This window comes from Formosa sejongensis, assembly GCF_033447105.1.
Taxonomy (GTDB): Bacteria; Bacteroidota; Bacteroidia; order Flavobacteriales; family Flavobacteriaceae; genus Formosa.
Genome location: NZ_JAWQUN010000017.1, coordinates 57,672 through 98,784, shown reverse-complemented (window position 1 = coordinate 98,784; position 41,113 = coordinate 57,672). Strand labels below are relative to the sequence as shown.

The 41,113-nt window shown below is 33.3% G+C and carries 39 protein-coding genes (1 of these 39 running past the window's edge); 32 read left to right on the top strand and 7 right to left on the bottom strand.

Annotation, left to right across the window (positions count from 1 at the left end; all coding sequences use genetic code 11):
• Positions 1 to 301: 301 nt before the first annotated feature.
• Positions 302 to 2,212, bottom strand: coding sequence for a molecular chaperone HtpG (gene htpG / locus R6X41_RS14835; protein WP_318501128.1), 1,911 nt, complete (start codon positions 2,210 to 2,212; stop codon positions 302 to 304).
• Positions 2,213 to 2,406: 194 nt separating this feature from the next.
• Between htpG and R6X41_RS14830 the strand changes: the two genes are divergently transcribed.
• Entirely contained in the window at positions 2,407 to 3,417 is a 1,011-nt protein-coding gene (locus R6X41_RS14830) for a 3-oxoacyl-ACP synthase III family protein (RefSeq protein ID WP_318501127.1), read from the top strand.
• Between the two features lie 568 nt (positions 3,418 to 3,985).
• Positions 3,986 to 4,348 (top strand): CoA-binding protein, encoded by a 363-nt coding sequence (locus tag R6X41_RS14825; RefSeq protein ID WP_318501126.1) that lies wholly within the window; start codon positions 3,986 to 3,988, stop codon positions 4,346 to 4,348.
• Here R6X41_RS14825 and R6X41_RS14820 read toward each other — a convergent pair.
• Complete coding sequence (locus R6X41_RS14820) at positions 4,319 to 5,761, bottom strand: sodium:solute symporter (protein ID WP_318501125.1); 1,443 nt, start codon at positions 5,759 to 5,761, stop codon at positions 4,319 to 4,321. The genes R6X41_RS14825 and R6X41_RS14820 overlap by 30 nt on opposite strands.
• Before the next feature lie 81 nt (positions 5,762 to 5,842).
• Between R6X41_RS14820 and recR the strand changes: the two genes are divergently transcribed.
• The 27 genes from recR (at position 5,843) to R6X41_RS14685 (ending at position 33,572) form a co-directional block, all read left to right on the top strand.
• A complete protein-coding gene (recR, locus tag R6X41_RS14815) occupies positions 5,843 to 6,460 on the top strand; it encodes a recombination mediator RecR (protein WP_318501124.1) in 618 nt (205 codons plus the stop codon).
• A gap of 6 nt (positions 6,461 to 6,466) precedes the next feature.
• Complete coding sequence (locus R6X41_RS14810) at positions 6,467 to 7,564, top strand: glycosyltransferase family 2 protein (protein WP_318501123.1); 1,098 nt, start codon at positions 6,467 to 6,469, stop codon at positions 7,562 to 7,564.
• A gap of 124 nt (positions 7,565 to 7,688) precedes the next feature.
• A complete protein-coding gene (locus R6X41_RS14805; protein WP_318501122.1) occupies positions 7,689 to 9,011 on the top strand; it encodes a dihydrolipoamide acetyltransferase family protein in 1,323 nt (440 codons plus the stop codon).
• 95 nt (positions 9,012 to 9,106) lie between these two features.
• Positions 9,107 to 9,883, top strand: a complete 777-nt coding sequence (locus tag R6X41_RS14800; protein ID WP_318501121.1) for a 3'-5' exonuclease — start codon at positions 9,107 to 9,109, stop codon at positions 9,881 to 9,883.
• 18 nt (positions 9,884 to 9,901) lie between these two features.
• Positions 9,902 to 10,513, top strand: coding sequence for a fumarylacetoacetate hydrolase family protein (locus R6X41_RS14795; protein WP_318501120.1), 612 nt, complete (start codon positions 9,902 to 9,904; stop codon positions 10,511 to 10,513).
• Position 10,514: 1 nt separating this feature from the next.
• Positions 10,515 to 10,859, top strand: a complete 345-nt coding sequence (locus R6X41_RS14790) for an Hpt domain-containing protein (RefSeq protein ID WP_318501119.1) — start codon at positions 10,515 to 10,517, stop codon at positions 10,857 to 10,859.
• The gene (locus R6X41_RS14785) at positions 10,859 to 12,115 is read left to right on the top strand and encodes a CinA family nicotinamide mononucleotide deamidase-related protein (RefSeq protein ID WP_318501118.1); all 1,257 of its coding nucleotides are present in this window, start codon (positions 10,859 to 10,861) and stop codon (positions 12,113 to 12,115) included. The genes R6X41_RS14790 and R6X41_RS14785 overlap by 1 nt, the downstream gene beginning before the upstream one ends.
• A 74-nt stretch (positions 12,116 to 12,189) precedes the next feature.
• On the top strand, positions 12,190 to 12,426 hold the full coding sequence (gene rpmB / locus R6X41_RS14780; RefSeq protein ID WP_038527816.1) for a 50S ribosomal protein L28: 237 nt from the start codon (positions 12,190 to 12,192) through the stop codon (positions 12,424 to 12,426).
• 23 nt (positions 12,427 to 12,449) lie between these two features.
• Complete coding sequence (gene rpmG, locus R6X41_RS14775) at positions 12,450 to 12,632, top strand: 50S ribosomal protein L33 (RefSeq protein ID WP_318501117.1); 183 nt, start codon at positions 12,450 to 12,452, stop codon at positions 12,630 to 12,632.
• Between the two features lie 7 nt (positions 12,633 to 12,639).
• The gene (locus R6X41_RS14770; protein ID WP_318501116.1) at positions 12,640 to 12,792 is read left to right on the top strand and encodes a DUF4295 domain-containing protein; all 153 of its coding nucleotides are present in this window, start codon (positions 12,640 to 12,642) and stop codon (positions 12,790 to 12,792) included.
• Positions 12,793 to 12,992: 200 nt separating this feature from the next.
• Complete coding sequence (gene ftsY, locus R6X41_RS14765; RefSeq protein ID WP_318501115.1) at positions 12,993 to 13,946, top strand: signal recognition particle-docking protein FtsY; 954 nt, start codon at positions 12,993 to 12,995, stop codon at positions 13,944 to 13,946.
• Between the two features lie 129 nt (positions 13,947 to 14,075).
• Positions 14,076 to 15,380 carry a 30S ribosomal protein S12 methylthiotransferase RimO gene (gene rimO, locus R6X41_RS14760; RefSeq protein ID WP_318501114.1) on the top strand — a complete coding sequence of 435 codons (1,305 nt, stop codon included), beginning with the start codon at positions 14,076 to 14,078 and terminating at the stop codon, positions 15,378 to 15,380.
• Positions 15,381 to 15,534: 154 nt separating this feature from the next.
• Positions 15,535 to 17,145 carry a bacillithiol biosynthesis cysteine-adding enzyme BshC gene (gene bshC / locus R6X41_RS14755; protein WP_318501113.1) on the top strand — a complete coding sequence of 537 codons (1,611 nt, stop codon included), beginning with the start codon at positions 15,535 to 15,537 and terminating at the stop codon, positions 17,143 to 17,145.
• Between the two features lie 8 nt (positions 17,146 to 17,153).
• Complete coding sequence (locus R6X41_RS14750) at positions 17,154 to 18,527, top strand: pyridoxal phosphate-dependent decarboxylase family protein (RefSeq protein WP_318501112.1); 1,374 nt, start codon at positions 17,154 to 17,156, stop codon at positions 18,525 to 18,527.
• A 47-nt stretch (positions 18,528 to 18,574) separates the two neighbouring features.
• Entirely contained in the window at positions 18,575 to 20,110 is a 1,536-nt protein-coding gene (gene guaA / locus R6X41_RS14745; RefSeq protein WP_318501111.1) for a glutamine-hydrolyzing GMP synthase, read from the top strand.
• Between the two features lie 41 nt (positions 20,111 to 20,151).
• A complete protein-coding gene (locus R6X41_RS14740; protein WP_318501110.1) occupies positions 20,152 to 22,077 on the top strand; it encodes a PBP1 and LysM peptidoglycan-binding domain-containing protein in 1,926 nt (641 codons plus the stop codon).
• Positions 22,078 to 22,081: 4 nt separating this feature from the next.
• Positions 22,082 to 22,483 (top strand): OsmC family protein, encoded by a 402-nt coding sequence (locus R6X41_RS14735; protein ID WP_318501109.1) that lies wholly within the window; start codon positions 22,082 to 22,084, stop codon positions 22,481 to 22,483.
• A gap of 63 nt (positions 22,484 to 22,546) precedes the next feature.
• Positions 22,547 to 22,789 carry a DUF3820 family protein gene (locus R6X41_RS14730; protein ID WP_318501108.1) on the top strand — a complete coding sequence of 81 codons (243 nt, stop codon included), beginning with the start codon at positions 22,547 to 22,549 and terminating at the stop codon, positions 22,787 to 22,789.
• Positions 22,790 to 23,090: 301 nt separating this feature from the next.
• Positions 23,091 to 24,704, top strand: a complete 1,614-nt coding sequence (gene pyrG / locus R6X41_RS14725; protein WP_318501107.1) for a CTP synthase — start codon at positions 23,091 to 23,093, stop codon at positions 24,702 to 24,704.
• Between the two features lie 113 nt (positions 24,705 to 24,817).
• The gene (yidC, locus tag R6X41_RS14720) at positions 24,818 to 26,710 is read left to right on the top strand and encodes a membrane protein insertase YidC (RefSeq protein WP_318501106.1); all 1,893 of its coding nucleotides are present in this window, start codon (positions 24,818 to 24,820) and stop codon (positions 26,708 to 26,710) included.
• Between the two features lie 58 nt (positions 26,711 to 26,768).
• Positions 26,769 to 27,467 (top strand): toxin-antitoxin system YwqK family antitoxin, encoded by a 699-nt coding sequence (locus tag R6X41_RS14715; RefSeq protein WP_318501105.1) that lies wholly within the window; start codon positions 26,769 to 26,771, stop codon positions 27,465 to 27,467.
• A 90-nt stretch (positions 27,468 to 27,557) separates the two neighbouring features.
• Positions 27,558 to 28,745 carry a tRNA 2-thiouridine(34) synthase MnmA gene (gene mnmA, locus R6X41_RS14710; protein WP_318501104.1) on the top strand — a complete coding sequence of 396 codons (1,188 nt, stop codon included), beginning with the start codon at positions 27,558 to 27,560 and terminating at the stop codon, positions 28,743 to 28,745.
• 23 nt (positions 28,746 to 28,768) lie between these two features.
• On the top strand, positions 28,769 to 30,382 hold the full coding sequence (locus R6X41_RS14705; RefSeq protein ID WP_318501103.1) for a S8 family serine peptidase: 1,614 nt from the start codon (positions 28,769 to 28,771) through the stop codon (positions 30,380 to 30,382).
• Positions 30,372 to 31,313, top strand: coding sequence for an NAD(P)H-dependent flavin oxidoreductase (locus R6X41_RS14700; RefSeq protein WP_318501102.1), 942 nt, complete (start codon positions 30,372 to 30,374; stop codon positions 31,311 to 31,313). Before R6X41_RS14705 ends, R6X41_RS14700 begins: the two co-directional genes overlap by 11 nt.
• A 66-nt stretch (positions 31,314 to 31,379) precedes the next feature.
• Positions 31,380 to 32,753, top strand: a complete 1,374-nt coding sequence (locus R6X41_RS14695; protein ID WP_318501101.1) for an MATE family efflux transporter — start codon at positions 31,380 to 31,382, stop codon at positions 32,751 to 32,753.
• Positions 32,754 to 32,763: 10 nt separating this feature from the next.
• Entirely contained in the window at positions 32,764 to 32,991 is a 228-nt protein-coding gene (locus tag R6X41_RS14690; protein ID WP_318501100.1) for a DUF8828 family protein, read from the top strand.
• Positions 32,992 to 32,996: 5 nt separating this feature from the next.
• Positions 32,997 to 33,572, top strand: a complete 576-nt coding sequence (locus R6X41_RS14685) for a phosphatase PAP2 family protein (protein WP_318501099.1) — start codon at positions 32,997 to 32,999, stop codon at positions 33,570 to 33,572.
• On the opposite strand, the gene R6X41_RS14680 is transcribed toward R6X41_RS14685, so the two are convergent.
• The 4 genes from R6X41_RS14680 to R6X41_RS14665 form a co-directional block, all read right to left on the bottom strand.
• Complete coding sequence (locus R6X41_RS14680; protein WP_318501098.1) at positions 33,562 to 35,193, bottom strand: ArnT family glycosyltransferase; 1,632 nt, start codon at positions 35,191 to 35,193, stop codon at positions 33,562 to 33,564. The genes R6X41_RS14685 and R6X41_RS14680 overlap by 11 nt on opposite strands.
• Positions 35,186 to 35,809: a lipid-A-disaccharide synthase N-terminal domain-containing protein gene (locus tag R6X41_RS14675; RefSeq protein ID WP_318501097.1), complete on the bottom strand. Its 624-nt coding sequence runs from the start codon at positions 35,807 to 35,809 to the stop codon at positions 35,186 to 35,188. The genes R6X41_RS14680 and R6X41_RS14675 overlap by 8 nt, the downstream gene beginning before the upstream one ends.
• A complete protein-coding gene (locus R6X41_RS14670) occupies positions 35,809 to 36,522 on the bottom strand; it encodes a glycosyltransferase (protein WP_318501096.1) in 714 nt (237 codons plus the stop codon). The genes R6X41_RS14675 and R6X41_RS14670 overlap by 1 nt, the downstream gene beginning before the upstream one ends.
• 95 nt (positions 36,523 to 36,617) lie before the next feature.
• Entirely contained in the window at positions 36,618 to 37,172 is a 555-nt protein-coding gene (locus R6X41_RS14665; protein WP_318501095.1) for a DUF2911 domain-containing protein, read from the bottom strand.
• A gap of 170 nt (positions 37,173 to 37,342) precedes the next feature.
• Between R6X41_RS14665 and R6X41_RS14660 the strand changes: the two genes are divergently transcribed.
• From R6X41_RS14660 to R6X41_RS14650, 3 genes are read left to right on the top strand one after another with little or no spacing between them, the layout of a single operon-like run.
• Positions 37,343 to 37,900, top strand: a complete 558-nt coding sequence (locus tag R6X41_RS14660; RefSeq protein WP_318501094.1) for an RNA polymerase sigma factor — start codon at positions 37,343 to 37,345, stop codon at positions 37,898 to 37,900.
• Positions 37,884 to 38,486, top strand: coding sequence for a hypothetical protein (locus R6X41_RS14655; protein WP_318501093.1), 603 nt, complete (start codon positions 37,884 to 37,886; stop codon positions 38,484 to 38,486). Before R6X41_RS14660 ends, R6X41_RS14655 begins: the two co-directional genes overlap by 17 nt.
• A 14-nt stretch (positions 38,487 to 38,500) precedes the next feature.
• A complete protein-coding gene (locus R6X41_RS14650) occupies positions 38,501 to 39,985 on the top strand; it encodes a hypothetical protein (RefSeq protein ID WP_318501092.1) in 1,485 nt (494 codons plus the stop codon).
• Between the two features lie 72 nt (positions 39,986 to 40,057).
• Here R6X41_RS14650 and R6X41_RS14645 read toward each other — a convergent pair whose 3' ends face one another.
• Positions 40,058 to 41,113 carry the 3' end of a hypothetical protein gene (locus R6X41_RS14645; RefSeq protein ID WP_318501091.1) on the bottom strand. 1,437 nt of this gene lie beyond the right edge of the window, so the window shows 1,056 of its 2,493 coding nt (coding positions 1,438-2,493); its start codon lies off the right edge, out of view; it ends in the stop codon at positions 40,058 to 40,060.

The window sequence follows — 41,113 nt, the reverse complement described above, 5'->3', positions numbered from 1 at the left end:
TACAATAACTAGAATCTATTACTTTTTCGATTTTAGCCCAATCGATTAACTCATTTATCTGACTAAAAAATGTTGCTTTTATCTTTCTTGATCGTAAATCGCAAATGCTGTCCGCTAAGGTTGAGGCTTTCTGTAATTTCATAACCTAAAAATAAGACTTGAGAACTTAATTTACAAACAGTTATTCAATATAATAATAGATTCAATTGATTTGACCTTGCAACGGTCTTAATTTGTATAAATAAAAAATCCCCCAGTGCGTTAGAACTGGAGGATTTTTGTGTTAATATATTTAGATGATTTATTTAATCATACTATAACTACGTTTTATAAACTTAGTAAGTTCTTCTCCTTTTAATAATCCTTGAGATAAACGTGCTAAATCTAAACTTTGAGTAATTAAACGTTTTTGATCGTCTCCTGCTTCTGTATTTAAAATCTCAGAAACTAAAGGTGCGTTTGTGTTAACAATTACATTGTACATTTCTGGCATACTACCAAACATGTTCATTCCGCCACCACCAGTTTGTTGCATCTCTTTCATACGACGCATAAATTCTGGTTGCGTAATAATAAACGGAGAAGCATCGCTATCTGATGTTTCTAATTGTACCATAAATTTATCAGATGGAATAGCTGCTTTAAGAATCTCTTCTAATTTCTTCTTTTCATCTTCACTTAATTTAGAAATCTGAGTTTCATCTTTCTTAATTAAATTATTTACGTGGTCTGAATCAACTCTAGAGAAGGTAATGTTTTCTTTAGAACCTTCTAATTTTTGCATTAAATGCGAAATAATAGGAGAATCTAATAAAAGCACTTCGTAACCTTTTGCTTTTGCATCTTCAATATAACTATGCTGCGCATCTTTATCTGAAGTATATAAAATTACAAGTTTACCATCTTTGTCAGTCTGGTTTGCTTTTATCTTTTCAGAAAGCTCTTCGTAAGTGTAATATGCGCCATCTACAGTTGGGTATAAAGCGAACGCTTCAGCTTTGTCGAAGAATTTATCTTCAGAAAGCATTCCGTATTCAATTACAATTTTAATATCGTTCCATTTTGCTTCAAAATCCTCACGATTCTCATTGAATAATGATTTTAATTTATCTGCTACTTTTCTAGTAATGTAAGAAGAGATTTTCTTAACCGCACCATCTGCTTGTAAATAACTACGTGATACGTTTAACGGAATGTCTGGAGAATCGATTACCCCTCTTAACATGGTTAAAAATTCAGGAACAATTCCTTCTACATTATCGGTAACGTAAACTTGATTTTGGTACAATTGGATTTTATCCTTTTGCGATCCCATATCGTTCGTCATCTTAGGGAAATATAAAATTCCAGTAAGGTTAAACGGATAATCTACATTTAAATGAATGTGGAATAACGGCTCTTCGAATTGCATTGGATACAACTCGCGGTAGAAATTCTGGTAATCTTCAGTTTCTAAATCTGCTGGTTGTTTTGTCCAAGCCGGAGTCGGGTTGTTTATAATATTGTCAACAGTAATTTTACGTTGAGGTTCTTTTGTTTCCTTACCGTCTTTATCTGTAATAGTTGCAGGCTCATGCTCAGGATCGTTAATTTCGTTGGTTCCAAATTTAATTGGAATAGGCATAAACTTGTTATATTTAGAAAGTAATCCGCTAATACGTCCTTCTTCTAAGAATTCTGTAGAATCATCAGCAATATGAAGAATGATTTCTGTTCCTCTTTCTGTTCTATCAGAAGGTTCTAAAGTGAATTCTGGAGATCCATCGCAAGTCCAATGTGCAGCAGGTTCGTCTTTAAAAGATTTAGTAATGATTTCAACTTTCTCAGCTACCATAAAAGCAGAGTAGAAACCTAAACCAAAATGACCAATAATACCAGAGTCTTTAGCAGAGTCTTTGTATTTGTCTAAAAATTCTTCAGCACCAGAAAAAGCGACTTGGTTAATGTATTTTTCAACTTCATCAGAAGTCATACCTAAACCTTGATCGATAATGTGAAGTTTTTTTCCTTCTTTATCAATCTTAACTTCTATTTTAGGATTGCCATATTCTACAGCGACCTCACCAATACTTGTTAAGTGTTTAAGTTTTAGAGTTGCATCTGTTCCGTTACTAATTAGCTCACGTAAAAATATTTCGTGATCACTGTATAGGAACTTTTTAATTAATGGAAAGATATTTTCTACCGAAACATTAATGCTTCCTTTTGCCATAATATGTGTATTTTTAAAATGATTTAATTCTTGATGTTCTAACAGTCAAAAAAAATACCAAGTATTTAAAAGTGACAAAGTGGCACTAAATATACTATATATGAAAAAATGTGTATTTTATTCCGTAATTTTAAAGCCCTTTTTGTTGAATAAGCAATATTCGGGAAATCTACAACAACAAAAATTTAGTAATTATGTATAACTCTAAAATTATAGGTCTTGGATACTATGTTCCAGAAAACGTAGTGACTAACGACGATCTGTCTAAATTAATGGAGACCAACGATGCTTGGATTCAGGAACGTACGGGGATTCAGGAACGTAGATGGGTTAAACCAGGATCTGAAGATACAACATCTGTAATGGGTGTTAAAGCAGCAAAAGTAGCGATCGAACGCGCCGGAATAGATAAAGACGATATTGATTTAATTGTATTTGCAACCTTAAGTCCAGACTATTATTTTCCTGGACCAGGAGTTCAAGTTCAAAAAGCTTTAGATATAAAAACTGTTGGAGCGATAGATATCCGTAACCAATGTTCTGGTTTTATTTACGGACTTTCTGTAGCCGATCAATTTATTAAAACAGGCATGTATAAAAACGTGTTGGTTATTGGGAGTGAGATACATTCTAAAGGTTTAGATTTAACAACAAGAGGAAGAGGTGTTTCTGTTATTTTTGGTGATGGAGCAGGAGCAGTTATTTTAAGTAGAACAGAAGATAATTCTAAAGGAATTTTATCTACACATTTACATTCTGAAGGTGAACATGCAGAAGAGTTGGCTTTAATCGCTCCAGCTATGGGGTCTCGTTGGGTAAATGATATATTAAAGGATAACGATCCTAACGACGAAAGTTATTATCCACACATGAACGGACAATTTGTGTTTAAAAATGCGGTAGTTCGATTTAGTGAAGTGATTATGGAAGGTTTAACGGCTAATAATTTAGACAAAGACGCGATAGATATGTTGATTCCGCATCAAGCGAATTTAAGAATATCTCAATTTATACAGAAAAGATTTGGACTGACAGACGACCAGGTTTTTAATAATATAATGAAGTACGGTAACACGACAGCGGCTTCAATTCCTATTGCATTAACTGAAGCATGGGAACAAGGAAAAATAAAAGAAGGAGATACTGTTGTTTTGGCTGCTTTTGGTAGTGGTTTTACATGGGGAAGTGCCATTATTAAATGGTAAATTTATAAAACACAATGGATATAAAAAAAGCCGAAACGTAAGTTGCGGCTTTTTGAATTTTTTGCTAAAAATCAATTCTAAAAACTAACATAGTTTGCGAATAATGATTTTGATAAGAAGACTAATTCAAAAGTAAAAAAATAATTCGTTCAATGCAGTTGTTTAAATATAACGAAAAAAGGTTTAGTCTATTGTTTTGATTCTCAGCATTATTAAAAATTTAACATATTTAAGACAATATTTAGAAAAAATAAGTATTTATCCTTGAGCTCTATTGTTTAATATCTGATTAGTAAAATGAACTGTTAAATATTGTGAAAAACGGAATTAAACAGGTTTTTCGTGATATTTTACCGATCATTTTTTCGTGTCGTCAGATTCAAGGTAAAATGAGGTTATATCTGTCTTTGTCTCCAAAAGACAGCCTTTAAAAGTGTCTGATTTTATAGCAATAAGTTTTTTGAATTAAGGGTTCTTATTTTAGTTGTACATTTAGTAATTGATATAAGAAAGACTGTTAAGTTTTGAAGTTGTTACACAAATTTAATTTTTTTTAATAATTTAGAATATGAGTAAAAAAACATTAGTAATTGGAGCCTCGTTAAAGCAAGAACGGTATTCTAACAAGGCAATTTTAAGGTTGGTAGGAGCAAAGCAGGAAACAGTTGCTTTCGGATTGAAATCTGGAGTGGTTTCTGGTGTTACTATCGATACGGAATTAATACAATATGAAGACATAGATACAGTCACTTTGTATCTTAATCCTAAACGTCAAGTGCAGTATTACGATTATATTATTGGTTTAAAACCGAAACGCGTTATTTTTAATCCAGGCACAGAAAACCCTGAATTTTATACTCTTTTAAAAGAAAATGGAATCGATTTTGAACAAGCTTGTACTTTAGTCTTGTTGTCTACGAATCAATACTAATCCTAAAAAAGTTAATAAACCGTTTAGAATTAAGATGAAAAATCCGAATTCGAAACCAAACCATTTTAAGCTATTTACACTTATTATATAAGAGAATATAGGTGATAAAATGGCTACAATAGGCACTATTTTATCTTTTACTTGCCACTTTGTAAATAATCCAAAACTATATAGTCCTAATAAAGGACCATAAGTATAACCCGCGAAAACAAACAGTTTCGCGATTACACTTTCGTCCTTGATTACATATTTAAATGTGATAATAACAAGAATTAAGAGTAATGAGATAAGCACATGAATGCGTTTTCTAATCGTGATTTGTTTTGCTTGATCATATTTTTTTTCAATGTCTAAAATATCAATACTAAACGAAGTTGTTAAAGCTGTTAATGCACTATCTGCACTACTGTAAGCGGCGGCAATCAATCCTAAGAGGAAGAATATAAAAACACCCGTTCCTAGATAGTTTTTAGCCAAAATGGGGAATAAATCGTCTTTGTGGGCATCAATTCCATTTTGTTGAGCGTATACGGTAAGTAAAAGGCCTAAACTTAAAAACACAAAATTGGTAATGGTTAATACAATTGTAAACCAAAACATGTTTTTTTGTGCATCTTTTAGGGTTTTGCAAGTTAGATTTTTTTGCATCATATCTTGGTCTAGACCTGTCATAACAATGGCAATAAATGCTCCTGATATAAATTGTTTCCAAAAATAATTCGCAGCCTTAATATCATCAAAGAAAAATATCTTCGAAAAATCGCTGTCTAAAACAAAGTTTAAAGTTGTTTTTCCTCCAAGATTAAGATCTTGACTAACGGAGTATATGGCTACTCCAACAGCTATCAACATAAAAAGCGTTTGCAAGGTGTCCGTCCATACAATAGTTTTAATTCCGGATTTAAATGTGTACAACCAAATTAGTAGTACTGTAATTGTAACCGTTTGCCAAAACTGAATGCCTAAATCATCAAATAAGATAATCTGCAATACATTGGCGACTAAAAATAATCTAAAACTTGCACCAACAATTCTAGATATTAAGAAGAAAGACGCTCCAGTTTTATAAGAATAATTTCCAAAACGCTCTTCCAAATAGGTGTAAATAGAAGTTAAATTAAGTTTGTAATAAAGCGGAAGCAATACCGTTCCAATAACAAGATATCCAACAATATAACCCAAAACAACTTGCATATAACTAAATTGAGAAGCTTCAATCCATCCAGGAACAGAAATAAAAGTAACTCCCGAAAGCGAAGCGCCAATCATACCAAAGGCAACAACATACCATGGAGATTGCTTGTTTCCTTTAAAAAAAGCATTGTTATCGGTCTTTTTACCGGTGATGTAAGAGATTAAAATTAGCACACCAAAATAGGCGGCAATAAGTAAAATAATTTGAGTAGTGCTCATAAGTTTGTTTTCGCAGACCAAAATACAAATTACAATGTTATAAGAACAAATCTTAAAACTAAAATTGTAAATTTGGCCCTTATGGAATTTTCTTCAAAATTACTTGAAAAGGCAGTTAACGAAATGTCGCAATTACCAGGCGTTGGAAAACGTACTGCTTTGCGTTTGGTTTTGCATCTTTTACGTCAGCCAGAATCTCAAACCGTGCAATTGGCACAAGCATTATTAAACATGCGAACCGAGATTAAATTTTGCAAATCCTGCAATAATATTAGCGATAACGTGTTATGTGAAATATGCTCTAACCCGAGAAGGCAAGAAGATATTATTTGTGTGGTAGAAGATATTCGTGATGTTATGGCTATAGAAAACACCAGTTCGTTTAAAGGATTATACCATGTGTTAGGCGGGAAAATCTCACCTATGGATGGTATCGGGCCTCACGATTTAAATATTTTGCCTTTGGTAGAAAAGATAAAAGAAGGTCGTGTAAAAGAACTTATTTTTGCGTTAAGTCCTACTATGGAAGGTGATACCACAAATTTCTATATATTCAAACAAATTCAAGATTTCGATATCGTGATGTCTACAATAGCACGAGGAATTTCGGTTGGAGATGAATTAGAATATGCAGATGTGGTAACACTCGGGCGTAGTATCTTGAATCGAATTCCTTTTGAAGGTTCACTAAAATCTTAAGTTAGGTTGAAACTTTCTGTTGTTATTTTAAATTATAATGTGCGCTATTTTTTAGAGCTTTGTCTAAAAAGTGTTACCGATGCTGTGTCCGATATAGATGCCGAAATTATTGTTGTCGATAATTGTTCTCCCGACGATAGTTGCCAAATGCTTAAAACACTATTTCCTGAAGTTAAACTAATTGAAAACAACGTGAATTTTGGATTTTCAAAAGGAAATAATATTGGAGTAGCAGAAGCTAAAGGAGAATATATTTGTATTTTGAATCCTGATACAGTTGTTGCAGAAGATACTTTTAAAAAGGTATTAAAGTTTGCCGAAGCGCAATCTCAATTAGGAGCTATTGGTTGTAAATTAGTTGATGGTACTGGAAAATTTTTACAAGAAAGTAAACGAAAAGTACCCACTCCAGAAGTGGCGTTTAAAAAATTATTAGGAAACACAACATCATATTACGCGAATGAATTAAAAAAAAACGGCGTTGGTGAAGTAGATGTGTTAGTTGGTGCCTTTATGGTAATGAAACGTGAGTTATATGATCGCGTAGAAGGGTTCGACGAAGATTACTTTATGTATGGAGAAGATATTGATTTGTCTTATAAAATATTAAAAGCCGGATTCAAGAATTATTATTTTGGAGAGACTACTGTTATTCATTTTAAAGGAGAAAGTACCTTGCGAAATCGGGATTATGCCAAGCGTTTTAATGGATCGATGCAAATTTTTTATAAAAAACATTTCAAAAGGAATATTATTTTAGAGGCTTTAATTTGGATTGGAATTAAAGGGTTAATACTTTTAAACCTGCAACCTTCAGCTGAAAAACGAGAAGTAAAAACGATTGTTTTAGTTTCGAATTTAAAACATAAATCACTCGAATCAGCCTTAGATTTTAAGTTCGAATTAAAATCAAAAATAGATTCTGTAACCGATTTTCAACAAATAATTCTTGATAATAACATGTTGACTTTTAAGCAGATTATAACTATAATGGAGACATATCAATATAATAACACAGTAACATACCGTATCCTGCCTAAGAATAGTAGTTTTGTTCTTGGTAGCGATAATACGGTGTCAAGAGGATTTGTTATTCATTTTTAGTACCTTTGCAAAACGTTTCTGCATAAAGAATGTAGAAATAATTTATTGCAGATATTTTGACTAATTATGTCTTTATTTGTTAATTTCGCAATCTGAACTTTAAAAATAGCTTTACATTAGTAATATGGCAAAATTTGAACTGAAATTACCTAAAATGGGAGAAAGTGTTGCAGAAGCAACAATAACGTCGTGGTTAAAGGAAGTTGGAGAAACTATTGAAGCCGACGAGGCCGTTTTAGAAATCGCGACGGATAAAGTAGATAGCGAAGTCCCGAGCGAGGTAGAAGGTGTTTTATTAGAAAAGTTGTTTGAAGTTGATGATATTGTGCAAGTTGGACAAACTATCGCAATTATAGAAATTTCTGGTGAAGGCGACGAGATTTCAGAAACTACTAATACAGTTAAAGAAACGACCCCTGAACCACAAGAATTTGAAGCTTTAGAAAAAACAGTTGCTGTAGCTCGAGAATCTGTCGCAAGTACTGTTGTGTCTAGCGAAGATCGTTTTTATTCTCCATTAGTAAAAAACATAGCTAAGTCAGAAGGCATTGAGCAATCTGAATTAGATCGTATTTCAGGAACAGGACTTGAAGGTCGTGTGACTAAAAATGATATTCTTAAACATATTGAAAATAGAGGTTCTAAGTCTGTTTCAGCTCCCGTAAATAGTAGTCAACCACAACACATTACTCCTGAAGTTAAAAGTGTTCCAGTAGCCGCACCTGTTGTGTCTTCTGGCGAAGATGAAATTATCGAAATGTCCAGAATGGGGAAATTAGTAGCCAACCATATGGTCGAATCTGTTAAAACCTCTGTTCATGTACAAAGTTTTATAGAGGCAGATGTTACCAATATTTGGAACTGGAGAAAGAAAGTAAAAGATGGATTCTTTAAGCGTGAAGGTGAAAACTTAACGTTTACGCCAATCTTTATGGAAGCGATAGCGAAATCGTTACGCGATTTCCCAATGATAAATATTTCGTTTCAGGATGGTAATATAATTAAAAAGAAAAATATAAATTTAGGTATGGCAGCTGCTTTACCTGATGGTAATTTAATTGTACCGGTTATAAAAAATGCAGATCAGTTAAACTTAATTGGGATGACCAAAAAAGTAAATGATTTAGCTAAACGGGCAAGAATAAATAAATTAAAACCAGACGATATTCAAGGCGGAACTTATACCGTTACTAATGTAGGAACGTTTGGTAGTATTATGGGAACACCTATAATTAATCAGCCACAAGTTGCTATTTTAGCATTAGGAGCGATTAGAAAAGTCCCTGCTGTTATTGAAACTCCAGAAGGTGATTTTATTGGTATTCGTTACAAAATGTTTTTATCTCATTCTTACGATCACCGTGTTGTAAATGGGGCACTTGGCGGACTGTTTGTTAAAGCCGTAAAAGACTATTTAGAAGCTTGGGATGTAAACCAAGATATTTAAAACATAAATTTCATAAATTGAGCCTACTAAAATTGGTTGGTTTTTTTTACACCAATAACATTAAATAGATTTACATCTTAAAAAACTGTATTTAAATGAATCTCATTCTTAAAAAACCCATCTGTTTTTTCGATCTAGAAACAACGGGAATAAACATATCAAAAGACAGAATTGTAGAAATTGCTATTTTAAAAGTATTTCCAGACGGTACAGAGGAATCTAAAACATGGTTGGTAAATCCAGAAATGCCAATTCCGCAAGAGGTTACAGAAATTCATGGTATTTCAGATGCAGATGTTGCCGATGCTCCAACTTTTAAAGAGCTCGCAAAGGATGTTTATGGCATGATAAAAGATTCAGATTTAGGAGGTTTTAATTCTAATCGTTTCGATATTCCGCTATTAGCTGAAGAAATGCTTCGTGCAGAAGTCGATTTTGATATGAAAAGCACTTTAGCTGTAGATGTACAAACCATTTTTCATAAAATGGAACAGCGTACACTAAGTGCAGCTTATAAGTTTTACTGCGGAAAAGATTTAGAAAATGCACACAGTGCAGCAGCAGATACTCTTGCGACTTACGAAGTGTTAAAAGCACAGGTTGAGAGATATGAAGAATTGGAAAATAACACAAAGTTTCTTTCAGAATTTAGTAGCAGAAAGCAATTTGCTGATTTTGCTGGATTTATAGCTTTTAATAAAGCAGGAGAAGAGTGTTTCGCTTTCGGAAAACATAAAAATAAAAAAGTATTAGATGTGTTAAATGATGAACCAGGTTATTTTGGTTGGTTGTTAAATGCCGATTTTCCGTTGTATACAAAAAAGGTATTAACGGCGATTAAATTAAGAAGTTTTAATAATAAATTGAATTAATTTTAAGGTCTTTACAGTATGAAGCTAATTTGTATAGGAAGAAATTATACCGAGCATATAAAAGAGTTAGAGAATGAAAAACCAACAGATCCTGTTGTGTTTTTAAAACCTGACACGGCTATTCTTTTAAAAAAACAGCCGTTTTTTATTCCGGATTTTTCTGATGATGTGCATTATGAAGTTGAGGTTTTAGTAAAAATCAATAAAGTAGGAAAGCACATCGATAAAAAATTCGCACACAAGTATTATGATGAAATTGGTTTAGGAATCGATTTTACAGCGAGAGATTTACAAGCGAAACTGAAAGCAAAAGGACTGCCTTGGGAGAAAGCAAAAGCATTTGATGGCTCTGCAGTTGTAGGTAAATGGATTCTAAAAAGTGATATTTCAGACTTAAATCAGTTAAATTTTTCATTAAAAAAGAACGAAAATACTGTCCAAAACGGAAATACGAGTCACATGCTCTGGAAAATCGATGAGTTAATAGAATGTGTGTCAAAATATTTCACTTTAAAGATAGGAGACATTATCTTTACTGGAACACCATCTGGAGTTGGCCCCGTAGCTACTAATGATGTACTGAAAGGATATATAGAAGATCAAGAAATGTTTTCAATAACAGTAAAATAAGATGGAACAACATTATAAATTATATAGGGTAAGGGAGTTAGCAGATAACGATGAGGAATTTGTGCGGGCCTTGGCTTTAACTTTTTTAGAAGAAATTCCAGAAGATTTAAAAGTTTTAAAAAAAGCAGTTCAGGAAAATAATTATAACGAAACCTACCAAGTGGCTCATAAATTAAAGCCAACGATAGATCTCTTTGAGATTTGTGTTTTAGATGAACTTATAATTGTTCAGGAATGGGGTAGGTTAGAACAGAAAAAAGTAGACATTACTTCTACTTTTAATACCGTGATTACTGCAATAGAATTAGCAGTTTCAGAAATTAAATCAGATTTCGATATTTCATAATGCAAGCAGAAATAATTACCATTGGCGATGAAATTCTCATTGGCCAAATTATAGACACAAATTCGGCATATATAGCTCAAGCTCTAAATAAAATTGGAGTTTCAGTATATCAAATCACCTCTATTCAAGATGATAAAACGCATATTTTAAAGGCTTTAAAAGAAGCCGAAGGAAATGCGGATATTATTATTATAACAGGTGGATTAGGACCGACAAAAGACGATATTACTAAGCATACTCTTGCTGAATATTTTAACGATACATTAGAGTTAGATGAAGCCGTATTGAAGCATGTTCAAGGCATTTTTGCAAAATATTCGGCGAATCCCATTTCACAATTAAATGTAAATCAAGCTTTAGTGCCTTCAATGGCGTCGGTTTTACATAATGAATATGGAACTGCTCCCGGTATGTGGATTGAAAGCGATAATAAAGTTTTTGTCTCACTTCCAGGAGTGCCTTTTGAAATGAAAGGCTTAATAGATTCTGATGTTATTCCTCGTATTCAAAAAAAATATAAATGTCCGTTTATCATGCATAAAACCTACATGACGTATGGTTTAGGCGAGAGCGCTTTGGCCGAACGGATCGAAGCTTGGGAAGATGCATTACCAAAAGAAATTAAACTAGCTTATTTGCCTAATATTGGTAAAGTGCGTTTAAGACTATCTGCGAAAGGATTGGATAAAGCAGCTATTATTACAGAGATGGATAGGCAAGAGCAGTTATTAATGCCTCAAATTAAAGATGTTTTTGTAGGTATTGAAGGTTTCGAAGATACGATGGAAGAACAAATAGGTAAAACACTAACTGTTTTGGGGCAATCAGTTTCTACAGCCGAAAGTTGTACAGGAGGAAGAATTGCAGAACAATTTACATCGCATCCAGGAGCATCGGAATATTTTAAGGGTAGTGTTGTGAGTTATGCGACACAAGCTAAAATTGATGTTTTAAATATCCCTGAAGCACTTATTTTAGAACATTCTGTAGTAAGTTCGGAAGTCGCAGAAGCGATGGCGAAAAGTGCTTTAAAAATGTTTAATTCAGATTATGCAATTGCCACAACAGGTAATGCAGGACCAAGTAAAGCGACCGATAAGGAGGAATTGGGAACTGTATTTATAGCAATTGCTTCTAAAACAGGTGTGTATTCAGAGAAATTTAACCTTGGTAATTTACGAATTAAAGTTGTTAACAAGGCGGTAGACAAGGCGTTAGGAATGCTTCAAAAAGAAATATTAAAAAATAGATGTTAATTAAGTTGTTATAATACAAACAATTCGTATATTTGCACCTCGTTTTGAAATAACAATATTAAAGTTTAGAAAGAATGTCAAGAGTTTGTGAACTTACAGGTAAGAAGGCAATGGTAGGGAATAATGTATCTCACGCTATGAACAAAACTAAGCGCAGATTTGATGCGAATTTAGTTAAAAAGCGTTTTTACATTCCTGAAGAAGATAAGTGGGTAACTTTAAAAGTATCTACATCAGCATTGAAAACCATCAACAAAATAGGAATTTCAGCTGCTATAAAAGAAGCTAAATCTAAAGGGTTTTTAAAATAAGCCTCTTATAAAATAATAGAACAATGGCAAAGAAAGGTAACAGAGTCCAAGTAATATTAGAGTGCACTGAGCACAAAGAATCTGGGGTAGCAGGAACTTCTAGATATATTACTACAAAAAATAAGAAAAATACTCCGGATAGAATGGAAATTAAAAAATTCAACCCTATCCTGAAGAAAATGACTATTCATAAAGAAATAAAATAATTGAGTCATGGCAAAGAAATCAGTAGCAACATTACAAACAGGGTCTAAAAGATTAACTAAAGCTATAAAAATGGTAAAATCTGATAAAACAGGTGCTTACACTTTTGTAGAAGGAATCATGACTCCAGAACAAGTAACAGACTTCTTGAGTAAAAAATAAATTTATTTTTTATCATTAAAAGATATTTAAGCTGCTTTCTATTAAGAAAGCAGCTTTTGTTTTATATTTACATTTGAAATCGTGACAAAATTTCTGCTTTATTGTATTAGGCAGGTATTTTGTATTAAGAGTTTTAAAAGTTGCTAACCGTAAAGGCTAGTATAACCATACTTAAGTACATAAATTCTAAATGACAACCAATGAGCTTTTTTAAAAAAATATTTTCTTCAGAAAAAAAAGAAACACTAGATAAAGGGTTAGAAAAATCTAAATCTAGTTTTTTTGATAAATTAAGTAAAGCAGTTGCTGGTAAATCTAAAGTAGATGACGATGTATTAGATAATCTGGAAGAAATTCTAGTGTCTAGCGATGTTGGTGTAGATACTACTTTAAAAATTATCAAGCGTATTGAAGCGCGTGTTGAAAAAGATAAATATTTAGGAACAGACGAACTTAATAAAATTCTTAGACAAGAAATAGCAGGTCTATTATCTGAAACGAATTCTGGTGAAGATACAGAATATACAATTCCTGGAAACAAGAAACCATACGTAATTATGGTTGTAGGTGTAAATGGTGTTGGTAAAACAACCACTATTGGTAAACTCGCTTATCAGTTTAAAAAGAAAGGTTTTAATGTCGTTTTAGGTGCTGCAGACACGTTTAGAGCGGCAGCTATCGATCAGTTACAAGTATGGGCAGATCGTGTAGATGTACCAATTGTAAAACAAGTTATGGGTAGTGATCCTGCATCTGTTGCCTTTGATGCGCTACAATCAGGAGTGTCTCAAAATGCAGATGTGATTATTATTGATACTGCTGGACGTTTACATAATAAAGTTAATTTAATGAATGAGTTAACTAAAGTGAAACGTGTTATGCAAAAAGTGATAGGCGATGCGCCTCACGATGTGTTGTTAGTTTTAGATGGTTCTACAGGTCAGAATGCATTCGAACAGGCAAAACAGTTTACAGCAGCTACAGAAGTAACATCGTTAGCCGTTACTAAACTAGATGGTACAGCAAAAGGTGGTGTAGTTATAGGTATCAGCGATCAGTTTAAAATTCCAGTTAAATATATTGGAGTGGGTGAAGGTATTGAAGACTTACAGGTATTTAATAAATATGAGTTTGTAGATTCTTTCTTTAAATAAGAATCTTTATATAAAAAATTTTAAAAGCCTCGATACATTAAATGTATCGAGGCTTTTTTGTTTTTATTAATATGCATTCAATTCTTTAATACTAAATCATTACGTATCTTTGCACTCTGAAATTTTGATATGAGAACTAAATCACTTAAAAAGAATAAAATCAACGTAATAACTCTTGGTTGTAGTAAGAATGTATACGACAGCGAAGTGTTAATGGGACAGCTTAAGGCTAGCGGAAAAGACGTTGTACATGAAGAAGAAGGTAATATCGTTGTAATTAATACATGTGGTTTTATCAATAATGCCAAGGAAGAAAGTGTGAATACCATTTTAGAATTCATGCAGAAAAAAGAAGATGGTGAAGTTGATAAAGTATTTGTTACCGGATGTTTGTCTGAACGTTATAAGCCAGATTTACAAAAGGAAATACCTAACGTAGATGAGTATTTCGGAACAACAGAATTACCTGCATTATTAAAAGCTTTAGGAGCAGACTATAAACACGAATTAATAGGTGAGCGTTTAACAACAACACCTAAGAATTATGCGTATTTAAAAATTGCCGAAGGTTGCGATCGTCCGTGTAGTTTTTGTGCAATTCCTATTATGCGTGGTAAGCATAAGTCGACTCCTATAGAAGAAATTGTTATTGAAGCTGAGAAATTAGCTGCAAAAGGTGTGAAAGAATTAATTCTTATCGCTCAAGATTTAACTTACTACGGATTAGATATTTATAAAAAACGTAATCTTGCCGAATTACTTGAAGCTTTAGTGAAAGTAGATGGTATAGAATGGATTCGTTTACATTATGCATTCCCAACGGGATTCCCAATGGATGTGTTAGATATCATGAACCGTGAACCTAAGATTTGTAATTATATAGATATTCCTTTACAACATATCTCAGATCGTATTCTTAAAAGTATGCGTCGTGGTACAACTCAAGAGAAGACAACCAAGTTATTACAGGAATTTAGAAAGGCAGTTCCTAACATGACGATTCGTACAACACTTATTGTAGGATATCCAGGTGAAACCGAAGAGGATTACCAGACATTAAAACAATGGGTTCAAGATATGCGTTTCGAACGTTTAGGTTGTTTTACGTATTCTCATGAAGAAAATACACATGCTTATTTATTAGAAGATGATGTCCCTCAAGATGTAAAGCAAGATCGTGCTAACGAGATTATGGAAATTCAATCTCAAATTTCTTGGGAATTGAATCAAGCTAAAATCGGACAAGAATTTAAAGTGGTTATCGACAGAAAAGAAGGTAATTATTTTGTTGGTCGTACCGAATTTGATTCTCCAGATGTAGATAACGAAGTATTAATAGATGCAACTAAAAACTATTTAAAAACAGGTGAATTTGCTCAAGTTGTAATTACTGAAGCAGCAGATTTCGATTTGTATGCTGAAGTAGCAAAATAGAGTTAAAAATATATGAGTAAATAAGGTGTTTTAATGTAAGTTAAAGCACCTTTTTTCGTTTAATGTTCTATTGTTGTTTGTACAACAATCTTAACTAATTTTTTAGATTTGAAAATTCTAATAACTGTATATTTACAATAAATTTGATTTATTTATGCCAACTGACTGCGTTCCGTTTAGAGATACCCAATATTTTTCATCACTAATTTGTGATTATTTAGAAGAAAAACCTGAATTAAAACGGTTCTACAATCGTTTTCCTAGCCTTGAGAATTTTGAAGCTCAGATAAAAGAAAAATCGGATTTTACAGGATTGTCAGCTTCTCATAGGCAAGTTTTAGCATCGGTATTGGAACAACAATATGCCGATTTAAAACCTTCGGAAGCTACGCAGTTAAATATTTCACTTTTAAAAGAATCCAATACTTTTACCGTTACCACTGGACATCAATTAAATCTGTTCACTGGGCCGTTGTATTTCTTATATAAAATTGTATCGACCATTAATTTAACTAAGGAATTAAAGGTTGCTTACCCAAATCAGCATTTTGTACCCATCTACTGGATGGCTACCGAAGATCATGATTTCGACGAAATTAATTACTTCAACTTTAAAGGAAAGAAAATTCAATGGAATCGTAAAGATGGAGGAGCAGTTGGAGAATTTTCTACAAAAGGCTTAGATGCTGTTTTCGAATTATACACTAAAGAATTAGGTATTGGAAAAGCTGCAGATGAATTGCGAACATTGTTTTCTGAAGCGTATCTGAAACATGACAATCTTGCAGATGCGACAAGGTATTTAGCAAATTTTTTATTTTCAGATTTAGGTTTGGTGATTATAGATGCGAATCAGAAAGATTTAAAACGTGCTTTTATACCCTATATAGAACAAGATATTCTGTCTCAGATTTCCTCGCAAGAAGTCTCTAAGACGAACGAATTACTTACGGCAATTCCAGAGACAGATTATAATATTCAAGTTAATCCTCGAGAGATCAATTTGTTCTATTTATCTAAAAACAGTCGTGAACGTATTATTTTCGAAGATGATGTATATAAAGTAATCAACACGAAAATCACATTCTCTAAAGATGAAATTCTGAAGGAAATACATGAATCTCCAGAACGTTTTTCGCCAAATGTAATTATGCGTCCGTTATATCAGGAAGTCATTTTACCAAACTTATGCTATATTGGTGGAGGAGGAGAATTGGCTTATTGGTTGCAATTGAAGGATTACTTTGTAGCTGTAAAAGTGCCATTTCCGATGTTGTTGTTAAGAAATTCAGTTTTAATAAAAACACAGCAACAAGCTAAAAAATTAGACAATTTAGAGATTACTAATCGTGATTTGTTTTTAAAACGCGACACATTCATAAATAAAAAAGTGAGAAAAATTTCGAATATAGATATCGATTTTTCATCACAAAAAGAACATCTTCAACAACAATTTGAAGGCATGTATACTTTAGCCGAACAAACAGACGCTTCATTTTTAGGTGCTGTAAAAGCACAAGAGCACAAGCAGATCAAAGGCTTAGAACATTTGGAAAAACGATTGTTAAAAGCACAAAAAAAGAAATTAGCCGATCAGGTTTCGCGAATGACAGATTTACAAAATCAATTATTTCCGAATCAAAGTTTGCAAGAACGGGCTACAAATTTTTCTGAATTATATCTTGAGTTTGGAGACCAATTAATCCCACAGTTAGTGTTAGATTTGCAACCATTGAAACAAGAATTTTTAATACTCAATTTGTGAAAAATAGCATGCATAAAGTAGATTTGGATTTGGTAGAGATGACCTTGGATGTCATGAAATATGCCATTGAAAGAATTTCTACTACCGAACGTAAAATAGGTAAACCTAAAAAGGCCGAAGAATTAAAAGCTTTGGTTGGAGAAACGATTACCGAAAAAGGAATAGGTGGAGAAGTCGCTTTTAATTTATGGAAAAAGCATTTAGTGAAAGCCAATGTACCTGTAGACCATCCTAGAAATCTTGCATTTGTTCCTGCAGCACCAACACGTGCAGCTATTATGTTCGATTTAGTAACTTCAGCATCTAGTATTCACGGCGCATATTGGATGGAAGGTGCAGGTGGGATTTTCTGTGAAAACGAAGCTATGAAATGGATTGTATCTCTAACTGGATTGCCAGAAGGCGCTTTTGGAGTATTTACAAGTGGTGGTACAGCAGCAAATCTTTCAGCAATTGTTACGGCAAGAGAATATTGGAGAAGTCTTAAAGATGCTCATAAAAATCAAAAAGGATTAATTATTACCTCTATTGGTGCGCATTCTTCTATAAAAGCTATGGCAAAAGTAGCCGATTTAGACGTATTATTAGTCGATACTGAAGACCGTTTAGAAGGTGTAGATTTGCAAAAAACAATAGATAGCTTATCAGCAGATCAGCGTGAACGTTTGTTTGCCGTTGTCGCTACTGGAGGAACAACAAATGCTGGAATTATAGACGATTTGGAAGCGATTTCTGCGATATGTAAAACAGAAAATTTGTGGTTGCATGTAGATGCTGCTTATGGAGGAGGTGCTTTAGTTGCCGATTCTGTAAGACATTTATTTAATGGAATTGAAAATGCAGATAGTATCACAATCGATCCTCATAAATGGATGTTTTCACCTTATGATTGTGGAGCCGTTTTATATAGAGATCCAGAATTAGCTAAAAACGCACACTCACAACAAGGATCGTATTTAGATATTTTTAAAGATGAAGGTGCTCATGGGTTTAATCCAACCGATTATCAAATACAATTAACCCGTCGTGTACGTGGATTACCTTTATGGTTTTCATTAGCAACACACGGAACAGATCGTTATAAAGAAGCTGTAGAGCGTGGTATTGAATTGGCACAAATTGCAGGCCGATTAATTTCTGCACATCCTGATGTAGAATTAGTTCGCGATCCAAGTTTATCTTGTGTGTTATACAGAAGAATAGGATGGACACCTGAAGATTATACACATTGGACTTACGAAAATCATGAAAAAGGATTTGCACTTGTAACACCTACAAAATGGAAATCTGGAGATACTTATGAAACGGTTTCACGATTCTGTTTTATAAATCCTGACACGACAGAGCAGGATATCGAAGAAATATTGAAAACAATGGAATAAAGTTTGTCTCAAACTTTTCAAATAAAATATAAATATTAATTTTGCGCATGCAACACGACAAGGTATTAATTTTAGACTTCGGATCGCAATACACACAGCTTATTGCCCGTAGAGTTCGAGAACTCAACATTTATTCCGAAATACACCCATTTAATAAAATTCCAACCGATATAGAAAGCTATAAGGCTGTTATACTCTCTGGAAGTCCAATTTCTGTAAGAGGAGAAGACGCTTTACATCCCGAATTAGAACATATTCGTACTAAAAAGCCTTTATTGGCAGTATGTTATGGTGCGCAATATTTAGCACATTTTTCTGGTGGAGAAGTAGCGCCTTCTAGCACTCGCGAATATGGTCGTGCTAACTTGTCTTATATTAAAGATAACGAAGTGTTTTTTGAAAATATTTCAGAAGGTAGCCAAGTTTGGATGAGCCACAGCGACACGATTAAAACGTTACCAACACATGGTGTTTTAATAGCGAGTACAAACGACGTTGCTAATGCAGCATATAAAATTGAAGGCGAAGAAACGTACGCGATTCAATTTCACCCTGAAGTATATCACTCTACGGATGGGAAACAATTATTAGAAAACTTTTTAGTTAAAATAGCGGGTCTTAAACAAGACTGGACACCAGACTCTTTTGTTGAAGAAACCGTTGCGGCTATTCAAGCAAAAGTAGGGAACGATAAAGTGGTTTTAGGCTTATCAGGAGGTGTAGATTCTACAGTTGCCGCTGTGCTTTTAAACAAAGCGATTGGAGAAAACTTATATTGTATTTTCGTAAATAATGGATTACTTCGTAAAAATGAATTCGAAAGCGTTTTAAAACAATACGAAGGCATGGGACTTAATGTAAAAGGTGTAGATGCTTCAAAGCGTTTCCTAGAAGCATTGGTAGGTCTTGAAGATCCTGAGAAAAAACGTAAAGCTATTGGAAACTCATTTATTGAGGTTTTCGATGATGAAGCTCATAAATTAACCGATGTAAAATGGTTAGCTCAAGGGACTATTTATCCAGATGTTATTGAAAGTGTTTCTGCTACAGGCGGACCTTCTGCAACGATAAAGAGTCATCATAATGTTGGTGGATTACCAGACTTTATGAAACTTAAAATTGTTGAACCTTTACGTGCTATTTTTAAAGATGAAGTTAGACGTGTAGGTGCCACTTTAGGTATCGATCCGGAATTATTAGGTCGTCATCCGTTCCCAGGACCAGGACTTGGAATACGTATTTTGGGAGATATAACTGCTGAAAAAGTGCGTATATTACAAGAAGTAGATGCAATCTTTATTAACGGATTAAAAGAATGGGGCTTATATGATAAAGTATGGCAAGCAGGCGCCATGTTATTGCCAGTGAATAGCGTTGGAGTTATGGGTGATGAGCGTACATACGAAAAATGCGTAGCACTTAGAGCTGTTGAAAGTACCGATGGAATGACTGCAGATTGGGTAAATTTACCTTACGAGTTTTTACAAAAAACATCGAACGATATAATAAATAAAGTAAAAGGCGTTAATAGAGTAGTATACGATATTAGCTCGAAACCACCTGCAACAATAGAGTGGGAATAAAAGTATATTAAAATAATTTTTTTCGAATTAAACCATATTGAATGAAAAAGTTTTTAGTCGTTTTTGTAATGCTTTTAATGGTGACTAGCCATGTGTTTGCTCAAAATTATAAGACACATAAAGTAACACAAAATGAGAAAATAGAGGATATTGCCAAAGTATATATGGTAACTGTTAACGATATATATGCATTAAATCCTGATGCTAAAAATGGATTGAGACCCAATATGGTTTTAATTATTCCAAAAACCCAAGTTCAAGCAGAATTGTCTACGGTTAAGGAAATTACAAGTTATAAGCAAATTCGTATAAAGCGTAAAGAAACACTTTATAGCATTGCAAAGGAATATAAAGTTACTGAGGATGAAATTAAAAAGGCGAACACTTTTTTATATTCAGAACCCTTAAGAAAAGGCACAAAAGTTAGAATTCCAATCTTTACAACTAAACAGGTTTTAGAAGAAGTGGCTACAGTTGTCGATTTAACAAAGCCTTACGTGGTATTGCCTAAAGAAGGCAAATGGCGTGTGGCTTATAAGTTTGGAATTACTATTGAAGATTTAGAAGCTTTAAATCCAGATATGGCCGAAGTTTTAAAAGTAGGAGATACAATTAGAGTACCAAATATTCCAGATACGAATGAAAAGGTTGTCGAAGAAAAATACGATTATTACGAAGTACAACCTAAAGAAGGTTTTTACCGCTTAAAGGTAAAATTAGGATTAGAGAAATCTGAACTTGAAGCCTTGAATCCGCAATTAGTAGGATCCGAATTAAAGGTTGGGATGGTGCTTAAAGTGCCTAAAAAAGTAGATGATGATGTGACAGGAATGATTTCAGATAATACTTTAGTTGCTTCCGATTTAGAGAAAAGAAAATTTAATTCAGGTACAAAACACATCGCCGTTTTATTGCCATTTAATCTGAATAAAGTGTCTTTCGATTCTATTCAGGGTACAATGAATCAAATTCGAAAAGATAGCTATTTAAATTTCTCTTTAGAATTTCAATCCGGTGTATTAATTGCCTTAGATTCACTAAAGAAATTAGGCGTTTCTGCAAAAGTTGATGTGTACGATACCGAAAATAAAACGAGTACGATTAGCAATTTAATTCGCGATCATAATTTTGAAGAATTAGATGCTATTATTGGCCCGTTAACCCAGTCTAGTGTGGAATATGCTGCAGACAAATTAAGTATTTATAATGTGCCTGTTGTGTCTCCAATAACTAAAACAGTTAAATTATCGAACAATACATTTCAATCTCGACCTGCTGAAGGCTTATTGAAAAATAAAATTTTAAATTATTTTAAAGCACGTGATAGTTTAACTAATACTATTTTAATTTTCGACTCTAAAAGTGAATTAAAAAGTGGTGATTTAAAATCGGCTTTTGTTGGAGCATCTGTAGTGAGGTCTCGAAAAGATAAAAACGGTAAGGAGGGATTTTATATTCAGGTTTCAGACATTTCTAAATATCTAAAACCAGGTAAAAATGTTGTGTTTTTAGAAACAGAAATCGCCGGTTATGCTTCTAATGTTACAGGTATTTTAAATTCATTAAACACAGAAAATATTCAAATTGTGTTGGCAACAACAGAAATGAATGATGCTTTCGAGAGTAGCGAAGTTTCTAATCAGCATTTGTCTAATTTACATTTTCACTATGCATCCATTTCAAAATCTTTTGATGATGATTTAGATAACGGATTTGTAAAAACATATACCGAAATTTATGGTTTAACACCTAATAAAATTGCCGTAAGAGGTTTTGATGTTACTATGGATGTTGTGCTTAGATTGATGACTTCAACAAACTTATACGATTCTGTAAGTGATGCTCCTTTAACCGAATATGTTGAAAATAAATTTGCATACAAAAAGACACCTTTTGGTGGGTATTATAACGATGCCGTGTATTTATTGAAATACGATGATTTAAAAATTGTTGAAGTAAAAGATTAAAATTATGACTTCTAAAGTAACATATCTAGGTGGTTTACATACCGAAAACTTACATATCCAATCTGGAAATACATTTGTAACAGATGCTCCTGTTGATAATAATGGTAAAGGAGAAGCCTTTTCTCCAACAGATACTGTTGCGACAGGATTAGCGAATTGTATGATGACTGTAATGGGAATTAAAGCAAGCGGTTTAAATGTAAATATGGAAGGAACTACTGCAGAAGTAACCAAAACGATGTCTATAGACCCAAGAAGGATTTCTAAAATAGAAGTTGTCTTTCATTTTCCATTTCAAGCAGATGATAAAACGCGTAAAATTTTAGAGCATACAGCAAATACGTGTCCTGTACATTTTAGTCTTCATCCAGATATTGAAAAAGTTATTACTTTCAATTGGAAGTAAATTAAAGACGCTGTAATTCTTATTACAACTTACAGTTTAGCAATATCAAAAAACACATGTATTATGGATCAGCTTAATCGAGATATTTTAATTGAGTTGGCACATACCAAAATGCCATACGGGAAATATAAAGATCGATTTTTAATAGATTTACCCGAGTTTTATGTGGTTTGGTATAATAATAAAGGTTTTCCTAAAGGAAAAATAGGAGATCAGTTGCGAATGGTTTACGAATTAAAATTGAACGGATTAGAAGATCTTATTCGGAATATCAAGCAAAAATATCCGAATCCTAAAACGAATTAATTTATTTTTAATTATTCTAAACGTATAAGATATCTCTCTTTATAAATCGATTTTTAATCAATCTATAAATAACTAGAGAAATGTAACCATTAGCTTTCTTATTTTGTTGAAAACTTTAGATTTAAAAAAGCATAATTTTTATATATCACAAATAATATGCTTATATATAATAGATTAGAGTTGTTTTAGGTGAGTGTAATGAGATTATTAAAGTGTTCATGTTTTAATCGGAATTAAAATAGATAACCGTACTTAATTGTCAATTGTTCTTTGTAAATTTGCCTGCGTTTAAAAGCGCATCATGACAACTACAACAAAGTATATTTTCGTAACCGGCGGTGTTACATCTTCATTAGGAAAAGGAATTATTGCCGCATCATTGGCAAAATTACTGCAATCTCAAGGTTACAGAGTAACAATTCAAAAATTAGACCCTTATATTAATGTAGACCCAGGTACATTGAATCCTTACGAACATGGTGAATGTTATGTTACGGATGATGGTGCAGAAACAGATTTGGATTTAGGTCATTACGAGCGTTTTTTAAACACGCCTACAAGTCAAGCAAACAATGTTACTACAGGTAAAATTTACCAAAGCGTTATTGAAAAAGAACGTCGTGGTGAATTTCTAGGGAAAACGGTTCAAGTTATTCCTCATATTACAGACGAAATTAAAGAACGTATTCAGATTTTAGGAAAGTCAGGTAATTACGATATCGTAATTACTGAGATTGGAGGAACTGTAGGAGATATTGAGTCGTTACCATATATTGAGGCGGTTAGACAATTGCGTTGGGATTTAGGTGAAGATAATGGTCTTGTGATCCATTTAACTTTAGTACCCTATTTATCTGCAGCTGGAGAATTAAAAACAAAACCGACACAGCACAGTGTAAAAACCTTAATGGAAAGTGGTGTGCAAGCAGATATTTTAGTTTGTAGAACAGAGCATAATTTACCAAAAGATTTACGTAAAAAATTAGCATTGTTTTGTAATGTACGTGAAGAAGCCGTTATTCAATCTATCGATGCTTCAACCATTTACGATGTTCCAAATTTAATGTTGGAAGAAGGTTTAGATAAAGTAGTCCTTAAAAAACTAAATTTAAATAGTAGTGTTCCTGATTTAACGAGATGGAATGAGTTTTTAAAACGTCATAAAAATCCAACTTCAGAAATTACCATTGGTTTAATTGGTAAATATGTAGAATTACAAGATTCTTACAAATCAATTTTAGAAGCTTTTATTCATGCAGGTGCAGAAAACGAAGTAAAGGTTAATGTAGAACCAATCCATTCAGAATATATAAATGCCGATAATGCCAAACTAAAATTAGCACATTTAAATGGTGTTTTAGTTGCTCCAGGTTTTGGAGAGCGTGGTATTGAAGGGAAAATAGATGCTGTACGTTATGTAAGAGAAAACAATATTCCGTTTTTAGGAATTTGTTTAGGAATGCAAATGGCCGTTATTGAATATTCTAGAAATGTATTAGGTATAGCAGATGCAAATTCTACCGAAATGGATTCTAAAACTTCAAATCCAGTAATTAGTATTATGGAGGAGCAAAAGAATGTTACAGACATGGGAGGAACGATGCGTTTAGGCTCTTGGGAATGTTCTTTAACAGACGATAGTATTGCTAAAAAAGTTTATGGGTCGGAAATTATTGAAGAGCGCCACAGACACCGTTATGAATTTAATAGTGATTATAGAAAGCAAATTGAGGCAGCAGGAATGATTGCCACTGGAGTAAACCCAAAAACAAATTTAGTCGAGATTGTAGAAGTACCATCTCACCCTTGGTTTGTTGGTGTACAATATCATCCAGAATATAAGAGTACCGTGGCAAATCCACATCCTTTATTTATAGCGTTTGTAAAAGCGGCTTTAGAAAACAAGAAAAAATAAGTGCCACATTGTCAAAAATTAAAAAGTGGTCACCTTTTTGAGTACTATACTCACACTAAGAAATTTTTCGATTTAAACCGAATTATTTCAATTTATACTTAGAATATAATTAAATGGAAGAAAAGAAATTAGACCTTAATTCGGTCGTAGGATTTATCCTAATCTTTGGAATTTTAATGTTTATGCTTTGGCAAAATCAGCCAACTCCAGAAGAGGAAGCAGCTCAGGAGAAAGCCAAACAAGAACAAGTTGAAGCTGAGAAATTAGAAGAAAAACAACAAGAAACATTAGAAATTTCAACTGAAGATTTTTCAGTAACAGCAGCTACAGATTCTGTACAATTAGCTGGACTTAAAAATAAATTAGGAGCTTTTGCGTATTCTTCAACGTTACCTTCAGCATCAAATACCGAAACTGAAGTTAAAACCGAATTATTTGATTTAAAATTCAGTAATAAAGGTGGATATCTTTCAGAACTTCGTCTTAGAAAATTCGATAATTACGATTCTCTTCCAGTATACCTTATTAAAGATAAAAACATTGCTTTCAACATTAGTTTTGGAACAACAGATAGCCGAGTTTTAAATACTCAGGATTTATATTTTGAACCAACAATAACTAAAAATGGTGATAACACCGTAGTTTCTATGAAACTTAAAGTGTCCGAATCTAAGTTTTTAGAATACCGTTATGAGTTGAAACCAGATAATTATATGGTAGATTTTACTATCAGATCTCAAGGTTTAGGCGATATAATTAATAGCTCTCAAGCTGTTGATTTAAATTGGAAACAAAAAATGTATCGTGGTGATAAAAGTGTGGAATACGAAAATCGTTATACACGTTTAACTTACCAACACGACGATGGAAAAGTTGGAAAGTTAAGTCCAACAGGAGAAGATGACGAAATAGAAGAAGATGTCACTTGGTTATCTTACAGGCAACATTTCTTCAGTTCTATTTTAGTTACAGAAAAGCCTTTTAAAACTGTAGATTTCTTTTCTGAAGATTTAGTAGAAAAAGGGGATGACGATGCGGTATTTACAAAATTATTCACATCTAAAATACCATTAGAATTACAAAGTGGAGAAATTAATGAGCCTTTAAAGCTTTATTTCGGACCTACAGATATTAACGTTCTTAAGCATTACGCTTATAGTTTAGACGATAGTATCCCTTATGGTTGGGGTATTTTTGGTTGGATTAACCGTTATGTATTCGTACCTGTATTTGCCTTTTTAAGTGGCATGTTACCTTACGGAATCGCCATTATAGTAATGACTATTTTAGTTAGAATTGTAATGTCTCCAGTAACATACAAATCGTATTTATCTCAGGCAAAAATGAAAATACTTAAACCAGAGATTAACGAAATAAACGATAAGTTTAAGGATAATGCCATGAAAAAGCAACAAGCTACAATGGCCTTATACAGCAAAGCAGGTGCAAGCCCTATGGCAGGGTGTTTACCTGGATTATTACAAATTCCAGTATTCTATGCTTTGTTTCAGTTCTTTCCTTCGGCATTCGATTTAAGACACAAAAGTTTCCTTTGGGCAGACGATTTATCATCTTATGATACCATTGCAGAATTACCGTTTAAGATTCCTTTTTATGGAGATCATATTAGTTTATTCCCAATATTAGCATCTGTAGCCATTTTCTTTTATATGAAAATGACAACAGGACAACAAGTGGCATCTCAACCAACGCAAGAAGGTATGCCTGATATGGGAAAAATGATGAAGTATATGATTTATTTCTCTCCTATAATGATGTTAGTATTCTTTAACAATTACGCATCAGGTTTGAGTTTGTATTATTTTGTATCTAACTTAATTACTATTGGTATTATGTTAGTAATTAAAAACTTCATTATTGATGAAGATAAAATTCACGCAAAAATTCAAGAGAATAAGAAGAAGCCCAAAAAGGAGAATCGTTTTCAGAAGAAAATGAAGGACATGATGGAGCAGGCAGAACAGCAAAAACAACTTAAAAAATAATTTAAAGCTGCCTTAATTGGCAGCTTTTTTGTTACTTGTGATTTTTAAGAACGTTATTATGAAAAAATTATTATCTCTTTTAATATTGTGTATTGTAAGTACTGCAATGGCACAAAGCATAAATCAGTTAGACGCTAACGGAAAACGAGAAGGTGTTTGGAAAAAGAATTTCGATAACACAAATATCATAAGGTACGAGGGCCAGTTTTCTCATGGGAAGGAAATAGGGACTTTTAAGTTTTATAAGAAGACAGGAAATACTTCAACCTTATCTGCCGTTAAAGAATTTAATCCAAATAATGATATAGCTAAAGTTGAGTTCTTAACATCTACTAAAAAAGTGATTAGTAAAGGTGAAATGAATGGCAAATTATATATCGGAGAATGGAAATACTACCATAAAAATTCAGATAAAATCATGATTATCGAAACCTTTAACGATAATGGTAAATTAGAAGGTGAGCGTTTGGTGTATTATGATAATGGAAAAATTGCAGAACGTGCTTTTTATAAAAATGGTTTGCTTGAAGGTAAGTCGACTTGGTACTCGGAAAAAGAAATTGTTTTAAAAGAGTTTAATTATAAAAACAATCTTTTGCAAGGGATGTCTAAATATTACGACCTAGATGGGAATTTACTTGCAGAAGGTGCTTATAAACACGACAAGAAAGTTGGGACTTGGAACTATTATAAAGATGGAGAATTAGACGATACTAAGGATTTTACAAACTATAGTAAAAATCCAGCGAAACAATAAAATATTTATAAAATCCCCTGATTAGGACTATCCTAATTCGGGAGGTTTTCTTTCCTAAATGCATACTTTTGCATGATTAAACTATAAAAAATGAAACGAGTAATTGTTGGACTTTCGGGTGGTGTAGATTCTAGCGTTGCAGCATATGTATTACAGCAACAAGGCTATGAGGTTATCGGGCTTTTTATGAAAAATTGGCACGACGACTCTGTAACTATTTCAGATGAATGTCCTTGGCTTGAAGATAGTAATGATGCTATGTTGGTTGCCGAAAAACTAGGTATTCCTTTTCAAACAGTCGATTTAAGTGAGCAATATAAAGAGCGTATTGTAGATTATATGTTTAAAGAATACGAAAACGGACGTACTCCTAATCCAGATGTGCTTTGTAATCGTGAGATTAAGTTTGATGTGTTTATGAAAATCGCGTTAGAACTAGGAGCAGATTATGTGGCTACCGGACATTATTGTAGAAAAGGCATTATAAATGAAGGCGAAAATGAAATCTATCAGCTTTTGGCTGGTGCAGATGGTAATAAAGATCAATCGTATTTTTTATGTCAATTATCGCAAAATCAATTAGCGAAAGCTTTATTTCCAATTGGTGAATTAACTAAACCTGAAGTCCGTAAAATTGCTACAGAATTAGATTTAGTAACAGCCGATAAAAAAGATTCTCAAGGTTTATGTTTTATTGGGAAAGTACGTTTGCCAGAGTTTCTTCAGCAACAATTAAAACCAAAAGAAGGTGTAATTGTTGAAATAGATAGAAATAGTGAATTGTATCAAAATATACCAACAGAATTTGATTCGAAATTGGACGAACTCGAATATTTAACTACCAAAAAAATATATGCAGTATCCCACGGAAAAATAGTAGGGAAACATCAAGGTGCGCATTATTTTACTAAAGGTCAGCGTAAAGGTCTTGGAGTTGGTGGGACTATAGAACCCTTATTTGTTATCGATACAGATGTAAACGAAAATGTAATTTACACCGGACAAAGTCATGCACATCCTGGATTATTTAAATCTGCACTTTTTGTTACAAACGAAGAAGAGCATTGGATTCGTGAAGATATGGAATTGCAACCAGGCCAAACTATGGATTTTTTGGCAAGAATTCGTTACAGACAACCGTTACAAAAAGCGACATTACACAAAGTTGAAAGTGGTTTATATGTTGAATTTGAAGCTCCACAATCAGCAATTACAGAAGGACAATTTGTTGCTTGGTACTTGGAAGATGAATTAGTAGGTTCAGGAGTTATTTCTTAACTTGTAGAGGTAAACAAATACATATGACCTCAAAATTACTTTTCTTATTTATTATAGGTTTTCAGCTTCAAGTTTTTGGCCAACAAGATGCATGGGTATATTTTTCAGATAAGGAAAATGTAGCGACTTCAATAGCAAATCCCACAACAATTTTAAGTCAGAAAGCAATAGACAGAAAACAACGTTACGGTGTGTTAATCGATGAACGAGATGTACCCGTAAACGAAAGTTACATTACTCAATTAAAATCGCAGGAAGGTATTCTGGTTTTTGCAAAATCGAAATGGTTTAACGCCGTTCATGTTAGAGGTACCGAAATATCAATAAGTGCTTTACTAGATTTTTCATTTGTTTCTGAAATTATTTTTGCAGATAAAAACATAACAACGACTAGTAAAAGTGTAAGGCAAGACTCGTTTTCTGAAGTCGCATCAAAATCAGATTTTGTGTATGGAAGAACATCAAATCAAGTTGAAATGATTCAAGCCAACAGTTTGCATGATAGTGATTTTACAGGAACAGGAATGACAATTGCCGTTTTAGATGGAGGTTTTCCTAATGTAAATACCATTGGTGCGTTTCAAAATTTAAGAGAAAATGGACATTTGCTTGGAAGCTATGACTTTGTATTCAGAAATACCGATGTGTATGCAGATAGTCAAGACGAGCATGGTACTTGGGTGTTAAGTACTATGGCTGGATATATCGAAAACGAATATGTTGGTACAGCTCCAGATGCGTCTTATTATTTATTTAGAACAGAGGATGGTTTAAGTGAAAATCCAGTAGAAGAAAGTTTTTGGGTAGAAGCAGCCGAACGTGCAGACAGTTTGGGTGTAGATATTATAAATTCTTCATTAGGATATAAAAACTTCGACAATCCGAATTACGATTATTCAGATGCCGATTTAGATGGGCTAACAACCTATATAACTAGAGGTGCAACAATAGCTTCTGAAAAAGGAATTTTAGTGGTTAGTTCTGCTGGAAATTCGGGAGCATTAGGTGTTGGTGCACCTGCAGATGCTGAAGCTGTTTTTTCTATAGGTGCAGTTGATGCTCTAGGTGTTTACGCTTCTTTTAGTTCGCAAGGGTCAGCGATTCAGCCGTCGCAAAAACCAGATGTTTCTGCTCAAGGTTTGGCTAGTGTTGTGGTAAGTAAAAGAAATACGATTGGTACTTTAAATGGGACATCATTTAGTTCACCCATTTTAGCAGGAGGATTGGCTTGTTTATGGCAAGCATTGCCTGATTTAACACATACTGAACTGAAGCAATTAGTACGGGAATCTTCCTCTCAGTATACAACACCAGATTATTTTTTAGGATTTGGTATTCCTAATTTAGCTACAGCATTACAACATGTAACATTAGGAATAGAAGATAATACACAAGAACTTCAGCTTGTAATGTATCCAAACCCAACAACTAATAATATTTATTTTAAAATAGCTTCAGATCTTACAGATATTAATGTTGTTGTATTCGATGTTTTAGGAAAACAGATTTTAGAAAGTACTTTAAGAAACCAACAAGCATTAGATGTTTCAGCTTTTTCAGCAGGGATCTATATGTTGAAAATTTCGACATCAGAAAAATCAATTGTAAAAAAACTTATAAAAGTCAATGCCAAATAGCATCACACAATTATTCAATATTAAATACCCCATTATTCAAGCTGGAATGATTTGGAATTCAGGTTGGCGTTTAGCATCTGCTGCTAGTAATTCAGGAATTTTAGGATTAATAGGAGCGGGTTCTATGTACCCAGAAGTATTGCGCGAGCATATTCAGAAATGTAAAAAAGCAACAGATAAGCCTTTTGGAGTAAACGTCCCGATGTTATATCCTAACATAGAGGAGATCATGAATATTATTGTTGAAGAAGGTGTGAAAATTGTATTTACTTCAGCAGGAAATCCGAAAACTTGGACGTCTTGGTTAAAGGAACGCGGTATTATAGTTGTACACGTAGTTAGTAGTGTCAAGTTTGCTTTAAAAGCACAATTAGCTGGCGTAGATGCAGTAGTAGCGGAAGGTTTTGAAGCAGGAGGACATAATGGACGAGAAGAAACAACTACGTTTACATTAATTCCGATGGTTAAGGAGCAGTTAGAAATTCCTTTAATTGCAGCAGGAGGAATTGCTACGGGAAAAGGCATGTTAGCTGCTATGGTTTTGGGGGCAGACGGCGTACAAATTGGAAGTCGTTTTGTGGCTAGCGAAGAATCTTCGGCACATGTAAGTTTTAAAGAAACGGTAATCAATACAAAAGAAGGAGACACGCAGCTGACGTTAAAAGAATTGGCTCCTGTGCGTTTAATTAAGAATACGTTTTATAACGACGTTCAAGAGTTATATAAAACAGGACCAACTACAGACGAACTTAAAGCATTATTAGGCCGAGGACGTTCTAAACGTGGCATGTTTGAAGGTGATTTAGTAGACGGTGAATTAGAGATTGGTCAAATAGCAGGATTAATTCATAAAATTCAACCTGTTTCGGAAATTGTTTCAGAAATTATTACTGAATTTGAAGCAGCTAAGAATAATATGAAGGCGCTATAAAATATTTATAAAAGGTACGTATTAGCCTATTTTAAAAATTACCTTTGCACAACAAAAAAATAAAACGTGCTTTTATCTAATTACACAAAAGAATTTAAATACAATTGGCAACTGGCAGCACCAGTTATGCTTGGTATGCTGGGTCATACATTTGTAAGTTTTGTAGACAATATTATGGTTGGGCAATTGGGTACAGCCGAACTTGCTGCGGTATCTTTAGGTAATAGTTTTATGTTTATTGCGATGTCCATCGGGATTGGATTTTCTACTGCAATTACACCTTTAGTTGCCGAAGCCGATACTGCTCAAGATTTTAAATCTGGAAAATCGGCCTTTAAACACGGTCTGTTTCTATGTACATTACTAGGGGTTTTACTCTTTTTAATACTCTATTTTGCTAAGCCTCTCATGTATTTAATGAAGCAACCTGTAGAGGTTGTAGAGTTGGCTATTCCATATTTGGATTTTGTTGCTTTTTCATTAATACCATTAGTCGTTTTTCAAGCCTATAAGCAGTTTAGCGACGGGATGTCTTTGACTAAATATGCGATGTACGCAACCATTATTGGTAACCTTGTGAATGTACTTTTAAACTATATGTTTATTTTTGGAAAGTTTGGTGCACCGGCTTATGGTATAGTTGGAGCTGCTTACGGAACATTAGCATCACGTTTTATTATGGTTGCTTTTATTTGGTGGGTATTAAAAGGAAATGAGAAAACGAGAGATTACGTTATTAATATTAAAATCTTTGTATTAGATACTTTAATGATGAAGCGCCTATTTAATATTGGGGCTCCTAGTGCCATGCAAATGCTTTTTGAAGTTGCTATATTTACGTCGGCTGTATGGTTAAGTGGTTTGCTAGGTAAAAATCCTCAGGCAGCTAATCAGATTGCCTTAAACTTGTCGTCTATGACCTTTATGGTGGCCACCGGATTAAGTGTTGCAAGTATGGTGCGTGTTGGAAATCAGAAAGGACTAAGAAACTATCAAGAATTAAGACGAATTGCTTTTTCATTATTCCTAATGGGGACAATATTCGCCATCTGTTTTGCTTTAATGTTTTTAGTATTACATACTCAATTACCAAAAATATATGTGGACTTAAGCGATGCAGCAAACTTTGCCGACAATTCTGAAGTTGTGCATATTGCATCAAATTTATTACTTGCAGCTGCTGTTTTTCAAATAAGTGACAGTATTCAAGTTGTTGTTTTAGGAGCATTACGTGGACTACAAGACGTTAAGATACCAACCATTATTACCTTTATTGCGTATTGGATTATAGGTTTTCCTATTAGTTTTTATTTCGGAAAAGAAGACCAATTAGGTAGCTTTGGAATTTGGTTAGGGCTTTTAGCAGGATTAACTTCGGCAGCAATTTTACTTTATATTAGATTCAATTATCTAACAAAACAATTAATTTTAGAAAAATAATTTTAAAGATATGGAACTCCCAAAATTTATATTAGGTGATAATACAGATTATCCAAATGCAATTTTCGTTATTCATACTGAATTTCCTCGATTTATAATCAATTTAGAAGATGATGAAGTAGAGTGGTTAGAAGATTTCGATCAAGAAGATCAACGCGAAATTGAAATGGAAACGGAAAGTTTAATCCAAAAAGCTACAGACTTTTACGATAGAGAAGTCTCTCGTTACGAAGACTAAATCCTATGTTCGATCAACTTGTAAATTATGATAAAAATGTATTTCTATATTTAAATAATTTGGGTTCCGAATCTTGGGATCCACTTTGGTTAGCCATAACGCACGAGCTTACTTTTGTGCCATTGTATGCGCTATTATTATATTTAATATATAGAAAAAGAGGATTACAATCGTTGATTGTAGCTATTCTTGTAATAGCTTTAATGATTACGTTCACAGATCAAATGACTAATTTAGTAAAGCATACCGTGCAACGCTTTAGACCGTGTAGAACCGAAGGCGTTATGGAACATATGCGTTACATCGCAGCACGCTGTGGGCGTTACGGATTCTTCTCCGGACATTCGTCTAATTCTATGGCAGCAGCCATTTTTGGAGGATTATTATTAAAACCATTTTACAAAAAAGGTGTCTATATCTTAATTGTTTGGAGCATAATTGTAGCGTATAGTCGCGTGTATGTTGGTGTGCATTATCCGTTAGATTTAGTATGTGGACTTACTTTTGGAGCACTATCAGGTTTTGGATTCTATACATTATTTTTATACATAGCAAAACGCAGAAGTCTACCTACTTTTTAGTTAAGATATAGTAATAGTTTACCAGTCTAGAATTATATTTACTTGAAGATTCGTCGGTTGTATTGATGTCGTAAGTTTCTACAAATTCCATAGTATAAAATTCACTTATCGATTGCTTTTCTGCATCAGTTAAAGCATTAGTCAGTAATCCGAAACGTGTGTCATTAGGAAATTGAAGTTGACTGTCTTCGGTATTTACTTTTGGAAGAATATCTCCATATAACCAAAGCATTTCTGGCGACACATAATTTAATCCGTAGACCTTTAAATCTTGTACTTTAGCTTCGGATTTTAAAGTTGTGATATCATAATAATTCCCAGGAACAGTTGCTTGGTATAATGGGAATGCCACAACAAATATAGAGGCAAAAAATAATACGGTTAGAAAAAATACTTGTTTGATTGCTTTCTTCTTTAAATTGATAAAAATAAAAATACCAATACTAAACAGTACAATTGAAGCGATACTGTATTGAATCCAAAATCCTTCTAAACTATCCTTCAACCCTAAATAGGCAAGAACTGGGAATAAAACGCCAATACTTGCTATTAACCCAAAGTTGAAATAAACAGGATACGTTTCTTTTTTGTCTTTTAGGTTTTTAAAACGCTGAAATAAATAATCAATATAAAAACCTGTATTTATTGCTAAAGGAATTAAAACAGGCATCAGGTATCGTGATTTTTTTTCAGGAATTATAGACAATAAAATTACAGCGAAAATGGTCCAATAAAAACTAAATTTATAAGCTTTTAAGTTGCGAACTCTCGTTTTTAAATACGGAAATAGTAAACCAATAAATGCCGGAATAGTCCAGATTCCACTCTGTGTAAAGAAACTCCAATAATAGTAAAACGGACGTATATTATAACTTCCCCAATTGCTAGTTTCCTTTTGTGTAATATGTGTAAATGTTTCCGGGTCTATTAAACGTACGTAAATAAACCACCAGCCACCAATACCAATCATTAAGATTAATACACTTAATACAGAGAACGTTTTAGGACTGAAGTTTTTAAATTTATAGGTGAATGCATAAGCCAATATAAACGGCAAGAAAAGGGCGTATAAAGACACTGGACCTTTACTTAAAAACGAGAACCCTAAACAAACTCCCGCGATAATAGTATGTTTCCAGTATTTGTTTTCTTTCTGAAAGAGTTGAAATAAATGGTAAATAGCAATTATCATAAATCCATGGGCATAAATATCCCAAGGGGCTTCAATTATAATCCCAACGGTATAAAACGATGTAATTACTATACAGGCATTTACCAAACTGTGTACATTATTCTTTAACATAGAAAAGGATAATCTGTATACAAACACTCCAATTACCATAATCATAATAACTGTTGGTAGTCTTAAAGCGTATACTTTTAATCCAAAAAGAGCAGCAGAGATTGCCGATATCCAGGTTGGTAGCGGCGGTTTTTCGTAACGTGCTTCACCATTCATGGTTGTTAATAACCAGTGATTATCTGTAATCATTTCACGAGCTGTAATAAAGTTTCTCGCTTCCATTATTGTTACTTGTAAGACGTGCAAGTTAGGAAGAAGCATCAGTGCTACCATTAAACAAATGGCTACAACGGGATGTTTTTCGATGACTTTAATCATGATATTTTTTTATTAAAACTAAGTTTCTGCTGTAAATTACAGCCCCAAGAATATGTCCGGTAAATAATACGGGGTCTTTGCGAAATACTGCATAAATTAAAATAAGTATGGAACCTGCCAAACTTAGTGCCCAAAAACCGAAAGGTAAAGTTGATTCTTTCTTTTTTTCAGAATATAACCATTGGTAAACAAAACGTAACGTAAATACAATTTGAGATACAATCCCTAAAATAAGTAACCAAGTAGGAATATCTTCGTTCTTAAATAATAACGTCATATCTATTCTGTTATTATTATAATAGTAAATTACGATAAGAATGGGAACAAAAAGTAAAAACCAGCGCATAGGTTTTGGAAATTTTTGCCATTGATTTTGAAGTTGAAGATTCCTAATGTAGATAAAATACGTTAAACTCTGGCCTAGCATAATTGCAAAATCCTGTCTTAAATACCCGTAAACAAAAAGTAAAAACGAAGCAATTAAACTCAAGGTCCAAAATAGAGTAGGTGTAATAACTTTTCGCTCTTTTTCGGACGTAATCCATTGTACGACTAATCGTGAGGAGAATAATATTTGTGCAATAAATCCTACGGTGTATATAATCCAATTACTCATTAACTACGTTTCTCAATTTCGTAGTTAATATACTTCTTTTTCATCCACATATATGCATAACAATCTACTAATGGTCCTAATAATCGGTTCCATAATCCAAATTTTGCAACTCCGGCAATTCTTGGAAAATGTTGAACAGGTACTTGAATAATTTTTCCGTTTTGAAGTAAAATCATAGCAGGTAAAAACCGATGTAATCCTTTAAACATAGGGATACGTTTGGCATAATCTGTTTTTATAACTTTTAAAGGACAACCAGTATCGTCCATACCATCATGCGTAAAACTTCTACGGATGCCGTTTGCTATTTTAGAAGACATATTCTTTACAAACGAATCTTTTCTGTTCGAGCGTACTCCTGTCACCAAGTCGTATTCTTCAATGTATTCAAGTAGAATATTAAAGTCTGAAGGTGCTGTTTGTAAATCTGAATCGATATAACCTACCAAAGGCGTATCTACATAGTCGAAACCCGCTTTTATAGCAGCGCTTAATCCGCGGTTTTCCTTAAAACTAATAAAAGCGAATTCTGGATGTCTACTGCAAATAATTTCAATAAGTTCTTGGCTTTTATCTTTAGAACCATCATTTACAAGTAGAATTTTAGTGCTTTTAGTGGCCGTTTTGGCGTATACTAAAAGCTCTTGTTCAACACGTAATAAATTATCTTCTTCATTATATACAGGAACTATAATGGTGAATTGGTAAGTCATAGATAGAAACTTGAAAGTACAAAGATATTGTTTTTTCTAGAAAAGAAATTTTTAACATTTAAAAATCTGCTGTAAACCTTAATATATAGTCGATTTTACTTTAAAGGAACCGCAACTTTTACATCGTCCCAAGCCATAGTTAAAGCTAAATTATCGGTAGAATTGTCGAAAGAAATAGTAAACTCTTCTACAGAATTATTTAATTTTTCAACAGGAACTTGTAAATCTATAACATCAAAAGCAGGGTCGCGCATCGCCTGCATTGTTTCGTCTACGCCCCATTTATATTGTTTAGTATTAAACATAATATGCCAAGTGGAATCGCTAGGAATAGTCCAAAGTGTATATTTTCCAGGAGGTAAAGAGTCTTGGCCTATTTTAAGAGCTTTATTTGTTTTAAAGGTTGTGGCTTCATTCGCACCCGTTCTCCAAACTTCATCATAAGGTACTAATCCACCAAAAATTAATCGGTCACGCTTAGATGGTCTATTGTAAAACACTTCTAGTTTTAAATCGTTTAATTTATATTCTACAGTGTCTTTCGGACTTAAAACTTTGTTGAAAGCTCCTTTTTCAAAATATGCATATAAAAAAATACCAATGGCTACAAATAATAGTAGAACCATTACCCATTTCAAAAATCTGTTCATAAAAAAATTATTATTTAAGGGATAAAGATACTTTAAAAGAAAGTCAACTTAAAGGGAGGTAAGTTTAATTAATTCAATTTTAACAAGCTTTCAAAAAAAAGATTACCTTTTTTGCCACACTTCAGAATAAAGGTCGTCTTTAAGATGTACACTAACCAAAAACACCATAAGTGAATTCATTTTCTATTGCTATCGTAGAGGAATGTAAACGGAACAACCGAAAGGCGCAAATGCAGTTATACAACCAGTACTGCCAAGGGATGTATAGTGTTGCCAAACGATTTATTTCGAATACTGCAGAAGCCGAAGATTTGGTGCAAGATGCCTTTATAAAAGCTTTTAGCAAATTGCACCAATATAAAGGAGAAGTTACTTTTGGCGCTTGGTTAAAACGTATAGTCGTTAATACGTGTATCGATTCGCTTAAATCTAAAAAACAACAGCTAGATGTTTTAGAAGAGGTGCACCTGAAAGTGGTCGATACAGAAGTTAACGAAAGTTGGGAGGTAGACGACAATGTGACCTTAAAAGATATAAAATTGGTTATTGAAACACTTCCTGAAAAGTATAAATATGTTTTGATACTGTTTTTAATTGAAGGGTACGATCATCAAGAAATTTCTGAAATTTTAAATATTTCTGAAGTGGCATCACGAACACATTTATCCAGAGGGAAACAAAAATTACAAGAACTTTTAAAATCTAAACGTTATGGCACAAGATATTAGAAACCTATTTGAAGCTGATAAAGACAAGGGGGATGATGAGGGTTTATCTCAGGGTCATGAAGCGCGCTTTTTAGAAAAGCTGAATAATGCTTTGCCAGAAGAAAAATCAGAACCTTCTTTTAATTGGATTTCGGTAGCAGCAAGCTTGGTGGTTTTATTTGCATTAAGTTTTGGAGGTTACACCTATTTTAATTCTAATCAGATTGAAATTGAGCAGAATCCAGTTGCAATCGAAACTGAAGTTATACCTGTTATAAAAACAAAAACCTTAGGCGATTTATCTCCAGATTTAAAGAAAGTCGAAGATTATTATTTAGCGAGTATTCATACCGAATTATCTAAAGTTGAATTAACTCCAGAAAACAAGGAATTGATAGACGGATACATTCAGCATTTGGAAGAATTAACTATTGAATATAAAAAATTATCTATAGAATTAACCGAATCTGGCCCGAGCGAGTTAACCGTAAATGCCTTAATCGATAATTTAAAATTGCGTTTAAATTTATTGTACCGTCTGCGCGACCAACTTAGAGAGTTAAAAACAGTACCTGTTGCTAATGAAGCATCAGAGCAATCTATTTAAAAATCAATCAAAAAATGAAACAGTTAATTATAAAATCAATAACGAGTATAGCTCTGTTGTTTTTTGCGTCTAATCAAACACAAGCACAGCAAAAGTTGTCTAAAGCATCACAAACTTTAAATGTAAATAAAGATGTGACTATTAATTTAGAATCGAATTATACCATTGTAAAAATCGATACGTGGAGTAAAAATAGTATAGAAGTTGAAGCATTTGTAGAAAGTGATAAACTAAGTCAAGCAAATTTAAAAAACGCATTAGAACAGTGGAATGTAGATGTGAGTGGTTCTAGCGACTTCGTAAATATTACGTCTAAAGGAAATCAGAACCATTGGGATATGGATTATGAATTTGATGCGAGTTCTATTTCTGCATTAAAAGATTTAGAATTCGAATTGGCAGAAATACCACCTATGCCTACAATGCCAAATATGTCTCACTTTTCTAGCATGCCGCAAATGCCAAGTATGCCCGTAATGCCACAATTACCAGAACTCCCAAAAGGTATTAGTCAGGTTAATTTTGATTATGAGGCGTATAAAAAGGAAGGTGAAAAATATTTGGATGAATGGAGTAAAACCTATCAGAAAAAATACGGAAAAGAGTATCAAGAGAAGATGAAAACGTGGGCTAAACAGTTTAGTGCTTCGGGTTTTGAGGATTACGAGAAAAAGATGGAAGCTTGGGGCGAACAATTTGGCGAATCGTATGGAAAACAAATGGAAGCCTGGGGAAAACAGTTTGAAGAAGGTTTCGGAAAGGACTTTGGAGATAGTATGGAAGCTTGGGGTGAACAGTTTGGAGAATCTTTCGAGAGACAAATGGATGCAAGAGAACATGCCGAAGACGCCAAAGCGCACGCTCACGAAGCGAGACAACATGCGAACGACATGAAAAATCCTGGTTCTAGTTATCCAAATATAAAAAAAACCATAATTATTCATATGCCCAAAAAGGCGAATTTAGAAGTAAATGTGAAGTATGGGGAGTTGCAACTTGTGTCTTTAATAGAAAATTTAAAAGCAGAAATGTCTCATGCCAAATTAACAGCAAACACAATCGATGGAAGCCAGACTTCCATCGCTGTGTCTTATGCACCAGTATCTATTGCGAATTGGAATCAAGGGCAGTTGGAGTTAAAATATGTTGAAAATGCCAAAATAGGGGAGGTGAATCAGTTGATGTTAAATAGTACATCCTCAAATATTCAGTTAGGGAATCTTACTGGAAATTCGATTATAGATGGTAGTTTCGGAGATCTTAAAATCTCTAAAATTGCCGATAGCTTTCAGAATTTAAATATTGTCTTAGAGAATAGCGATGCCTTAATTAGTTTGCCAAAAACAGATTATAATTTACAGTATAACGGGAAGCAATCTCGATTTAAACATCCAGAAAAATCAGTTTCCGAAAATACATCTACGTTTTCTACAGGGAATTTAAGTAGTACAAAATCTATTATCGTAAATGCTAAATTTAGTAAGGTACTTATGGAGTAGTGTAGGACATTTAAAGTTGGATTTTATAGTTTGTTTTAGGCGTTTCCGGTGTGATGGTTAAAGTTATACGTATTAAAAATTGTTAGGTATAGTAACATCTATTTGTTTAGATACTAAGTTTCCAGCTGTATTAAAGCCGTTAATAAATAAAGTTACACGTTCATGATTTCCTTTATACAGTTTTAATGTGTTAGCAGTGTTTGGTGAAACATTGTAATCAGGTACCCAATCTAGAGTTTCGTATAACTGTTGCGACTCCTCTGTATTGTAAGAAAGACTAGGTGCTAAATAATAAGGAGAAGCTCCCGAAAAACCAAAATCTGGAACTCTAGTATATGTTGTAGGGGCTTTATTGGTTGAGTTTGATTTTGTGAAATCATTCCCGTTTTTAGTAATAATATCTATAGAACCATTTGAGCCACGCATACCAAGTCCTGTACCCGTTCTGTTAATATGTATGGATTTAACGTCACTTAATCTCATCATATATAATACCTCTGGATCTGTTATTACATTGTCAAGAAATATTAAAGGAGAATCTATTTGGCCCCTTGTGAACCTAATCCTTACAAGACTTACTTCGGCCTGTTCAGTATTTCCAATTATATTACCCTCATTATCATAAATTGGTTGAGAAATCCCCATAAAAATTGGGCCTTCGCTTGCCTTAACTCCTGTTTGTTTATTTAAAAATTGTACAACCGTGTTAACCATAGCTGAAATTTCATCTATAAAGACTCCTCTACTAAATGCAGAACTCGGACTTGTTGGTAAATCAGGATATAAATGTTCGTAATCTTCGTTTCTTTTTCCTTGTCCTTCTAATTCTACTTCGTCTAATAATTCTGCATTTTTATAACTAATATTATAGTCTACTTCAGGTTCTGAAGTTGTTTTATTGTCTGCCGATGCTATTAAAAGAGGCTTAGAGTTTACGACCAGGATACTGTCTTTTTTGTAAAGTGTATTGGTATTATAAATGAAAAATGCGGCGTTAACCAAAGTACCTTCTTCATTTATTAAAGAGAGTTTGTAGTCTGAAGATTTATTAAGCGCAAGATTATTAAACTCGAAAGATTTATTAGGATTTAGTTCTGTAATTTCTAAAATATCGTTGGCTTTAGATGA

What these genes read in the sequence shown, in the direction of transcription:
- htpG (WP_318501128.1), bottom strand. Translation starts at nt 2,212, where the DNA reads ATGGCAAAAGGAAGCATTAATGTTTCGGTAGAAAATATCTTTCCATTA.
- R6X41_RS14830 (WP_318501127.1), top strand. Translation starts at nt 2,407, where the DNA reads ATGTATAACTCTAAAATTATAGGTCTTGGATACTATGTTCCAGAAAAC.
- R6X41_RS14825 (WP_318501126.1), top strand. Translation starts at nt 3,986, where the DNA reads ATGAGTAAAAAAACATTAGTAATTGGAGCCTCGTTAAAGCAAGAACGG.
- R6X41_RS14820 (WP_318501125.1), bottom strand. Translation starts at nt 5,761, where the DNA reads ATGAGCACTACTCAAATTATTTTACTTATTGCCGCCTATTTTGGTGTG.
- recR (WP_318501124.1), top strand. Translation starts at nt 5,843, where the DNA reads ATGGAATTTTCTTCAAAATTACTTGAAAAGGCAGTTAACGAAATGTCG.
- R6X41_RS14805 (WP_318501122.1), top strand. Translation starts at nt 7,689, where the DNA reads ATGGCAAAATTTGAACTGAAATTACCTAAAATGGGAGAAAGTGTTGCA.
- R6X41_RS14800 (WP_318501121.1), top strand. Translation starts at nt 9,107, where the DNA reads ATGAATCTCATTCTTAAAAAACCCATCTGTTTTTTCGATCTAGAAACA.
- R6X41_RS14795 (WP_318501120.1), top strand. Translation starts at nt 9,902, where the DNA reads ATGAAGCTAATTTGTATAGGAAGAAATTATACCGAGCATATAAAAGAG.
- R6X41_RS14790 (WP_318501119.1), top strand. Translation starts at nt 10,515, where the DNA reads ATGGAACAACATTATAAATTATATAGGGTAAGGGAGTTAGCAGATAAC.
- R6X41_RS14785 (WP_318501118.1), top strand. Translation starts at nt 10,859, where the DNA reads ATGCAAGCAGAAATAATTACCATTGGCGATGAAATTCTCATTGGCCAA.
- rpmB (WP_038527816.1), top strand. Translation starts at nt 12,190, where the DNA reads ATGTCAAGAGTTTGTGAACTTACAGGTAAGAAGGCAATGGTAGGGAAT.
- rpmG (WP_318501117.1), top strand. Translation starts at nt 12,450, where the DNA reads ATGGCAAAGAAAGGTAACAGAGTCCAAGTAATATTAGAGTGCACTGAG.
- R6X41_RS14770 (WP_318501116.1), top strand. Translation starts at nt 12,640, where the DNA reads ATGGCAAAGAAATCAGTAGCAACATTACAAACAGGGTCTAAAAGATTA.
- ftsY (WP_318501115.1), top strand. Translation starts at nt 12,993, where the DNA reads ATGAGCTTTTTTAAAAAAATATTTTCTTCAGAAAAAAAAGAAACACTA.
- rimO (WP_318501114.1), top strand. Translation starts at nt 14,076, where the DNA reads ATGAGAACTAAATCACTTAAAAAGAATAAAATCAACGTAATAACTCTT.
- bshC (WP_318501113.1), top strand. Translation starts at nt 15,535, where the DNA reads ATGCCAACTGACTGCGTTCCGTTTAGAGATACCCAATATTTTTCATCA.
- R6X41_RS14750 (WP_318501112.1), top strand. Translation starts at nt 17,154, where the DNA reads ATGCATAAAGTAGATTTGGATTTGGTAGAGATGACCTTGGATGTCATG.
- guaA (WP_318501111.1), top strand. Translation starts at nt 18,575, where the DNA reads ATGCAACACGACAAGGTATTAATTTTAGACTTCGGATCGCAATACACA.
- R6X41_RS14740 (WP_318501110.1), top strand. Translation starts at nt 20,152, where the DNA reads ATGAAAAAGTTTTTAGTCGTTTTTGTAATGCTTTTAATGGTGACTAGC.
- R6X41_RS14735 (WP_318501109.1), top strand. Translation starts at nt 22,082, where the DNA reads ATGACTTCTAAAGTAACATATCTAGGTGGTTTACATACCGAAAACTTA.
- R6X41_RS14730 (WP_318501108.1), top strand. Translation starts at nt 22,547, where the DNA reads ATGGATCAGCTTAATCGAGATATTTTAATTGAGTTGGCACATACCAAA.
- pyrG (WP_318501107.1), top strand. Translation starts at nt 23,091, where the DNA reads ATGACAACTACAACAAAGTATATTTTCGTAACCGGCGGTGTTACATCT.
- yidC (WP_318501106.1), top strand. Translation starts at nt 24,818, where the DNA reads ATGGAAGAAAAGAAATTAGACCTTAATTCGGTCGTAGGATTTATCCTA.
- R6X41_RS14715 (WP_318501105.1), top strand. Translation starts at nt 26,769, where the DNA reads ATGAAAAAATTATTATCTCTTTTAATATTGTGTATTGTAAGTACTGCA.
- mnmA (WP_318501104.1), top strand. Translation starts at nt 27,558, where the DNA reads ATGAAACGAGTAATTGTTGGACTTTCGGGTGGTGTAGATTCTAGCGTT.
- R6X41_RS14705 (WP_318501103.1), top strand. Translation starts at nt 28,769, where the DNA reads ATGACCTCAAAATTACTTTTCTTATTTATTATAGGTTTTCAGCTTCAA.
- R6X41_RS14700 (WP_318501102.1), top strand. Translation starts at nt 30,372, where the DNA reads ATGCCAAATAGCATCACACAATTATTCAATATTAAATACCCCATTATT.
- R6X41_RS14690 (WP_318501100.1), top strand. Translation starts at nt 32,764, where the DNA reads ATGGAACTCCCAAAATTTATATTAGGTGATAATACAGATTATCCAAAT.
- R6X41_RS14685 (WP_318501099.1), top strand. Translation starts at nt 32,997, where the DNA reads ATGTTCGATCAACTTGTAAATTATGATAAAAATGTATTTCTATATTTA.
- R6X41_RS14680 (WP_318501098.1), bottom strand. Translation starts at nt 35,193, where the DNA reads ATGATTAAAGTCATCGAAAAACATCCCGTTGTAGCCATTTGTTTAATG.
- R6X41_RS14675 (WP_318501097.1), bottom strand. Translation starts at nt 35,809, where the DNA reads ATGAGTAATTGGATTATATACACCGTAGGATTTATTGCACAAATATTA.
- R6X41_RS14670 (WP_318501096.1), bottom strand. Translation starts at nt 36,522, where the DNA reads ATGACTTACCAATTCACCATTATAGTTCCTGTATATAATGAAGAAGAT.
- R6X41_RS14665 (WP_318501095.1), bottom strand. Translation starts at nt 37,172, where the DNA reads ATGAACAGATTTTTGAAATGGGTAATGGTTCTACTATTATTTGTAGCC.
- R6X41_RS14655 (WP_318501093.1), top strand. Translation starts at nt 37,884, where the DNA reads ATGGCACAAGATATTAGAAACCTATTTGAAGCTGATAAAGACAAGGGG.
- R6X41_RS14650 (WP_318501092.1), top strand. Translation starts at nt 38,501, where the DNA reads ATGAAACAGTTAATTATAAAATCAATAACGAGTATAGCTCTGTTGTTT.